A 57671-nucleotide genomic window follows, 5' to 3' on the forward strand; every position below is an offset into this window, starting at 1 on the left:
AGCTCAAACAATGGTCAACGGTGTCAAACAAGCCCTTGCCGAAACCGACTCTAAAGCCTGCGATGGCAAAATCAAAATCGAATACGAGATTCTCGATGACGCGACTGCTGCGGCTGGCAAATGGGATCCCAGCCAAGTCACATCGAATGCTAACAAAGTAGCAGCGGATGGTTCGGTAGTTGGTGCGATCGGTCACTACAACTCAGGTGCGGCAAAACTTTCCATTCCCGTCCTCAACCAAGCTAATGTAGCGATGGTGAGTCCCGCCACGACCTATCCGGGCTTGACAAAACCAGGAAAAGGCGAAGCCAAAGAACCCAATGTTTATTACCCTACAGGCACTCGCAATTTCGCCCGTGTTGTCCCCGCAGACGACCTTCAAGGTGCTGTAGCGTCCAATTGGGCGAAATCTTTAGGAGTTAAAAAAGTCTACATCCTAGACGACCAAGAACTCTACGGCAAGGGTATTGCTGACATCTTTGAAACAACTGCTAAAGCTGCGGGAATTGAAGTTCTCGGCCGCGAAGGAATTGATATCAAAGCCAGTGATTACAAAGCTTTAATGAATAAGATCAAAGCTTTAAATCCAGAAATGATTTACTTTGGTGGCACTACTCAAAGTAATGCTGGACAAATCATTAAAGACATGAGAAATGTTGGGATGACACCGGAAGCAGTCAAATTCATGGGCCCGGATGGCATTAAAGAACAAGCTTTAATTGATGCCGGAGGCAAAGATGCTGAAGGAGTTTATGCTACTTTTGGTGGTTTGCCTCCTATCTGCTAAGGTGATTATCGGCGCAATTAATAAGGTTTGCAAAAATGACCGCGCGGCTATCCGCGATGCTGTTTTGGCAACTAAAGATTTTAACGGCGTACTTGGCAATTGGAGTTTTGATGCTAATGGTGATACTAGCTTGACTACAATGTCAGGAAATGTTGTTAAAGCTGGTAAGTGGGAATTTGTGAGTGCACTTAAGACTGAATAATTAGTCAGTTGACTGTTGTCAGTTGACTGGTTAACTGGTTCCCCGGCTCTGCCTGGGAACCGATGTCTAGAGGCTCTGCCTCGCTCTTATACCAGGAAAATTGCCTCGCTTTTCTAGTAGGAAGATTGTCTCGCTTTTCTAGTATAAAAATTGGAGGCAGAGCCTCCGGATCTGCGTTACCAGGCAGAGCCTGGGAACGAGTAGAACTTCCCCATGCCCAATTCCCAATTCCCAATTCCCAATTCCCAATTCCCAATTCCCAATTCCAATAATTATGAAAAACTGGAAAAGTATTCTCTTATATATAGGTGTAGCGTATATAGTTTTGTTGTTAGGCCCGATCGCAGGATTTGACTTACCGAAAATTATTGGCGAAATAGTCCGCAGCCCAGAAGTGTTGATTCAACAGTTGTTAGTGGGTTTGGTCAACGGGGCGCTGATTGCAATTATTGCTTTGGGTTACACGATGGTTTACGGCATTATTGAGCTGATCAATTTTGCTCACGGCGATTTGTATATGTTGGGTGCTTTTGCTTCGCTGACTGTTTTCGGGGCTTTTGGGATTCAAGACGGCGCACCTTTAAGTGTTGCGATACCGGTGATGTTAGTCGCTTTGGTTGTATGTTCGGTGTTTTGTGCTGGACTAAATATTGTGGTCGAAAAGTATGCTTATCGTCCTTTGCGAAATGCTCCTCGTTTGGCTCCGTTAATTTCGGCGATCGGGGTTTCTTTTATTTTCCAAAATCTGGGATTATTTTGGGGAGGATTGAAAGCTTTTATTCCGGTGATGGGTTCTAATTCGGCGGCTCCGAAAAGCTTCCCCGATTTGTTGCCGCGAGTTGATATTCTCAAAGCTATGGGAATTCAAACAAGTATTGTATTTACTACAAAAGATTTAATTGTGTTGGTGGTGGCTCTGGTATTAATGGTTTTGCTTCATGTGTTTGTGCAGTACACTCGTCTGGGAAAGGCGATGCGGGCAACTGCTCAAAGCCGCGATGCTGCTAAAATTATGGGAATTAATGTCGATCAGATTATTGCTCTGACTTTTTTGATTGGTGGGGCTTTGGCTGGTTCGGCTGGGATTTTGGTCGGTTTGTACAATAATACGATCGTGTTTACGATGGGTTTTACGGCGGGGTTGAGGGCTTTTACGGCGGCTGTTTTGGGGGGGATTGGCAATATTGTCGGGGCGATGTTAGGAGGGGTTTTGATTGGGGTGTTGTCGTCTTTGAGCGATCAGTATTTGTCGAGTCGCTGGACTAATGCTTGGGTGTTTGGAGTTTTGGTGGTGATTTTGGCTTTCCGGCCGGGCGGTTTGTTGGGTGAGAATGTTCAGGAGAAGGTTTAAAGGTGCAGGGTTGAAAAAATGGCAAAAGACATTTATCATTATCAAATAAGGACTGCTTTAGAAAAGGATGGGTGGATAATTACAGACGATCCTCTGACTCTGCAATTTGGTTCGCGCAGTGTGTTTGTGGATTTGGGAGCTAAAAAGTTACTAGCAGCCGAACGCGAGGGACAAAAAATTGCAGTTGAAATCAAAAGTTTTGTCGGCAAGTCTCTAGTCAAAGATTGGGAAAATGCGATCGGACAATACAGTTTGTACTTAAAAATACTCTCTAAAAGAGAGCCATATCGCGCCCTATACCTAGCCATTACTGAAGAGATTTATACCAGCTTCTTTCAGGAGGATATCGTGCAAGTCGTACTTGAGGATAGAGCAATGAAAATTATCGTTATCGATCCTATTCAGGAGGTTGTTACCAGATGGATAAACTAGATGAATACCGTGAGTTGATTTATAAAATCCTGTCGTACTATGCCAGCCTACCCTACAATTACGCCGAGATTAATAACAAAGTCATTGTCAGCGAAGACCGAAATGATTTTTTATTGATGACTGAAGGCTGGGAGGGGCACAAGCGACTCCACTATTGCCTCATTCACGTTGAAATTCGCAACGGTAAACTCTGGATTCATTATGATGGTATGGAAGACGGCATTACTGATGAATTACTGGAGGGTGGTGTTCCTGAAAACTGCATTGTTTTGGCGTTTCATTCGCCTGAAGTACGCAAGCATACCGGATTTGCGATCGCCTGAAATATACGCTTGCAAATCCAGAAGCGATCGCAGCAGTCAACAGTCAACAATCATTCCGGTGCAACCGGAATTGATATCAATCAATTCAAACAAAATTAACAAAAGGAGCTGGAAGTCTTCTCGCTTCCAGCTCCTTTTGTTAATGCTAACAGTCCCAAATGTTAGACAGTTAGCGGTTGCGCCAATTCCTTGACTGGTGCTTCACTGTCACTTGACTGCTGCACCCGAATTAGCCACCCTTCGGCTTTAGAGTAGTTATCTTTTTGCACCTGTTTGATAGCTTGTTTGAAGTTCAACTGCACGCCCCAAACATCGCTCGTGAAACGCTTTTCTTGCTTCATATTGTCGAAGAACACGGCGGCTTCGATGTGAGATAAACCGCCTTCGGTTTTGGCAATAGAGAGCATCACTTCAAACACATCATCCGCCATCTTCGCATCCCCACAAACGTAGTAGTGACACTTAGGATGACTCAGCAGCTTCCAGACATCCTGGGAGTTTTGCTGCATGAGGTTCTGCACGTACAGCTTTTGGTCGCCAAGACGGGAGAATGCTACTTCCAGGCCCGAAAGTACACCTTGATTCTGCCACGTCTGCATCTGCTCCTGATAGAGGAAGTCACTGTGATTGCGACAGCCAAAGTATAAGGTAGCATCGCCCAAGGGTTGTCCTTGCTGCAACAAGGCATCTCGGTACTGAAGGAAAGCAATCAGCGGAGAGACTCCCGTACCAGGTCCCACCATCAGCATCGGTGCATCGAGTTCGCTAGGCGGACGGAAGCTAGAAGTACGGACACCAATGCGAACCTTCGCTCCGGGTTCCAGTCCAGCTAGGTAGTTGGAACAGAGTCCTTGACGGACTTTGCCTGCGTCGGTTTTGATTTGCAGCACGCCAACGGTGATTTGTATGTGCTGGGGATGGAGCAAGGGAGAGGAGGAAATCGAGTATAGGCGTGGCTTTTGCTTCGGCAGCAACTCTAGTAGGGTGGCGAGGGTAATCTCTGCTGAGGGAAACTCATCAAATAGATCGAGAACACTCATGAAGTTGTCTGCGATCGTTTTCTTGAGCAAAACGCTGTCGGCATTGTCGTCTACCTGCCGGAGAATCTCCAGCCAGGTTTCTAGGCGATGTTTCTCCTGGGGATTTTGGGCTACGGAGTACAGGTAGGTAAGCAGTTCGTTGAAGGGTTCCCGCAAAGCTAGATCGAGTTCTTCGGAGAAAACCTGACCTACGGTTGTTGGGACGGCAATGGGGGGTTGGTCTTCTATTTGAGTGCCATCTGGTGTTACGTAACTAGCTGTGAAATAGGTATTAGGGGTGACTGAAAGGCGATCGCACAACCGCTGTACTAATTCTGGTGGATTGCAAGGATAAATAGCAACGTGATCGCCGGTTTCGTATTGCAAATTGCTATCGGAAATATCGAACATGATATAACGAGTAGAACGACTACCAGGAATCACCTCTTGGAGCAGTTCTTGATTTGCGACGACAGGAACTTCGATGGCTTTATCTCCACTCACGGCTAGAGGGGCAACGGTTGCCGCTTCTGCCTCATTTAAGAAGGTAACGTTGAGTTTTGGGGCGGATGCGGTTGTGGCATCTGCGGAGGTGACATCCTCACCTAAAACGCGGGAGATGAGTCCCAGCCACTGTTTGAAGGTGTCTGCCTGTCCCTTAATTTCATCCCCTTTATGCAACGGCACAATGCAGTTAGCCCCTGCCTTTGCGAGTGTTTTATCTACCGAAATTGCCGCAGCACAGAAGTGTTCGTAAACGGTACTGCCAATGCCGAGGATGGAATAGCTCAACCCACTGAGGGAACCCGCAGGCTGTTTCTTCAACCACTGAAGGAATTTTTGGCCGTTTCCGGGGATTTCGCCATTACCGAAGGTGGAGGTGACGATTAGGAGGAGCTTTTCAGAGGCAAGGGTATCGGTATTGTATTCATCGAGGGCCATCACTTTCGCTTTGTAGCGCTGGAGTTGACGGGAGGCTTTCCGCGCAAAGCCTTCGGCTGTACCTGTTTCAGAGGCGTAGAGAATCAGGATGCGGTCTTGCTTGTTGTCGTCCTCGTCGGTAGTAGTGATGAATTTTTCCAGGTCAATGCCGTCTTCCACTGTCCATCGATCGGCTCCATAGTGATAGGCAGGGTCTAGGTAAAAGTCGCGCATCTGGTGATGCCAGACTGGGCAGGTACTCCCTCCAGAGGGTGGTACGACCCAACCCCAATCTGCCGGACACTCGCGCCCTGCTTTCTTTTCGCGCAAGTCGTGGGCGATGAATTGTTTGGAGGCAGTCTGGTGATCCACCATCGAAACTTTAGCTTTTTGGAATGAGTATAGGATAGCGATGTTGAGTTCTAATGCTACGCGATCGCGCCACAACGTTTGCTCAGAACTGGTATCCAGCTTGAGAACTTTGGCGATGTCCTCCGTTTTGTCGTAGCGCCAATCTTCCAAGAAATCCCGCATAATCTCGGTACCCATGTACCAGCCATTGAAAGGAAGGCAGGCGTAGGTAATGCCGCCGATGTCCATGCGGAAGTTGCTGATGGCTGGGATGGCATACCACCGAAAGCCGAGGGACTTGAACTCTGGAATTGTGGGATGCTCAATTTCCACTTCCAGTACATCGTCTTGATGAAACTCATAGAATTTCGGTTCCATTCCTGGGACTTCAATCACTAGGGGGAGGATGTCGTAGGGTGTGCGTGGTTCCGGTGGTTGCCAGCCGAGTTTTAAGATTGCTGCGGTGAGCTCAAAGTTGGCGCCATCGCCCATAATACTCCCGTTCGGTTGCTCGTAAGCGGCATAGCGAATCAATTGGGAATTCCAGACGCGTGGGCCCCAGCGTTCCTTCGGCTGTTTGGGACGGAAGACGGTCATCGTAATTTGAATATTGCCCCCATTCGTGGCGTATCGCAGGTGTTCTTCTAACTCGCGAAACATCTCGTCGGGGTTGGTGACATAGCGGCGATCGCGCACCACCATATTATTCCACTGAATTCGAGCAATACACTTGGAAGCATTGCGCCACGACAACTGTGCCCCATAGGCTAATTCTTCGTAGGTGTGGGTGTAAGTGCCTGTGGCTTTCACTTCCTCTTGGATTTCTACCCAACGCCGCGCTTGATCCTCCGGTTCCCATTCTTGCTCGGTAGCAATCTGCTTCAAATACTGCTTGGCTTTTTTGAGAAATCGCTCCTCATTCAGCTTGGGCAACTTCATCACGTTAATAACGCGATCGAACAACGTCTGCCATGCGTGCCCTAACTCAGGGGTGAAGTCTGGCACATACTTCTCAAGTATGAGCACCAATACCTGTACCATACCAGCATAGGCGCAGGAGGGTATATCATCAATACTCACCTGGGTTCCTAACTGCTGGACTATCAACTCTTCAAATTCATCAAAGTCAATCTCGCCACTACCATCGACATCTACGCGAGCAAACAGATCGTTCAACTCGCTGATGGGGATGGATAGCCCGGACTTGCGCGAGTAATCGATGAGTTCCTCAATAGAGATTGTTCCAGTCCCGTCTGTGTCAATCTCATTAAAGATATACACGCGGAGATCTTGAATTAGTTCGTCTCTACTGCCGCCGTGGAAGCAGTTAACCAAAAATTCCAATACCTCAAACAGGTTCAAGGACAGATAATCCATGTTTGTCCGTCCAAAAATAGGCAGCATGAACGGGTATTTTTCAAATAGAGTTTGAAAAAATGCCTCTCCAATCTGCTGCGTATTCTGTCTGAGGATGGTTAAAGAATCCGCCATGCGTTGCTTGACATCTGGAAGCATTGCCTCTTCGTAGCGACGCATCGCCTCTACCATTGGGACAATCACATCGGTGTTGAAAAATCGGTAAACAGCGGAGTGGGTTCCTTTTGCTAGATTTTCGCGATCGTACTCTTCTAGGTACGGAATCGACGGCAACATCCACATCCACACCTGCCGGGCTTTCAACCAGTGATGAGGACGCATCCCCATATCGGCAAACAGCGCTCCGTAATCCTGAACATTATCGAAGCTATCACCTTTTTCTGCCGGCACCCCCATCAGAGGTTCCGAAATCACGTTCTGGGTATAAGGCTGAAGCTGATGTACGCAACAGTCAAGCAACTCAAAAAAGTAGTCGCTTACGGTGTCGAGGGCATCCCCAAAGATGTACTCTAGTTCTGGAGCCTCCAGCAAGAGGCGCTTCAAGAACTTTTCCATTTGCAATTCTTTCCACGCCCGCAGCTTGTTCCAAACGTCTTTGACAATTACTTCCTCTTGCGGTGTGAGGGGAACCGCTTCGGGCATCTCGAATTCATTTTGGCCGTTGCTCTGACTTGCTGGCGCGTGGAGGCGACGATTTCCCGAATGTCCCAACAGCGTCAGCGTGCTGCTACTTACGTCACTGGTACTTTGGGTAAGGCGAGTTTTCAACTTCAACTGAGGTGCTAGATTCCAGTTGGCGATCGGAAATTCTAACTCGGCGCTGGTTTCACCATTGAGGTAATCCTGCGTCGCCAATGTGACCGTTGCGGCATCCTGCCAGGGCAGAGTAATATCTCCTTCCCGGTAGCATAGGGTAATGGCGATCGTGCAGTCTCCGTTGTTTTTCAGATCCAATAACCAGCTTGGTTGCTTGCGGCTAAAGGAATCCTTTTGCAACAAAGGTTGTCCCTCATCGGAGAGCATCTGCACGCGGCACTTGTACCTGTAGTTGTCGGAAGTGGGGAAATCGGTCGCCGAAACCTCGGTTAAGTGGATAATTCGTGGATTATTGTGCATACTAGGCAGGAAAATTATGTAAGAAGAGCAAGCAGGCTAGGTGTCGTGCACCTGTGTAGCAAAAGCTTAAAGTATATTATCTTATATTCAAGATAAAAAATAGTCCGCGATCGTGCTAAGTTATATTACTGAAAAAATACTTAATGTTGTGTCGATAGATACAATTAAAATTTATGTTTATTTGTACAGTAGCACTTCTCAATTGATTGCAATACAGTAGCCCCATTAAATATTCCCTGGTTTCAAACCGAGGGATAGCCGCTCCCAATTTGATATCACTCCCTCTTCCCTCTTCCTTCTTCCCTCTTCCTTCTTCCTTCTTCTATGTCAAACAAAATAATCCAAGCAATTAAATCTAGTGGTATTCTAGGAGCGATCGCCTCTTTGACAGTCATCCTATTCGGCGGTTGGAGCGGCACCGTCATCGGCTGGCTGATGGGCACAGCCGCAGGCTTTATGGCTGGTCAGGAACAGAAAGTTTACAACCCGAAAATGGGTGCGACAATTGGCAGTTTAGCCGGATTGGGATTGGGAGTTTGGCTGTTAGTTGCTAGCGTCCTCGAAGGAGTTGTGATTCGACCTTTTTCTGGTCAATCTGCGGTGGATTTGCCGACTACTTTACTGCACGGAATTTGCAGTTTGACGATCGCAATTTTGACAGCTACGTTAATGGGCGCTTTGCAGGGTTTGCAGGGAGAACGCCAGCGACAGGCTACTCTGGTAACATTAGCTTTTATCTTAATTCTGTTTCCGTTTATCGATCTTGAGGCTAAGACCGGCTGGATTGCTACGGTAGTACAGATTCAAATCTTTATTATGTTGGCGCTGGGTTTGAATATTACTGTGGGTTTTGCGGGCTTGTTGGATTTGGGATATGCGGCGTTTTTTGCGATCGGCGCTTACACCACGGCTTTGCTATCTTCGGGACAGGTAAATATTGCTTGGAATTTTTGGGTGGTTTTGCCGATCGCCGCTGGTGTAGCTGGCCTATCGGGCGTTATCCTCGGTATTCCGACACTGCGACTCAAGGGCGATTATTTGGCGATCGTCACCCTCGGCTTTGGTGAAATTATTCCGGTGGTATTTAGAAATTTAACCGCGATTCGCATCGACGAACCAATCTCGAAGATAGTCGCTGCTGTTTTGGGTAAGCCGGAATTGGTGCTTTGTCTCGTTGGGTGCGATCGACCTTTTAACCTCACCGGCGGCGAAGCAGGCATAAACCCGATCGGGCGTCCATCTCTCCCGATCGTCGGCACATTCAGCACCGGTAACTACTTTCCCTGGTACTACCTAATTTTGCTGCTAGTTGTCTTCGCATATTTCATGATTTCGCGGCTGCAAGATTCCCGTTTGGGAAGGGCATGGAATGCCATGCGCGAAGATGAATTAGCAGCGAGTGCCATGGGCATTAACCTCGTCAAAACCAAACTTTCGGCTTTTGCAATGGGAGCGACATTTTCGGGGTTTGCAGGCGCATTTTACGCAGCTTATATCAGCGCCATTTTTCCCAGCGTCTTCGATTTCTCAGTCTCCGTCATCATCCTGTGCATGGTGATTTTAGGCGGTTTGGGCAACATGACAGGCGTGATTTTGGGCGGTATCATTATCATGTCTGCCGATCGGCTTTATCTACCCCAACTCGCCCAAGTCCTCAAAGGTTTTATGAATACTTTTGTGTTGCCGAGAATAGCAATTCCGCAGTTAGCAGACTTTCTCGCCACCAGTTTAGACCCGATTCAAATGCGTTTATTTCTCTTCGGTTTAACTTTAGTTGTGATGATGATCGTGCGGCCGGAAGGGCTGATTCCCGATAAAATTCATCAAGCAGAATTGCATGATGATGCTGAGGCGAACAATCAGACTTTAGCAGATGCGAGAAATCAATAGATCCATCCAATAATTCTTGTGGAACAGGCATCTTGCCTGTTCAAGAAAGGACTTTCTGGAAATATCTAATAGTTAAGGGGGAAAATGAGCAATGAGTAAGAATGTAACAGCAACTGCTTTTGTTGTCGCAGAATTTAGAGCAGAAGAAAATGCAGAAACTGCTCCTCTTTACACCGACAATGTAGTCAAAATTTGGCTGAATGAGGAAACAAAAAGAATTGCGGGCGAAATAGCTCAAAACTCTCCGGCGGCTAAAGAAATGATTAAGTTGCGTACTAAATATTTTGACGATGTGTTGTCAAATCAAATTTTAGCAGGCTGCAAGCAAGTCGTGATTTTAGGATCGGGTTTGGATACTCGCGCTGCGAGAATGAATGGAGAATCAGTGGCTTATTGGGAAATAGACGATCGCGCGACACTTGAATTAAAAGCCTCAACTCTCAAAGCTAACAAAGTTACAGCCAATGTCCGCTACATTCCCGGCGATTACGTGCAAGATGATTTAATCGCTTTGCTGAAACAGAACGATTTTGATTTTGAGCAAGCTACATACTTTTTATGGGAAGGTAACACTACCTTACTTGCCAAGAAAGATGTCATATTTGTATTAGAAAAAATTCGCGACAATGTTAAATCTTTCAAGTTGTCCTTTGATTATATGTCGGAAAAGGTGATTGCAAGAACCACGGGCTACCAAGATATCAATGATTACATCGATAAATACGAAAGTATGTATGCGCCGTGGATTACTGGATTTGAAAATATTGAAACTTTGACTGAAGAACTCCAACTCAAAATTATTGACAACTTCTCAACTGCGGAGTTGCACCAACAATACCGCCCTCACCGTTCCCTAGAATCTAATCTATTAAAATTCTACTTTGTTTGTACGTTAGAAAATGCAGTCTAAAATATCGAACATAACATAATTAAGTCAAGCGAATTCGTAAAGAATCAATCAGACGGTTTTTAGCCAACCAATCTTTTACCTCTGGCGTTAAAAGACTCAGGGTAGCACCCTCATTAGCAGCAACTCTCAGAAAACGAAGCACTGCTTCAGGAACCTCATCAGCATTTAAGCCATCCCAGCACTGCTTTAATTGCTCAATTAGCCGATCGACTTTCTCAAAATCCTCAATGCTTTGGGGAATTGAGTTAGACTCCCGAATTTGCAAATCTAAACTTCTAATCCGTTGAACAGTTGGCTTAAATGCCGAAACTTTATCCAATAAATTCAGGATTTCATGATTAGTGCTGGGCTTATTTTGATTTCGATAGCACTGCCAAGCTTGACTCAATTGGTCTTCTAGAGCTTTTTGCAATTGCTCTATCCTAGTAGTGAAATTCTTTTTGTTAAAATTTTTATTGTCTATGATCCACTCAGGATCTGCTTTAAATTCTGCCTCAACATCCGTAATAAATATCAGTAGGGTATCTGCTTTTTGAGCTAAAGCAAAATTAGCAAGTCCTCTTTGATGAAAAGCTCTCAAACATTGAACGAGAGGTAGAGTTCCAGCGACAGCTTGCTCGATTTGTTGTTGTCGAGATTGAAAGCCTTGAAGATTAGTTGCATACCTCTGAAGATTAATTCTTTTTTGAGATAACTCAATCAGTTGAGTGGATTTTTCGACAAGCATATTATCTATCCTTTAATTTCAGTAATTAGATTTCGCAGTCTAGCCAATCCATCTTGAATAGCTCTATGGCAAGATTCTACTGTCGCGCCACCTGACCTTTCTAGTAGTTCAATCTGGTTATTGACATCGCTTATAGAAGCATCAAGAAAATTGTTAGTGTTTCCGAGAAATTCCGAAGCTTCTGTCATTGCTTTTTGATGATTTTCGCTGAGATATTTAAGCAGCTTGCTCGGTTTGCTATCTGAATTATCTTTCTCAGCTTGCACGCGCTTCATTGTTTCTAAATAGCTAGAAAGCCCAACTCGTTTAAACTGTTCCAATACTAATTTTAGGTCATCGCCACTCTTTCTCCCTCGAAATACACCAGCTTCTTTTGAACTATCGATCGCCTTTTTGACTAAATCGATAACATTTTTTTTCTTGATGTCTTCTCCTAATTCAGATATGAGAGAATTGTAAACAGCAAGTTGCCGATCGCACTCTTCTTGAATCGCTGTTTCTAGCATTTCATCCGCAGCTTGACGCGCTTTATTGATTTCGGGAAACTTTTCTCGAACATCGACCGGAATTTCACATTGAAGTTGCCAAGATTTGCTAACCTGTTGCAATGGATCGAGGATTTGTACAACATCAATAATCTGAAATTGTTTAGAACTTCCTTTTGTGCAAGCCGTGCGGCTGGTAACAATTTCTAGTAAAGCCTCGCGCTGGTTTTTCAAGCTATTAAATAGCTTTTTCCAGTTAGCTGAACGATTTTCTAAATCTTTTGCTTCTAAGTCGAGAAACAAACTATTAATCAAATCTTCCATCGAATTTGCAGGATTTCCGGCCATTGTTGCTGCGATCGCCAGTAGCTCAACTGCCGCAGGTACAGGACTCCAGGGTTCCCCAGACTCGCGGGGATACAGGCGAATCTGGCCAACAACATACTGACTCCATCTTTCCAGTTGTTTGGCGTAGGTGCGGAAGTAGCGATCGCCCTCGGGGAACTTCCAATGCTTGTAATGATTGTACTGCAAAATGGCTTGAAAGGCGATCGCGCTTTCTCGAAACTCATCTGCATCATCAGGATTAAGGGGAAGAGATAATTTAACTCCAGAAATCGTCTCCCTTGTCACTTTTGGACTGAAAAAAGTAATATTTCTGCTTTTAAAGTATGTTGTCCCACTACTAGCAAAACTCCCCTTAAGCAGCATTTCTGTGTCCCATTCTATCCGCTCGCCGATCGCTGAGTAAATCAACGGTCGCAGTTCTCCACCGATATCTTGCGGGAGAATATCTTGGTTGTTCCAGCGATCGAGATTTTGGAGTTGTTTTGTCAGTTTTTCGGGAAATTTTTCAGTTTGAGATTGCGGCTCAACTTGATAATTATTAACCGAAGTTCTAGACTCTTTAGCCCGCGAAACAGATGGTGAAACTTTAGTCGAATGTACCTTCAGGCCCAGTGCAGGAAGATCGAATGCAGAGTGAATTTCCGGGTGCAAATCGCAAAGCTCGTTACTATCAGTCCACAAATCGAGGAGAATTTGGCGGCGATCGTAATTTTGTTGGTCTTTGGCTTTAATATCTGCCTGAACCATTGCACTCAGCCGCATCTTACCAAAATGTTCTCGCAGAGAAATAGCAGGAAAGTCTCCATGCTTAAGATCGGAAATAGAATTTTCTAGAGTCCACTTGAGAACATCTCTAATCAAAAATCGAGGTTTAAAAGTTTCGGGGTTTACCCTGGCAAGCATCTGCTCTAATGCTTCAGGCGTGAAGGGATACAAACCAAAACCGTCCGCTTCTCCAAAACCTGCATGACAAGCTAGTTTGTGTTCGCATTCACTGCAAGCACTACTTAAAGTTGCTTTATCTGAATCTTCATCATTGCGAGACTTAGCCCAATCTTGAATTATTTTATCCTCCAAACGCACCGCGTTGAGATATCGCGCCACAAATTGTTTGATATCTGAATAATTCACTAAAGATTGTTGTTTTCCAACTGTACCGACATCGAGATTAACGCTAAAAGTAATCCGTTGTTTTACAGTATCTAACCTCAAACCGTCAAAATAGCCCGTAGTACAAGCTAGCGCCGTTCGGATCGCGCACAAAGATTTGCTTCCCGCTTGTTGCGGCCTCGCTAAAACTGCTTCTAAAACTTCGCGATCGATTCCTTGAAATTTCGCAAAATCTTCAATTAGCAAAACTAATTCTACTCCTTCTTCGGCTAAAGTTTCGCGAACTTCTCGCATTAATCTTTGCAAGTCTTCCCGCCCGAGGCTCAAAACCTGAGCGATCGCTTCATCTAAATGTCGGTTCAACCAATCTACAGTTTCCTTTTGGATATCATCATCGCCGATTAACAAGCTATAAAATTCCCGCGATCGCTCCCCAGCTTTTTGCAAGTCTAAAACATTTAGAGGCAAGTCCTCAAGCGAAAATTGCCGCCGTTCTTCCACAATTTCTACCGTATCTCGATGTCCGAGAATGTGGATAACTAATTGATGAATAATACCTTCATCCTTTAGCCAGTGTTCTCGGAAAAATGGATCGTATAAAAAAGAGTCAATTACATCAACTAGGTAATCTTGTGCATCAGAAAGATTAGTGCGATCGCCCCGACCATTTGGGCCAACCGCAGCAGCAAGCTGATTCAGAGTTTGTTCCCGCGCTTGTGCTTCAGTCAAGGTGCTAGTCGCTCGATTTAAACGCTGCCGGTATTCATCGAAGGTGGCTCCTGCCATCCCTTCTAATATTAAACTGATAATATCTTTGAGATTCGTTCCTATTTTGGGAATCAGCAAAACTCGACGCTTTTGTGTCGATTCAATATTGGCGGCTAGCCACCGAATCAGGTGAGATTTTCCTGTGCCAGAACTTCCTAAAACTGGTACGAAAGCGAAATCTTGTTCTGCCAGAAAATCCTTCAGAAATTGTTCCTCACTGTAGCGAACTTGCGACGGTATTTCGATAAGTTCCTGGCGGTACATGGCGATCGGATGGTGAGTTGCCAGAAATATACTATCTGCCGTTTGGGTAGCTTCCACACCCATCACGCGGCGAACGCGATCGACATCCCAGCAAACAAATTTTGTAAAAGTCATAGTTCTATTCCCGTCCAAATAATATGAGAAAATCCTGCTTCTTTGTCACCAATTGGAAGGATGAATAAATCGGCATCCGACTCTTTTATAAGCTGGATGCAGCCATCATCCTGAAGGCGGAATAAAGCAAAAGCCGTGCTAGTTGATAAATGATTTGGCAAGCGAGAACCGATTTTATCCTCAACTTGTTCTCGAAATTTGCCAGTTTCAAACAGAGGACATTTTTCGGCTAAACGATCGACAAACTCTGCGATCGAAAGTTTAGCTTGCACTTCTCCTTGAAATAACTCTTTTAAATTGCGTTTGAGGTAAGCAGTTGGCTCGGCAACTATTCTTTTGTTTCCTCCTAAAGCATGACTCCAAGCAAACCCTAAATAACACATCCAATCCTCGACTTGACCGGACAAAGTATTACTGGATATTTTCAAATCTAAAGACTCAGCAACTCCCTGCTCTGCGACAAGCTGTTCTACTTTTTCCCATGTATCGGGAGCATCATAAATATCTTGGGCTAAATACCATGCTATTAACCTGCCTAAATCTGCTTCATCTTCATTATCAGAAGCGAAAAATAGCTGTACCAGCGTATCCGGCAACAACTTATCGCCAGTTTGAGGATGTCGAGCTTCTTCAGTAAGATTAAAATTTATAGCAATATCCTCGTTTTCTTCGATTAATAAACCGCACTTGATACTTTCTCGCAGTGCAGCATCAAACATCGGATGTTCCGCACCTTTGTTTCTCCCTTCTGATAATTTATCGGGAGAAAGCAACCCAGTGAGTTTTTCCCTGTTTTCTCGCTGTTTGGGTGCTTGAAGTAAATATCTAAATATGCCTCGCATTCGGCTAGGAGCAGCCAAAGCAGTTTTTAATACGCTCATAAATTCACCTCCGTACAAAAGTGGTTAAACATAAAATATTTACCTGGAAAAATATCAATTAGCTTGCGGTCATTGCGACTGGGATCTGCTGTATCTACCGGAAGCACGATAATCAGCGGCGCGTCAGAAGTTCTGTTTGGTGACAGATATTTCTCAGGAATAGCCTTTCCTGGTGGATGAAAGATCAGGGTAGGAATGCGCGGCATCAGAATGGGTTGGTATTTTTCAAACAAAAATATAAAAGCATCTGAAATTAGATTTGGTTCTTTAATTAATGTACTATAAAATTCGCGAGTAACAACTAAATTCTTAATTCCTTGCTCCGTCAACCATTGAAAAACTTGAGGGCTTTTGCGTTTCCAACTTTTCTCCTCCATAGATTCATAGAAAATCAGCATTAAGTTATCTCCTGCTAGCAATCGTTCTAGTTCTTTACCTACAAAAAGTTTAGGGTTTTGCCATACAGATATCGGCGCGGGCATAATTCCCGAAAATATTGATTCCCGGTTTTTTCGGCAAACAGGACATCCGCCGCAAGCACGAGAAACTATCACCTGCTTTCTCGGTTCTGGTATTGTACGATCGCCTATTGTGTAAGCTTCAGCTAAGATTTCCGAAATACAGCGTTCGGGTCGCAAAGCCTCGCGCATCAATTCCAAGTTTTTATAGCTCCTGTTTTGGCTTTGCTGGCGAATTGGTTCTACTTTCTGTTCCCAGGTTTGTTTTTTCAGATGCGATTCATCTAGAATCCGAATAAAGCGGGATTCTCGGTGCAGTTCCCAAGCTTTTTGATAAGCGTTTTTCGATTCAAAATTTTTGATAAGCGGCGGTCGATCGGCATCCATTTCGATTAAACTTGCCCGACTCATCAGCGTTAAAGTGCGGATGTTCCAAGCCTGATTCTGTTCGCTGTTCATGTCAATATCTGCTAGTTGTAAAGATGGAGGAATATTGACAAGAACGCGAAACCGACCATCGATCGAGGGTTCTTTTTTGAGAAACATACTTTCCCACCGCTGCAAACCCCGTTCGATCGTAATTGCAGATTTTTCGTTAAGATACTTGGCAATTTTTAGGTCTTCATCGGTATGCAGTGCGAGGGAAATTGCAGCCTTGCCGTCTCGACCTCCGCGACCGACTTCTTGATAGAATCGATCGATAGTTTCGGGGATGCAGGCATGAATTACGGCTCGAACATCTGACTGATCGACGCCCAATCCGAAAGCCGAAGTAGCAACTACTATATCAACTCGTCTCTCGCGCAAGTCTTGAATCAGTTGAGAGCGTTCTGTTGTGCTAGATTCTCCGGTCATCATCGCACACCGCTTGAATCCAGCACGCAACAAATCCTGTTGCCACCGCCTGACATCTTCGCGTTTGGTGGCGTAAACAATCAGAGGGCGAGGGAGATCACCAAGCAAACCAGTAAGAAGGTTCTGGGCGCAATTGCACGGCAGATATCACTTGAAACGGGCCGGGTTTTCCGAATAAAGTTTCCAGGGTATCTAAACAGGATTCGGTTAGGGTTGCAGTCAGCAATAAAGTTGTAAAAGATGTTAAACGCAATAAGTCTCTTCGCAAGCCTGGAAGTTCTTGGAATGCCGGGCGAAAATCATCGCCCCACTGCTCGACGATATGAGCTTCATCTATTACGAAATACCTCAATTTATTTAAGCTTGCTGCTTCGTAAAGAGCCGGTGCGAGGGAATTCATCAAGCTTTCGGGTGAGGTGAAAACGATGCGCTGAGTGCCGTTGCGAAGGCGATCGCGAATTTCCTGCCGTTTCTGTTGTCCTTCCTCAGACTCATCGCCATAATAGGCAGTTGGATGGTTGACAAAGGGTTTTAAAGCTCGTTCTTGGTCGATCGCGAGTGCTGTAGTCGGCACAACGATCGCACTGACACCATCAATGTGCGATCGCAAAAGCGCTGGCAACTGAGCGCAGAGACTTTTGCCCGAGCCCGTAGGCAGATTAATCGCAAGTGTAGCTCTCTCAGGAGCAGTCAAAACAGCACGAATTGCTTCGCGTTGCCCGACACTCCGATACTTCTTCCTATCCACCAATTCCAGGAACGGATCTCCCACTACTTCCTCGTAATTACGGCGATTTTTCTCTTTAAATACGGGTTTATCTGGAGCATATTGTTTGGAAAAATCCAGCCAATTTGGTTGCCAAGGACGAGCGCTAATTAAATAGTAATCCGAGCCTTCAACCAAAACATCGATGCCGCTTTGCTGCCAAATTTCTCGATGGGGGAAAGGATAAGTCGGAGGTACTTTGAGAGTTTGCGGCATTCCACCCTGTCGCTCATCTTCCCGCCGCAATACGTGACGCACTAAAGCAGCAATATCCCCTTTTTCCGGTGCGTCAGGAGTTCCCGCAGCAGCCAAAGCATCCAGCAAGCGCCTGTAACAAGCTTCGGAAAACTGACTTGTATTAGCAGGAATCTTACCTGTTTGGAGAATGTCTCTTAACTCTTGAAATGAATCAGCCATCACTCATCCTCCTCTTTCTGAATTTGAACTGGAACTCGCCCAGAAACGATAGTGAATCCTACAGAATCGAGCTTGATTTTGGGATGGCGAATTCCTTGTAAAATAACTTGACTTAAAGCAGTTTCTATGCTGAGTTCCTGCGCTAATAACGAGTGCGAAGTTGGTTGGCTTTGGGCTAAGCGATTGAGGCGCAGGCGCAGTTGAGCAAGTCTTTTTCCTAGTTTGCGATCGGCAATTTTGGCCTGTTGTTCGCAGAGTTCGATGAAAGAAGTGCGATCGCCCAACAGTGTTTCAGAAGTCCGACGCGCCCGGTGGCAAAATTCTGACCAATTACTAGGATCGACAAACTCATTCAGAATTGGCGATCGGCTTTTTGCCAAGTTGTAATCTCGACATGAATGACTGGTTTTACTCTTATACGGACGTTGCAGGATCTTCAAAAGTGCTTCATCTTCAACAATGCTCATCGGTTCGCACCTAGCATCAATAAAAATTGTCTCGATCGTTGGGGGAAACAGTGCATCAGCGCGTCGTTTGAGAGCCTTGTATTTGCGATCGTCTATCCCCAAATCTGTTAAAACTTTTTGGGATATTTCCAAATCAATCTCGACTAGATAATTAAAGCGAAAACCAAACCATTCCATCCCTTCTCCAGCATCCCAAGATTCATCGCACCGCCACATCGCAAAGGCTTGACCCCGGTCATCCCAATTGATATAAGATGCTAGTGCTTCCACAAATCCTTCGCCAATTCGGTACAGATTGACACCGGGATGCTGAGTTGATATTCTCCGGTTATAAGTACCGGGTTTTTCGGTACGATTAGCAAAGCGAGTTTGCAGGTCGCGGATGGGAATTAAAGTACGTTTACTAGGTTGATAGCGCGCTACTTTTTCTAAGTTTGGGTCGTCAATTTGTTTAAAGTGAAGTGCTTCACAGATCCAGCCTTCTGTTACTCGTTGAATTTGCTGATGGCGAGCGTCAAAATCATCTAAATTTTGAAAATATTCGGTAGCGTTTTCATCCTGGGCATCTATTTCATCTAAAGCGTTTTGTTCGCTGATTTTCAGTTGTTCGCGCTCTATTTCTTGTTGAATGGCAGTGATTTTGTCCAATAGTCCGCTAGCACCAGATTGAAACAAAGCAGCTTCTAGTTCTGGCAGTTTTTCATCTACATAAAACTGAAGACTGGCGATGGATTGACGGAAGATGCCGAAACCGTCTTTTAATAATTGATACCAAGCATCGTGAGGGCTATCCTCTAAGTCTGAGCCTGCGAATACTGTAAATTGAACATTTAAAGGGCGGCCGATGCGATCGATCCTGCCAATCCTTTGTTCTAAACGATTTGGCGATCGGGGAATATCGAAATTAATCATCCAATTGACAAATTGAAAGTTGCGGCCTTCTTCGCCGGAGGAATCGCAAACAAGCATGAAACAATTTCGGTCGTTTTTGAAGCGATCGAGGTTTTTTTCAACATCAGAACGAGACAGGCATAATTGATGGCTAGCTACAGATTCCCGACCAAAAGTATCTGATAAGCACCGGAAAATTTCAGCGCCTGTTTGGGCAAAACTGGTAAAAATAACAATTTTAGGTAGGGTGTCTCCCGATATCGGTCGGCGAATTCGCTGTTGCACCTGTTCGAGCAATTTATGCTGGTTGCTGCGATAAGATTGAAGCTTAAGAGTGTCTGAAAGATGAGACAGTATTACTATTTTTAGTAATTCGATGCGATCGCCCTCTTCTGAAGGTTGCTGAATAATCCTTAGTAAAGATTGCAAAATCTGTTCTTCCCCAGAAAATTTAGGGGTTTCTCTGAGAATGCGGAGATTATCGCCACCGAATTCGGGCATCAAATCAGAATGATAAATGCTGCTTAAACGGGTTTCCAGCACTTGCACTAAAATCCCCAACCAAGTGCCGCTGGCACTCAATAAAAGTAGAAATATTTGCTGATATTGTGGTTGGTTAGGAGCGACTGTGCGCCATTCATCAATTAGTTCGTGAATTTGGGCCGATCGCTCATCTAAGTCATATTCTAATTTTGGTGTCACATTGCGGTCAAAAATTACATCTTCTACCGCAGCGCGGCGGTTGCGGAGCATTCGGCGGTGCAGCCGATAGGTTTCGCTGATGTGGGTGCGGATCGATCGCACTATTGGATCGCGATCGCCCGTTCGTATTTCTGGAGAAAGCAAGCAATTTTGCAACTCCTCTACCATATCTAGCAAATATTTATCTTCAGCAAACAAATTTCGCAGTTGGTTGAGGTTAGTTTTAAGCACAAACGGATTTGCACCCTCTTTAAATGAAAGTAAAACTCGACCAATTTGTTGGCGGTTTTTCACCCTCGCCCGAAAACCTTCCACATCATCAATTTGGTAGGTGATCGGATCTAGGAGGTGCAGCATTACCAGGAAATCTTGCTCGCGATCGATCGCTGGAGTTGCGGATAATAAGAGTAGGCGATCGCTTTTGTGAGCGAGGTGTTTGCAAGTTTGGAAACGCCTGCGCTCTCTCGAATCTGAAGAAGTCGCCATTGCTGCAATATGATGTGCTTCATCTAAAATCAGGAAGCCCAAAGCGGCATTCGGGCTGACTCGATCGACATCCTCTACAGCAAGTACCTGGACGCGATCGGCAAATTCAGAGAGAAAGTCTTTCTAATTCTTGAAGCCACTGTTCCCGCAGGTATTGCGGTACAATTACCACTGCACGTCCCTGGGGTTCATCGAGGAGATACTGGCGCAGAATAGCACCTGCTTCGATTGTCTTTCCCAGTCCAACTTCATCAGCTAAAAGATAGCGTTGAATCGGGTCTTCGAGCACGCGGCGGACAACTTCAACTTGATGGGGATAAAGGTCAATATTGGCAGAAATCAGCCCTGTCATCCCGCGACTGACGGCGCCCTGTTGGATCAGACACCGGACAAAAGCTAAACGCCGATCGTGAAAGTAAGGCGTTTCCTGACCTTTCATCGCTAGAGTTTCGATGGGATCATCGATGGGTAGGTTGCAGCGAACGTAAATTTCCTGTTCGGCAACTAATGCTATCTTTTTATCGGGTAGATCGATGCGATACAGACTTTTATCTTCGTCCCAGTCAAAAATTCGACCAATTATCCATGTATCCTGGTTTTCTGGCTGGATGTAACATCGTGTCTGAGGCGGGAGTCGAACTCTAGAAAGCGAAGTTAAGGGTAAGATTTTTTCTAGGCGTTGCCCGATCGAGCAGAAGTATTCAACCGTTGCTGTAGAGTAGGATAGCTCGGTAACTTTTCCGATTCCTAAGTCGTTGTTTGGAGATTTTTCTGCGGAGAGGTTTTGCGATCGCACCAGCAAACCAAGCTTCATCATAATTCCGACCTCAACAATACCCCCTACTATAGTAGCCGATCGCCCGCGACCAAATATCAGTGTAATTTAATTTTCCACCCTTTTTGTCGTCGTTAAGCTGAAACCCAGTTATAAAGCTTAGCCTAAGACTTTATGTAACGCATTCCGAGGCCCTAATTTTTCCTTGTCGTAACGAGCATCCCACCACAGCCAAGCTGACGCACTTTAACAGATCAGATTTGGTATTATATAGAATCCGAACTCTCTTACCAATTTAATGTGAAGTTGCACATATCCCGATCCCCCTCGCATCCCCCGAATAGTCGGGGGACTTTGAGTAACTCTTGGCCCCCCCGACTATTCGGGGGGTTAGGGGGGATCAGATTCTATGCACCCTCATAAAAAATTGGTATCACAGCTTAACTAATATTAGGAAACACAACCAAAATGTCACTATTAGAAGCACAGCAACTGACAATGCGATTCGGCGGCTTGACTGCGGTAAATCAAGTCAGCTTAACCTTAGAAAAAGGATCGATCGCCAGTTTGATTGGCCCCAACGGTGCGGGTAAAACCACATTCTTTAATATGCTGACCGGCATCTACAAACCGAGTGCGGGCCAGTTGGTACTGGAAAATAAAAATATCACAGGTTTACCGCCCGATCGCCTGACAACTTTCGGGATTGCTAGAACTTTTCAAAATATCCGATTGTTCAACAACATGACTGTGTTGGATAATATTTTAGTAGGCAGACATTGCCGTTTAAAAGCTGGTTTGTTGGGTGCAATCCTCCGCCCTCCGACTGTGAATTCGGAGGAACGGGAAGCTAAAATAAAAGCGCTGACTATGCTAGATTTTGTCGGTTTAGGCGTGAAGAAAGCGCCGGAGTTGGCAAAAAACCTTTCCTACGGCGACCAGCGCAGATTGGAAATTGCGAGGGCTTTGGCATCTGACCCAAAAGTTTTGCTGTTGGACGAACCGACTGCGGGGATGAACCCGAATGAAACGGCCGATCTAACTCGGTTTATTTACCGGATTCGGGATGAGTTGGATTTGAGTATTTTGCTGATCGAACACGATATGAAAGTGGTGATGGGAATTAGCGATCGCGTGAGTGTAATGGAGTACGGTACTAAAATTGCTGAGGGAACTCCCGATGAAGTTCGCGCAGATCCTCGCGTGATTGAGGCTTATTTGGGAAAAGAAGAAGATGCCAACGGGTAATGGTAAATATGTCCGTGTTTTGATTAAAATCTATATAAAGATAGCCGACAAAGAGTAATTATGCTAGAAATTCAAGATATTCATACCTATTACGGAAATATTCACGCCCTCAAAGGAGTCTCATTAACGGTTAAGGAGGGAGAAGTTGTGACTTTAATTGGTAGCAACGGGGCGGGGAAAACTACCACTCTCCGCACGATTCAAGGATTGCTGCGCCCGCGCAGCGGCACTGTATTATTTGAGGGTAAGCCTTTGGAATCGCTGTCTACAGAGGCGATCGTCCGTTTGGGCATTTCTCAAAGCCCGGAAGGAAGGTTGATTTTTCCGCGGATGACGGTGCAAGAAAACCTGGAAATGGGTGCTTATCTACGCAACGATACTCTGGGTATCAAGTCGGATATGGAAAAAGCTTTAAATTTATTTCCCCGTTTGCGAGAAAGAATTAGTCAAAAAGGGGGCACTCTCAGCGGCGGGGAACAGCAAATGCTGGCGATCGCCCGCGCTTTGATGTCCCGCCCCCGTTTGCTATTGTTGGACGAACCGAGTATGGGTTTGGCGCCGATGTTAGTCAGTCAAATTTTTGCGATCGTCCGCGATATTAATGCTGAAGGTACAACTATTTTACTCGTGGAACAAAACGCTCGCATGGCTTTAAGTGTAGCCCACCGCGGCTATGTGATCCAAACTGGTGAGGTTGTAGTGGCTGGTAGTGCTAGCGATTTGCAGTCAAATGAAACTGTTCGCAAAGCCTATTTAGGTGAAAGTTAAATATGGGAATTGGGCATTGGGAATTGGGAATTGGGCATTGGTGATTGGTTATTGGTTAGGTGCATCTCAATTTTGTAAGGGCGAAGCATTCCGGCAGACAATTTATTAGCGATCGCCAGAGATTTACTGCCGGAATGCTTCGCCCCTACGAATATATTTGCAAAAAAGAGATGCACCCTATTGGTTATTGAAACTGGGAGCATCTCAGTTTTGCAAGAAGCATTTTTTATGGTAGTGCGAGCGTCCCCGCTCGCGTGCTTGTACAAGCACGCGAGCGGGGACGCTCGCACTGTAAATGCAAAACTGAGATGCTCCCTTGAAACTGACAACTAACAACTAACAACCAACAAATAACAACTAACAAATAACAACCAACAAATAACAAATTACCCCATTTGCGATCGCAAATTCCCCGTTTTCAATTCCGTCTCAAAAGCCGATCGCACCTTTTCCCACTCAGCTTCGGCTTCCAATAGGCGATCGCGCGCCGCCCTCGCATCAAAAACCTGTTCCCCTCCAGACTCAACCGCCACGCGGCCCATCAACTCCAACTCCTTGCATACTTCCGAAAAAGACACCGCTCCTAAATTGGCGCTGCTCGACTTCAGCGTGTGAGAAGCTAGCTTCAAACTGTCAGCGTCACCTAGAAAAATAGCTTCCTTAATTGTTTCTAAATGCTGCTGTGCGTCTAACAAATATATCTTAATCAACTCCCCCAAAAAATCCGGATCGTCCTCATCGTCTAGCTCGCGGAGATTGTGCAAAACCTCAAAATTAATCGGCGAATTTGCTGGCGGTTGAACGCTCGAATGTCTAGTAACATGACTGCCATTTTGATCGGAAATATCTGGATTTTTTGGTTCAGTAACGGCATTCAATTCATCCCGACGCAGAGGTTGGCACTTGCTGAGGGCGAGGGCCAACTCTTCCCGGCGCACGGGCTTAGTAATATAATCGTCCATACCCGCTTCCAGACACTTTTCGCGATCGCCCTGCATGGCATTAGCCGTCATCGCAATAATTCTCGGCTTCTTGTTAGCTGGCCATTCCGCACATATGCGGCGCGTCGTTTCCAAACCGTCCATCTCCGGCATCTGCACGTCCATCAGCACAACATCGTAAGATTGCCGCTTGCACGCCTCCAAAACCTCCAAGCCATTAGCCGCAATATCCGCCCGATATCCTATCCTGTCGAGCAAATGCGTAGCGACTTTTTGATTCACCACATTGTCCTCTGCCAGCAAAATCCGAATCTGATTAGCATTACTTGGATCGTGTGGGGCTGAATTGCTCGGAACCTGCCTCAAAACCGCAGGCGTCCGCTGCGCGCGGTGCTGTTCTTGAGAATTTTCAAAATACTTCAATCCCGAAGTCAAAGTCGCCACATTTGAAAGTTCTCCCTTGCTGCTTCTACCAGCAACATACCCAAAAACTTGCAGCAATACATTATAAAACTGGGACTGTTTTAGAGGCTTAGTTAAAAACGCCGAAAAATGTACTTCTGTAGTTTCAAGTTTTTTCCAAACTTCCGCCTTGCTCAAATAAGTAAACAGCACCAAAGGTAGCGTAACTTTGCGAGGGCTTTTAACTTTGATGACATTCGGATTTAGCGCGTCGCCATTAGATAAATTGCTCAGCTCAAATTTCCGAATCTCCACAGCCAAAGCCACACCGTCCATATCTGGTAGATTCATCGCCAAAATAGCCAAATCGATCGCCGAGTTTCCTTTGATGATTTCCAAAGCCTCAGCGCCTGAAGTTACAGCCACGGGTATCATGCCCCAAGCCTCAGCTTGCCGGATCAAAACTTGGCGGTTAATGGCATGATTCTCGGCAATTAACAAACGCTTCCCAACAGTAAATTCCGGTTTTTTTTCTTCAGCCGCGTTTTGATTAGCTTCAGCAATCACCGTGAAATAAAAAATCGAACCGGAACCCGATATCGACGGTGCAGAAAATCCCGCAGGTGGGATTCCTGCCGTACTTTGTCCGATCGCAGAAACAGCAGGTTGAGACTTGGAACTGCCCGGAGCTACCTGACTGACAACCCACATTTTACCGCCCATCATATCGCTCAAACGTTGGCTGATAGCCAATCCCAGCCCAGTCCCGCCGTAATGTCGCGTTGTCGAAGCGTCTACCTGCGAAAAAGCTTTAAACAGGCGATCGATCCGGTCTGGCGGAATGCCAATGCCCGTATCTTGGACACCAAATTGAATCTCGTACAGTCTCCTACCTGCCAACTTTCCCTGGTTAATTGCTAGCGGTTGCGGCTCTAGAATATTGCTAATTTCCGGCGAACTCTTAGCAGGTAATTGTTCAACTTTCCGAGCCGTACAGCAGACAACAATTTCTCCAGACTCGGTAAATTTAACTGCATTGCCCAGCAGATTTACTAAGATTTGGCGCAGCCTTGTGACATCTCCTAAAATGTTTTTCGGAACAGAATCATCAATAAAATAAGCCAACTCTAAACCTTTTTCCGACGCTCTAGGAGCTAGCAATTCCAGAGATTCTTCTATACAGTTTTGCAGATCGAAGGGGCTGCGTTCCAAATCCATTTTACCCGATTCAATCTTGGAAAAGTCGAGGATATCGTTAATAATAGTTAGCAAAGCATCGCCACTGGTGCGAATTGTCTCAACAAAATCCCGCTGTTCTGGAGTTAGTTGCATATCCAGCAGCAAACCCGTCATCCCGATTACCGCATTCATCGGAGTGCGGATTTCGTGACTCATAGTTGCTAAAAATTCGCTCTTAGCTCTGTTAGCTACTTCGGCCGCTTCTCGCGCTTGCTCCAAAGCTTCATTTTGCTCTGCTAACTGTCGCTGGCGCTGAACTTCCGTTTCTAAGAGTAGTGCTTGAGCTAAGGTAATTCCGACTTGAGCGGCAACATCTTCTAAGAGTTCAATTTCGTCGGGAGTCCACTGGCGAGTTGCATCGCACTGGTGCAAAGTAATAATGCCATTCGGTTCTCCTTGATAGGAAGTGCGAACCGCCAACATAGATTTTAATCCGATGCGGCGGCACATTGGTACGGAAGATTCGAGCAAAGGATCGGCAAACACGTCGGGAGATGCCAGGGCGATATCTTCTGCGAGTAGTTTTTCGGTGTAGGGGTTGTAAGTGACAGAAAGTTCTAAATCTAAAGCCGATTCGTGACCTGGTTCTAGGTATTCTGCGACGCAAGGAAGGTGCGGATAAGGTTGGGAAAGATAGGTGTGAATTGTGCAGCGATTGACGCCGAATACGCGGCCGATTTGGGTGGCGGTAGTCTGAAAAATTTCTTGAGTGTCTAAGGTCGATCGCACTTTTTGAGTAATTTGTTTGAGCAGCAAGACGCGCTGGTACTGTCGCTGCAAAGTTCGCTCTCGCTCTTCCCTGGCAATTTCCGCCCCGATGTAATTGCCCATCAGCTTTAAAATTTCAAAATTCAGCGGTTTTAAAGGAGATTTAGGGGTGCGGGAAGTAAAGCTCAAGGTGCCAAAAACTCGCCCTTGAACTATTACCCTGGTGCCGACAAAAGCCTCCAACCTCCGCACGGCGTAAGCGGGATGCTGCTTCCACTGAGTAGTGCCGGCTGATTCGATCGAAATAGGTTCGATCGATCGCAAAACCTCTCGCTCGAAGGTTCTGCTTAAAGAAAAACCGTCTCCTTTAGCAAATCCGAAGGGAAAATCTTGCGGTACATAAGCCGCGAGCACTTCGTAGCGATCGCCCAAAACCCTGCCCAACAGCCCGATATCCATCCCAAACTGACTGCAACCCATTGCCAGCAACCGGGTCGTTCGCTCGTCAAAAGAGCCGGACGAGCCTACCATTACCTCGTAGAGCGATCGAATTGCCCGCTCGCTTTCCCGCAGTTCCTCAACTCCTTCAACGCGGTTGCAGACATCGTGCAAAGTCCCTAAAATTCCCAGTATTTCACCTTGGGAATTCAGCCGGACTTGGGCAAATATTTCAACTGAAACAAAGCCTGAATCAATCTGAATTCCCAATTCGTTTTTGCCAGATTCCAACTTGTATTTAAATCGCAGTTCTCGCCGATAAAATGGTGAATTACCAGACAGCAAAGACTCCAATAAATTTTCACAATGCGAGCGCTCATCTGGATGCACCCAATCTAAAAAATTAGTTGTCAAACTTTCAGCCACCGAAAAACCCGTTATTTCAGTCCAAGCACGGTTGAGAAATGTCCAAATCCCCGCCGCATCCATCTGGAAAATTACTGTTGCTTTCAAAGCATCAAATACTTGGAATTCCTCGACGCCATCGGAGTTTTTGAGTTCTAACTGCTGGTTTGGAGTAATATCTGTATGAGTTCCGACTACCCGCAGCGGTTTGCCCGTAGCGCTACGCAAAACTTGACCTCGGTTCAGCACCCAGACAGTGCTGCCGTCTTTGCAGTACATTCGATATTCGGCTGCAAAATCCGCTGTTTTTTGTGCGAAGTGATCTTCTAAAGCTGCCTTTACTCCGTCAATGTCGTCTCGGTGGATGCGACTCCACCATTCCGATCGCCGATTCGAGATTTCCCCTTCTTTGTAGCCGAGCATTTCTTGCCATCGCGCCGAATAAAAAAACTCATCTGTTTCGAGATTCCAATCCCAAATCCCCTGATTGTTGACGGTAGCGGGGAGATTTGGGGGCTGCGCGACGCTACTGTTTTGAGCAATTTCTGCATCTGGGTAGGGATTGGCTGCCGGAATTTGTATTTGGGCCAAGAGTTTTTTGTACTGCGCGTTGCTAGATTCTAGCTGGCGCTGCAAAGCGAGCAAGCCTGAATGCAGAGATTTTGAGTCCAGTGCTTGTAACAGGATAGTTTGAGGATTGACAATCCCGATCGGGTGATTGCTGTCGTTGATGACTAATAGAGGTAACTGGCAGTAGTGTTTTCGCAGCAGGGCGATGGCTGCTTCGAGGGTAGAGTGCGATCGTACCAGGGCTGGCGAACTGCTGCAAATCGCTCCTGCTTTAATTCTGCTAGAGTCTCTCCCCGTGGCTTGCAACTGCACGATGTCCCGCGAACTTACCACCCCAACCAGTTTGTGGAGGTTGGGATTTGTAAATTTGGCATTTTGAGCTGCACCATTCGAGTTTGGTTCCGGGGTTTCAGTGATTAATACATAGCTAACATTGTGTCGGAACATCAGTTGCGCCAAATAGCGAACTGAAGCAGTAGCCGGAGCGTGAATAATTCGCGACGCTGCGATTTGAGGGATTTGATCGAGTTTAATTAAATTTGCGGGGATCTCTAATTTCGGATGTAAAATTGGCAGTGGCGGAGGAAATGGCAAGGGCGAAGCAGGTGGCGAAGGGCTGCTAATGGGTTGTGGCGATTCCCCAATTTCCTGCAACAGTTGTACCAAGCTTTGAGAGCTAATTAAACCGACAAGTTCTTCAGCGTCGTTGACGACTGGTAAATGCCCGATCAGATGTTTGTCCAGCAGATTGGCTAAGGCAAAAAAGTCGGGAATTTCCGATTCTCGGGCTACAGTTACGGTTCTGATCATGATTTGCTCGATCGCAAATCCCCTCAAAGCAGCGCCGATCGAATTTAGCTGTACGACATCTCGCGCTGTAAAAATCCCCAGCACCATCTGGCCACCGGTATCGTCGGCTTTTGAGCCGTTGAGGCCGTTGAGACTGAGCCTGTTAGCACCTGCGTGTAGCGCACGCGGTAGGCCTTTGTAGAAACCTAACTGTTCCCGCGACTGCGGGGAAGTCCCGTTGGTGGGATTTCCCAGTTGAAAATTTCCGCGCGGTTCTACCACAAGGACGTAACTGGCTCCTGTGCTGCTCATCAGCTCGATCGCCTCTTCTACGGGCGTCCCAGGGGTGACGGTGAGGGGATGGCGGTTAATGACCTGACTGAGAGAGGGAATAAACATCAGCGGGCATAAGAGTGATATTTGTTGGAAAAACCCGATCGTCGCAAGCAGCAGGTTGATTGAGAGGCTTTGCGCGCGAGGTTACCTGTGCGCGATCAAAGTTTCTGTAAGATTAAAATCACCCCTACTATCAGCATCTTGGCATTAAAAATTAATTCCGTGCCAAATCCTGACAATTGACGGGCGCTGAAAGTCAGAACCAATGCTATCTAGCAGAGGGCGGACATGAAGACTGGCCGGCAATTCCTCGCCTAACCTAACTACTGCGGGTTTACGAGCAAGAATTTCTGCGATGTCTAGACTTCGGCTACCTTCTCGCGCTCAAGGGAATTCTCGATCGGATTCTGTTGGAGGCAAGATACTTACACGCTACCAATTTACCAGCGACAGGAGGGGAATCACAACACGATTTAGATATTTCAACTGTCTAATTAAGGGTTCGAGGGTTCGAGGGCACAAAATAAATAATTGCGATCGTAACTAATTCTATCTTATCCCAATTCTGAACTCCGAGAATTTGACATTCAATTCGGGCGATCCTCTTCGAGGGCTGCGCTAACGAACTTGATGAGAATAGCACTGTTCCCCGGCACCAAAAAAGTCGCCTTACCACCCTTCAGGGTCAAGCTGCTAACAACCTCATCCATTGACTTCAAACTAAACTCCCGCACCGTCCCATTACCAGCTTCGATTAAAGCTGAAATATCGGCACGAACAGTATAAGATTTTGCTCGATCGTTGACAGCCAGCAAGTAAACATTCTTACTAGAATCGAGAGTTGCAACTGCCATTAAATCGGAACTATTAGCGATCGGAAAAAAGCTAGCCCTACCCCCTTGCAAAGCCCGAATTCCCATCCGCAAAGCATAGTAGCTCGCGCGCCGTTTTCCCCCGTCCCCCAGCAAACCTTCCGCCAGTGCCGGCTTTCCCCAGTCGTACAAACAGAATATGTGACTCCCGTAAATATAATTATCCCCCGGTTGGGAACCTCGGATCAAATTTTTAATCAAACTTAAAGCTAAAGGGAAATCGTTATAGCTAATTTGATAACTTCCCCATTCTCCCACCCAAACCTCCGAGTTAGCACGGACTGTCCCCTTCATCCAGCCGCGCACTTTGCGGGTGTAGTTAGAAATATCTGCATCGTAATTGTGGAAGTTGACAGTATCGAAATAATTAGGAATTTCTCGCAAAGCCTCAGCAGGCCAAATGCTGCCACCTACGCTTGTCGGGCTGTGGATGCGGTAAGCGCGCCCAGGCAAATAACTTTTGTAAACAAAGTCGATCGCATCTTTGGTCACTTTCACCAACTCAAAATAGTCAGCCATAGTTCCACCCCAACCCTGTATGCGGTAGTCCGGTTCGTTGTGAATTTCCCAATCATCAACGCGGTAATCGTTGCGTACATTCAACCAATAAACCGTAGCAAACACGTGTTCCCACCACTCGTTCCAATCTTCTTTAGTTCGGGGCGGATTTAATTGCAGCGCCCAAGACGGATTCCAGCTACTGTCCACATTACGAATACTCACAACCGGGCGAATCTTAGCCTGTTTGAGAGCATTAAAAATAGTCCTAGCATTGCCTTCCCAAACTTTACCACGTTCTCCCGACCACGAATAATCGCTACCCCGGGGCGGATCGGTCATAATTTTATCCCAATGCGCCCAATTAATAATATTTGGATTTGCCTTAATTTGGGAGATTTCCGGCCAGCCGTATTTACCGTCATCGTCTTCCGGTTCCCATCGAGACATCCCGCCGTAAATGCGGTATGTATTAATTCCCAAATCTTGCAAATCTTTGAGATCAAAGTTAATGTTGCCCTCGACTGCACCGATGTAGCGAGTGCTGACACCCGCAGCAGTACCGGAGAATTTAATTGTTGCGATGTTTTGAGCAAAAGTTGTCGTTGGGCCAAACAACTCTAGGCCGATGGCAATTAAAAAGGCGAGGGTGAAATTCCGAATTAGAGTTTTTGATAACACTGGGTTAATAACTAATGGCTAACCGCCTAAGACCTACTGACTAATTAACTTTAACCTACGCTGAAGTTCCCCCGCCGCCGTGGCGATTACGATCGCCAAAATCGGGTGCAGTGGCTCGCTGTGGCGAACTTCTGCATAAGTGAGCGCATGGATCAAAGTAAAATAGCCGCAGACTGCCAGCAGTGGCAAAAACTCCCGCCAGCGATGCCGCAAAACTATCATGCCCAAAGCCGCAAATACAGGCAAAATTCGCGACGCTAAAATGCCGACAATCCGTTGCGGCGAAAAGAATTTCCGCATTGCCTGCACATTAAACATAGCGTGATGAGGCCAGTCACTTATAGGGTTTCCCAACCACAAATAAACTGCCTTTTGCAAACAATACCAGAGATAGACAGCCGGCTCGCAGAGTATTGAAGCGATCGCCCGTTTGGTAAAATAGCGATCGCCCTCAATGGTAAAAACATCGTGTCCGCCATTCCGAGCCGGATTGAGTTCTTCCTGCCAAATTTTAGTGATATGGCGTTTTGGCAGTTGTTCGTAGGCAAAATGATAAAACTCTGGACTTCCTTGCCACAGCAGCCCCGTAGAAACACTGTAAATCAAAAAAGTCTTGTGAGTTCGATAATTGTGGTAAGTCCAAGGTGTGGTAATGATGATAATTGCGCCCAAATAAGCAAGAAACAAAGCAATCTTGCGCTTAAAAGACCATTGGCGCGGCATCAATAGTGGGACAATTACCGGAAACAACATCGCTGTCGGCCGACAAAGATTCGTAATTGCCAACAACCCACCTGCTAATGAAAAATTTTGCCACTCCGGCTGTTCCAATGCTCGCAGCAAGCCCAGTATTGTTAAAATCATTAAAGGCGCGTATAAAATCTCTGTTTGCAGCAGCCTGACATGAAGAATCAGGGAGGGATGTAGCGCAATTAATCCAGCGGCGACTAAGGAACTTTGAGGGCCAGTAAAACGCCGTGCCAGGATAAAAGTTAGGGGTATGATTGTCGCCCCCAAAAAAGCTTGTACGTAGACTACAGATGCGGGAGAACGACCGAAAATTACATAACATCCAGCTACAAAAAAGGGATACACTGGTGTCCTGCCCGGCCAATCAAAAAATTTACCCTCTAGCAAAGAGTGTCCCAAATACTCGTAACCTGGTTCATCGCCTGTGAGACGGGCGGGGGTATCGGGGAGAGTTTGGTTGGTGCGCCACGCCAAATAGAGCCGGAATGCTAGTCCCAGCAGCGTCAGAAAAATCAGCGCCAAGACAATTATGCGGTCATTTCTTTGCTGCTGCGTTGCCAAGATATCTCGTGTCATCAAAGCTGACTGCGAAAATTTGATTGGTTTCCTCTCAATTTTTTAGGTTGGGAATGTCAAAAATTATATCGTTTTAGATACATTTTTTTCGAGAATTGATATTTTTCACGCCATGTCCGATTATTCCAGCGGACGATCGCATTTTGAGAATCTTGGGTGCAAGTAGATCTTTGGGCCAATCCATGCTGCAAGCTTTCCGTGTCGCAAAAGCTAACGCGCTCCGGGCGATTGTTCCCCACTCCTATCAGACGCCACAGAGTTGAGTAGAGAGTTGACAGCGGCTCTTGAGAGTCAATCGATTTTAGATTTTAGATTTTAGATTTTAGAGGCGACCCCACGGATAAATTCGGGGGAAGAGAGGATTTTCGATTTTCGATTTGGGATTGATGCTTGTCAAGAGTTGACACAAAGTTATTGATAATATTTCCCTATAATTGATATTCAAATGCGATCGCCCGCAACACCAATTAAATGAACTTACTCGCCAAAAAATCTCTGATGTACCGATTGACTAACTGCGGCTGTTCCTGATGCACCCAGTGGCTGCAATTGGGAACGTAATGAATCTGAAAATCCCGCACGTAATCTGCGGTTCCGTAGGTTAACTCTTTGCCGAGGGCCCGATCATTTTCGCCCCAAATCATCAACGTCGGAACTTCGAGGATCTCTCTATGCGGGCGATCGACAAATCCGCGAGCAATATTGCGGTAATAATTGATAGTAGCAGTCAGAGCCCCCGGTTTAGCTGCCGCATCTTTGTAAGCTTGGATATCGGAGGGGGTAAAGCTGCTTTTGTCAACTGCCATGCCTTGCAAAGCGCGATCGATCGCCCGATAGTCGCCCAACTTAATTAAAAATTCCGGCAAAAATGGCAACTGAAACAAAAAGATGTACCAACTTTTCAGCAATTGTTGGCGAGTTCGCAACCCTTCAGCAAACTTTGCCGGATGCGGTATATTCATCACAATTAATTTATCCACCATCTCAGGATAAGCATAAGCAAAACTCCAGGCGATCGCGCCTCCCCAGTCGTGGGCAACTAAGACGCAGCTTTTGTATCCAAAGCCTTGAATAATTCCCTTGATATCTTGTACAAATTCTGCCATCATATAAGCAGATTTATCCTTAGGTTTGTCGCTGTCATTGTAACCCCTGAGATCCACAGCAACAACTTTACGATCTGATGCAAATTCCGGGATTTGATGGCGCCAAGAATACCAAAACTCAGGAAATCCGTGCAGCATCAGCATCAGCGGCCCAGAACCTTGAGTGACACAGTGCAGTTTGATGCCGTTTGTAGCGATAAATTCGTGTTTCCAAGCAGCTTCTAGCACAGACATAAATTTTCACTCTAGATGTAAACTTATACTAGCAGTTGCTATCTTCAATAGAGGTAAACTGAAGACAGAGCTCAGCCAAAACTAGGAAGTTAAGGAGTCATTACCATGTCTGGCGATCGCCTGCAAACAATTGTCAACCGCTTGACAGAACGTCTCAAGCGCGACGTATTAATTGAAAAATCCCTATACGACATTCGAGAAGTGGTGCAGAGCGATCGCGCGGTACTGTATTATTTTTACAGGCAGTGGCAAGGTCGAGTGACTTGTGAGATGCTAAGTGCGATCGAACTGTCAATCTTGGGTTCTACTGGCCCAGACGAGTGTTTTAACGACGAATACGCTGCTTTGTACGAAGCGGGCCGAGTCAGAGCAATTACAGATATTGAAACAGAGCCAATCCACCAATGTCACCGACTGTTTCTGCGTAGCCTGAAGGTTCGCGCCAATTTAGTCGTGCCAATTTTAACCAAAAAAGGACTGTGGGGGCTGTTAATTGCTCATCAGTGCAGCGGGCCGCGCACTTGGTTGCGATCGGACATTGAATTCATGCAAAAACAAGCAGAAAATATGACAATGTCTCCCACGATTCAAGATAGTTAACTAATTAAAATTGACATGAGATGCTGTAGATGCTAGCGTAGAATTATAAATTTATCGGTTATATTTACCATGTCACTTTTGAACGTTCAAGCTTTAAACAAAGCATTGCCTACCGTTATCTTAGGCTTATTCCTTAGCAGTTATACCACCAACATTGACCGCGGCCAAGTGCCTAACATTGACTCGAAATTAAGCAACAATCAATTAACTACACCTATACTCATAACCTCAACAGAGATTCTAGCTGATAACACCAGCGATCAAGCAGCAATCAAATTATTAATCGATCGGCAGTTCAAAGCTTTGAATGAAAGAAATCCTGAATCCTATATGGCGACAGTAGATCCAAACTCTCCTGGTTTTCAACCAACAATAATTACAATTGCAGAAGTCTTCAAAAGAAATTTAAAGTACGAACCAACAAAAATTGAAATTGTGGGAATTTCAGGAAACGAAGCCAAAGTAAGAATCGAACAAACAACCACAAAGATTGACGGGTCATCTTCAACTTTCAGAGATAATAAGATGATAATATTACATACGTTACGCAAATCAAATGGAGAATGGAAATTTTTTAGTTCGGTACCGGAAAATATTCAGTATTTGAATTAGGCTAACTTATACCATGAGAGCAAAAGTCGCCCTAGGGCGCCGGTACAGTAGAATATTTTGACAAAAATAACGAAATATGTATTATGTAGGGCGAAGGATGAGGGTGACAGTAGATCGCGATCGCCAACCATTTTTTTGTCCTCATGCGAGAGCCCTGCCAAGGTCTACGAGAGCCCTGCCAAGGTCTACATCAACATACATACTATGTCGCTTGTGTCAACCTTTAATACTGAACCGACGCCCTAGACAATAGACCTTTTGCAAAAGCCCTTTTAATCAAATTGTGGGACGCTGCTGGGAGAAACGTCCCACAATAAAAAAGATTTTTGTGGGACGTTGCTCCCAGCAACTTCCTAACTATTTTTGCAAGAAGTCTATTCCCCCTCTGACAATTAATCCACCCTGGGTTAACTGGGTTTAAAGGGGGTTGCTCTCAGTTTATTGTGCTGTTGTCGGAATGGTTTTTTGTAGGATGAGTTGAAAGGTTTTTTCAATGCTTTGTACTGTCATAACTCAGAAACGAAACGAGATAACTGTTTGCTTAATCTGCTGCAAACTACCTCGTAATGTATCAGAATTTCTCGCCAGTACGGTACACCACAATTGTTAGACTACAACAGCATATTAGATAGAGCTTGGATCGACTCCCATGAATCCGACTTTTATGCCAGCAGATTTCATTGCTTTCATTGCTTTATCGTGTACCAGTAGACTCAGAATTGGCACAAGTGAACCAACAATAAGCCAAATTATCCATGCAGAAAGCTTGAGGGATCTTACCAGCTTGTATAGCGCAAATATCCGAAATCCTGTTGCTGCAAAATGTGCGAGTAAACGTATAGGTTGTAGATTTATAGCTTGATTTTGTAAAGAAACATGAAATAGGTTAATAACTATCAAGGCGAGGATAGACCATAAAAACAATCTGTGATCCTCGGCAATTTTCTGAAGTTCTAGACGCGAAAAAGTTGTAGTCATTTACGACTCCTTAAAGATGATTTAATGGTGGATATTTCAATTTATTGATTGATGAACTATATCGAAAATTGCGATTGCCAGATCAAATATAGGTTCTTCCTTTGTGATTTGAGCGATCGCTCTCTGCTTTATAGTATTCCTTTTAATATTATTTTATTGTAAGGCTCTAAAATATAAAGATTTATGACCTACATTCCGCACTTCTTAACATAGCCAGAAGTGTATCCGCTCAATAATCCGGGGTAAATCGCTCAACGATGCACCTCAAATGACGCAAAATCGTTCCTGAGTGGGTAGCAGTAGGGTGCGTCAGCCACTTCTGCCTCTCCACCTGAAAATTAGGCTAATCGCTGACGCACCCTACAATATCTATCCTGACCGAGTATTAGCTAACAGCTACAGCACTCCCTAAAGGATGCTGCTCTAAAACAGCTTTCAAATATTTCCCAGTATAAGAACGAGGATTTGCCGCCACATCCTCCGGCGTCCCCGCCACAATAATTTCCCCTCCCTTATCTCCCCCTTCTGGCCCCAAATCGATCGCCCAATCGCAGCACCGAATCACGTCCAAATTGTGTTCGATGACCAAAATTGAATTACCCTTATCCACCAATCTTTGCAGCACATTGAGTAAGTGGTGAACGTCATAAAACGACAAGCCAGTCGTGGGTTCATCAATCAAATAAAGCGTCTTCCCAGTAGCGCGACGCGACAGTTCCGTAGCCAACTTCACCCGCTGCGCTTCCCCGCCAGAAAGCGTCGGCGCAGGCTGTCCCAACTGAATGTAACCCAAGCCAACATCCACTAACGTTTCCAGTCTGGCGCCCGCCCTCGGAATATTTTTAAACATTTCCGAAGCTTCCTCCACAGTCATGTTCAAAACATCAGAAATTGACTTGCCTTTATACTTCACTTGCAGCGTTTCCCGGTTGTACCGCGCACCTTTACAAACCTCGCACTGTACGTAAACATCCGGCAGAAAATTCATCGAAATCACGTTCACGCCTTGGCCGCCACAAGCTTCGCACCTTCCCCCTTTCACGTTAAAAGAAAACTGCCCGGCTTTGTAACCTCTTGCCTTCGCTTCAATGCTTTCGGAAAACAAATCCCGAATCACATCAAAGACTCCCGTGTAGGTAGCGGGATTGGAACGCGGAGTGCGGCCGATGGGAGATTGATCGATGACAATGACCTTATCAACCACATCATCTAGAGAGCGTTCGCCCTTGGTTTTTAGGGCGTCCATATCGGGTGGTAAAGGAACTTTTTTGGTCAGATAGTGTTGCAGTGACGGATAGAGCAATTCATTGATTAAAGTTGATTTTCCAGAACCGGAAACACCTGTCACGCAGACAAGTTTTCCCAGGGGAATTTCCACATCGACGTTTTTTAAATTGTTGCGACTCGCATTTTTGAGCGAGAGAGCTTTGCCGTTGCCTTTTCTCCTTTCATTGGGAGTTTCAATTACTCGTTTTCCCGACAGATAAGCACCAGTCAAAGATTCTTCGGCCGCTAGCAAGTTTTCTAAACTTCCTTGCGAGATGATTTTGCCGCCGTGAACGCCTGCGCCGGGGCCGATATCGACAATGTGATCGGCGGCGCGCATGGTTTCTTCATCGTGTTCTACGACAATCAAAGTATTGCCTAAATCGCGCAATTTTGTTAAGGTTTGCAGCAGGCGAAAGTTGTCTCTTTGGTGCAGTCCGATGCTGGGTTCATCTAAAACGTAGAGGACGCCGGTCAAACCGGAACCGATTTGAGTTGCGAGGCGAATTCGCTGGGCTTCTCCGCCGGAAAGTGTCATGGCTGCACGGTCTAATGTCAGGTAATCTAATCCGACATCGAGCAAAAATTGCAATCTTGCTTTGATTTCTCTGAGGGCTAAATCGGATATTTGAAATTGCCGATCGCTCAATCCCAAATTATTGACTCGTTCCCGACATTCGCGAATCGAAATCCCCGTCAAATCCACAATTCCATAGTTTCCTAACCGTACAGACAGCGCCTCTGGTTTCAAGCGTTTGCCGTGACAACAATCGCAAGAGCGATCGACTCGATACTGTTCCAGCTTCTGTTTGATCAAATCAGAACCTGTATCGTCGTACTGGCGCTGCAACATGGAAATTACGCCCTTAAAATCTCTCCTCAAATCGCTGGCGTTGCTGTCTCGCTTCTTGCTTTCTGCGGTTTGTTTTGACTCATTACCGTACAAAATCACTCGCTGGTGTTCGGGCCTCAAGCGGAACCAAGGAGTGTCGATATCAAACCCGCAACTATCGGCAACGCTGCACAGCAAAGAGAGATAATAGGAGTTGTCTTTGTCTGACCAAGGGGCGATCGCACAATAAAGAGGTGCTTTCTCATCAGGAATGACTAACTCCGGTGCAAAAGTCCGCAAACTCCCCAAACCGTGACAGTTGGGACAAGCGCCGTAGGGCGAATTAAACGAAAACAACCGGGGCGAAAGTTCTTCCATCACCGCGCCGTGTTCGGGACAAGCAAAGTTCTCCGAAAATACGATCGGCCCATTGGCTGGTTCAGAATTTTCGTCAGGCGGTAACTCTTCTACGATCGCAATTCCCTCAGAATGTCGCAAACAAGTTGCCAGAGAATCCACTAAACGCTCTTCTAAACCCGGTTTTTTAACTAACCGATCGACAACTATCTCGATATTGTGGATATGATTTTTATCTAATTCGATATTTTCCGAAAGTTCTAAAATTTCTCCGTTAACTTTGACGCGAATAAATCCTTCGGAAGCTAAACTCGACAATAATTTGCGGTGAGTGCCTTTTTTTCCGCGCACAACTGGGGCCAGAAGGTGAAAGCGAGTACCGTCTGGAAGTGCCATAACTCGATCGCACATTTCATCAATTGTCTGCGGCGCAATGCAGCGATCGCAAATCGGACAGTGCGGTTCGCCAGCTCTGCCGTAGAGCAATCTAAGATAATCGTAAATTTCTGTAACAGTGCCGACAGTCGATCGCGGGTTGTGCGAAGTTGACTTTTGGTCGATCGAAATAGCAGGGCTCAACCCCTCTATCGCATCGACATCCGGCTTATCCAACTGTCCCAAAAACTGGCGGGCGTAGGCGCTGAGAGACTCCACGTAGCGGCGCTGTCCCTCGGCAAAAATTGTATCGAAAGCCAGGGAAGACTTACCGGAACCGGAGACACCGGTAAAAACTATCAGTCGATCGCGCGGCAGTTCCAGATCGATATTCTTAAGGTTGTGCTGTCTCGCACCGCGAATCCGAATCGTATTTTGGCTGTTGGAGTTAGAAGTCATCACATGATGCCCGTTGTCGGATGCACTTGGCTGGCTGTGTGAGGTTTTGGCGCGTTGGGACATGAGAGTAGTGCAAAACAGTGCTTAACCATCTTAGCGCTGCCTTTGGACTAGCTGGCATCCAAACTCAAGAATATCGAATAATTTTAAACAGTTGACAGTTGAGAGTTGAGGGTTGAGGGTTCAGTTTTATTTTCCGCTGCTGTTTGCACAGTAGACTGGATAATGTTTACTTCCCCTGCTTTGAAATTCATATTAAAGAATCTTAAAAAATTGACAGTTAACAGTTGACACTTGAGGGTTCAGTTTTAATGCCCGCTGCTGTTTGTAGAGCAGACTACATATCGTAGACCAAGTGCATTTCTGAAGTAAAATCGAGTCTAATCCTTTAATTGCTGAGGTCTGGTGTGATGCCAATTCCCAAACTTAGTGAAACGATTATCAAGAATAACAGTTCTGAGCGATCGCTCAACCGAGCCGAAGATTACTATCTCGGTGGCAATGTTGCTAGCGCAGTTCTCCGCGGCCATATGGTGCAAGCAAAAGTATACGGTTCTCAAGTTGAACCTTACGATGTTACCTTGCCCTTTACTCATGCCGGATTAACATCTGGAGTATTCTGCACTTGTCCTTACGATGGCGATGGATGGTGCAAACACATTATCGCTACGCTGTTTTTGTGCCTGCGAGAACCAGAAAAAATTGAACGGGGCGAAACGCTGGAAGAGTTGCTCTCTCGCCTCAATGACGCCCAAATCTATGAGTTATTAGAGCATTTAGTGGACAACGAACCGTCGCTGATAAGTGCGATCGAACTATACGTCAACTCAAACGCTGTGTCTGGGCCGACAAACCAACTGGCGACAACACATCGGCGAAGTGCGATCGATCCTGCTCCTTTTCGGCGACAAGTGCGAGAAATTTTCCGACAAGCTCAGAATCATTGGGAGGATGAATATGCTTATGATGAAGAAGACCCGATTACAGAAGAAATTTTAGAACTGATTCAGCAAGCCCAGGAATTCAGCGAACATGGAGACGGCAAAAATGCTTTAGTAATTTTAGAAGCCATTACCTCAGGTTGTGTTGATGATTGGGATGACGTAGCAGAATATGGTTGTGAAAGTTATGAAATCACTAATGCTTTGGATGAAGCTTGGACAGAAGCCATTTTGACGGCTGAGCTAACTGCTGAAGAAGAAATAGATTTCGAGGTGATGTTAGAAGGTTGGAAAGATGAATGGGATTGTGATTTCAGTATGAGCTTGGAAGCTTTACGGCAAGGTTGGGACTACCCGCCACTCCAGCAGATACTAGAAGGAAACCTTACTGGACAAGGAATTTGGGATGTTGACGCACCAGATTATGCTCATGACTTAACCTTGACTAGATTGCAAATTCTCGATCGGCAGAATCGCGACAAAGAATACTTATACTTAGCCAAAGCAGAAGGCTGCATTCAACAATATCTGACAATGTTAGCTCGTTTGGGGAGAATAGAAGAAGCTGTGAAAGCTGCCGCAACCGACATGACATCAGTGGAAGAAGCTTTTGCTCTAGTTCAAACCTTACAAGAAGACGGCAACTCAGAAGAAGCTCTAAAAGTTTGTCAACTTGGGTTAAATTTACCCGGAAATTCTACCTACGAACTGGCAGTTTGTATGAGTGAATTAGCCGATGAATTGGGAGAAAAAGAAGCTGCGTTTAAGGCTAAAATGAAAGTTTTTGAAATTCAACCTTCCTTGAATGATTATCTTTCATTGCAGGAGTTATCAGGAGATAATTTGTCAACTTTGAAAGCAGATTTATTGGCAATTTTAAGAGCCACTCAAAGCTACAATTCTACCGAAGCGAAGGTGGATATTTTTCTGCATGAGAAACTGATTGAAGAGGCGATCGCCCTTGTTGACACATCCTACGGTTCACAACTGGTTCATCGAGTGATGGTGGCGGCAATTTCCCATCGCCCCGATTGGGTAATCGTCAATGCTAGTCGCCGCGCTGAATCGATTCTAAATCAAATGAAATCAGCCGAGTACGATAGTGCGATCGAGTGGCTAGAAAAAGCCCGTGCTGCCTATATACAAACTGGGCGAAATGTTGAATGGTCTGCTTATCGCGCTCAACTCATGGAAGTACACAGTAGGAAGCGGAAATTCATGGGCTTGTTCAAAAACTCATATTTAAACTGAGTCTTAACTTTACCTTCATTCAGTTCACAGTTGACAGTATTTGTAGGGTGCGTCGCCACCAACAATCTTTGCATCAAGACCGACAATTTGATAGCGATGCACCTGACACAATTCCCATGTATGAGGTGCATCGCTTGCTAGATAATTGATTGAATTATGGGATTAAAGAAGGGAGAGGCACCCTACGAACAATCTGCGTTTATCTGTGTTTATCTGCCTCGCATCTGCCGTTGACTTATCAATATTATTTGACAACAGCAGTCGGTGCAACCATATTCCAATTTACCCGTGAAGCACCGTACAAAATAAAATTATTCAAAAGCCCGTAAGCATCCCCGCAATTGTAACCTTTAGCCTCAACACACTTCTTATCAGCCCTCTGATTCACAGCCACAAAAATATCAACTCCATCCGGCAACAAACCCGCATACATCTGCAAATTAGCAAAATCATCAAGGATGCGACCTTTATCGTCCACAGGCGGCAATTTCCACTCTTTCGGATTGTTACTTCCCCCTAACTGAATTGCCCAAGCCTCAGTACCATCGAGCGCTCCGTTATGAGCAGTATATCGATTCCAAACATTATTTCGCCTTTCCCCAATGCGCGGATTGTTTTCATAACCGCCCACCCAATATTGTGACATGAATTTGAGAAAAACTCCAGCTTCCGCAGCAAGCGAACCAGTTCCTGGACTCAAATCTGTACTTCTTCGGGAAAAAGGAACCTGGCTTAAATTCCAAGACCAGTTAATCTTCCCTGGCTGCGGATTTATCCAGCTAGAAAAGTCGCAAAAATTACCATTCCAAATACAGTGCGGTCGCTTCAAATCCCATCCCTTACCGTAGTAATTTTTGCCGTTCCAGTGGCGTTTTTCCGGCTCGCGATCGCCAAAATTTTCTACTCCTTGGCTCATGAAAATTCCCTTGGTAGCCGTAGTAGGAATTCCCAACTCGGTTTTGAAGAAAACCTCCAAAGCAGAGCCTTGATGAGTTTCTAGTTTACCCGTTTTAGCAGCAAATCTGCCGGAAGCTACCAACTGCTGCAAAATAATCGTAGGAAATGCCGGACTGGTATTGGAATAATGATATTGACCGAGAGGATACTGAAGGCATCGCCCAGCCAAAACCATCATAGTTTCTTCTAAATTAGGACTAGGCAAAAAATAGCCTGCATTAGCAGAGATGCCGAGTTGATTTTTAGCAGAACTGACAGATTTGTTCCCCCATTCATTGACAAGTAGCTGTTCTTGGGATTTAAAATCTGCTGGGGTTTTCAGATTTCGCAGCACTGGCAAATTTGCCGTCATATCTTCACCGTATCTGGGCGCGCTCCGCTGAAGTCCCGAGCGATGGGATAATAAATTTCCGAGGGTGACGTTTTGCCACTGTTTGTCTGCAAATCCTGAGTTAAGATTGCCACAATTACTGTCTTTAATAGCAACTGGAAATTTGACTTTTCCCGAAAATGCCGCGTGCAATTTTTCCGGGATAATCGCTATTGGATATTGCTTGTTCAAACCGGGAATTAGCGGCGGATAATGTTGGGGGTCGAACAATTTCATCCCTTCAATTTGGTCGTCAGTCAGTTCTAAATTTGCCCGATCGCGCGCCGTCTGTTTTAGCGCCCAGCGCACCATGGCAAAGGTAACAGGCTTGCTGATACTGCCGATCCGCATGGGGGTATCTGCGGGTACGATCGCACTTAGAGGGGTCTGCATATCGTCACCGCAAGCCGGATTTGAGTTATTGGTCGATCGGTCTTTCATGCGCCCCAAACCCCAAACACCCACGGGCTTACCTTTAACAGAAACACCGAGTACGGCGGCACCGACGCAGCGGTGGCGCATAAATTCTGTCAGCGATTGTACAATTGGCTGGAGTTGTGCGTCGCCGCTACCGCTAACGGGGATGCTTTCTTGGGCCAAAGCTATGTTGTTGTTGGACTCGAAAACCTTTCCCAATCCTCCTAAAAGGATAGCTGAAATTAATATCAAAGTTGTGTAGAAAAGTCGGTGGTATTTCGGTCGATCGTCCGCAATTTTCATCATAAAAACTCCTATTTTAAAATAGTGAGAAATCCTCAATTTTCGCCCTGAGGTAGCGAAGCTTAAGCGTGCATTTCAGAGTGGCAAATGTGTCTGGTAGGGGCGAAGCATGACCGCAGTAAATATCAGATCATAACTAATAACTTATATGCGGTCATGCTTCTTCAGGCTTCAAAAACCAGATGCACCCAAGCTTAAGACTATTGAGGGATTGGAGGCGCGGACAAGAATACTTGATTCGGGTTAACATTAGTTAAGTTTGTCTCTAAAACAACACCAATCAAATTGTCCTTGTAGAAGATACCAGTATCTTGAACCTTGTTATTGCTCCAATCGCCAGCTTTCAGCGAATAGCCGTCTGCTAGATTGCCTTTAATTTGGATTTTATCAGTACCTAACGTAAAATCCGTAATCGTAGCGTAGCCAGTGCCGAGATAGTAAACATTATTAACATTACCGAGTACAAATGTGTCCGCACCCGCGCCGCCGGCGAGAGAATCGGATTCACTACCTGCGCCGATACCGTTACCAGCACCCGAAAAATTAGCACCGTCAAGGTAATCGTTACCGTCGCCGCCGATTAGATAATCTTTGCCGCTTCCTCCGAATAGATAATCGTTGTGAAGGCCGCCAGACAGTGTATCTTTGCCACTACCTCCATACAGGAAATCCTCGCCAGCTTCGCCGTATAATTTATCATTACCCGCGCCGCCATCTAGCTTATCCCCCCCGAAGCCACCGTAGAGGATGTCATCTCCCCCGCGACCTGACAAGATATCATCGCCTTTATAGCCGTAGATTATATCATTTGAAATCTGAATTTGACCTTGACCGTCGATTGTCCAATCATCTCCCACTAACGATTTATGGAGTTGACCGTCGCCGTTGACAGTGTTGTTGTCGTCGTAGTCAGTACCTTTGATAAGTGAGGACATTTTTGTTGCTCCTTGTGGTTTTCCAATTAGTGCAAGAATGAGAAAGACTCAACTAACTGGCTTGATGTATTTAGTTTCTCCTCTCGTCAAAGAACCGACAATGGGAATAAAATCAGGTGTTTAAATAAACACAAATATGGCCGGCACCACTGATTTACAGTAAAAACCAAAGTTAATCAGTTAAAATAGGGAAAAGTCAGGGTGATTTCCCGATAGAGGAACAACTCCTCTCTTGCCATAGTCTGCATACTTACGTGTATATTTAATTACCCGTGTCCAGCCCATGAAATCAGAATTAGAATTCTCTTGGAACAAAACCAAAGAATCTGCCGATCGCATTTTTGCCCAAAACACCGGCAAATATCTCAGCGACATCGAAATGAAAGTCCTGCAAGGTTCTTGGGAAGGCAAAAGTTACGATGAAATCGCCACAACTTACGGCTACAGTGCTGAATACCTCAACAAAGATGTCGGCAACAAATTGTGGCATAAGCTTTCCGAAGCTTTGGGAGAAAAAATTACCAAGAAAAATTTCAAAGAAGCTCTAAGAAGAGCTTCTGAATCAGAATGTAGTCAATCTGTTCAGACAAATCCACCTTTACAAACATTACCAACTGCGGTAAATTTGCATTTTCCCGAAGGTTCAGTAGCCTTAGATTCGCCTTTTTATATCAAATGTTCCAGCATCGAATCACTCTGCGACGAAACAGTTCTCAAACCCGGTTCGCTGATTCGGATTAAAGCACCGGAAATGATGGGCAAAACTTCACTGATGAACCGCATCTTAGCTCATGCAAAACTGGAAAAATATCACGCAGTTTATTTAGATTTTAGCGCAGCAGACCGAGGAATATTAACAAATCTTGATAAGTTTCTGCGCTGGTTGTGTTTGATGGTCAGCCGACAGTTAAAATTAGAAAACAAATTAAACGAAGGATTGGATGAAGTCGATCGCCTATTTGGCTACACTGAAGTAGTGGAAGACTTTCTGGGGATGCTGCGAAGTTGGCACGAAAAAGCCAAGATTTCGGATATCTGGCAAAAACTGCGGTTGGTAATGGCGCATTCTACCGAAGTTTATATTCCTTTGGACATGAATCAATCTCCGTTTAATGCGGGGGTTCCCGTGGAGTTGCAGGAGTTTGACAGCCAGAAAATTCACGATTTAGCGCGGTTGCACGGCTTGGATTGGGATGAAGGGCAGTTGGGAGAGTTGATTTGTGCGATCGGCGGACATCCTTATTTAGTCAGATTGGCAATGTATGAGATTAGCTGTGGCAACATTACCTTAACCCAGCTATTAAAAAATGCTGCTTCAGAATCAGGAATCTACAGCAATCATTTACGCAAGCATTTGGAAATCCTGCAACACAATCCCGAATTAGCTTTAGCTTTGAAAAAAGTTGTGAATTCGGCAGAACCAGTTGAATTAGATTCCATGCAAATTTACAAATTGCACAGTATGGGAATTGTGCGGCGGCAAAACAATTATGTCCTGCCGCGTTGCAATTTGTACCGCGAGTATTTCTGCCGTGTTTTAGGTTAAAGAAAACACGCTCACCTTTCGGTGAGACGTAGGGCTTCTCGCGAGTTAAGCTAAATCTTTTTCAAAGTGAGCTTAGTCAATGTATTACCAACCTTTTCGCAAGAAAGCTTGGTATTGTTTTGAAGTTTGCATTTGAAAAACCAACTAGGTTTTTTGTTTTCTTGCTTGAATTCCAAAGTTGCATTATTAGGACTCAAAGAAGCAACTACTGCACCACTTTCAAAAGGAGTATTATTTTCTCCTATAAATTTCCATGTTCCTTGCTGGTTTGCTCCCTGTTTGATAAGCATTTCAACAGAAGTTACTACATCATCACCTTGAGAATAAAGACTCCCTTTCCAGTTACCGACAATCGAAGATGGGGAAGTAATTACTTCATTGATTTGAAGGTGATTAACCTGTTGTGATTTTAAGGGGTTAGCCAAAACTTGAGAAGTCTTACCTAAAATTGCCATTGTGGAACAAAAAGATACTGCCATCAAGGTGGCAAGGACGATGGATGTTACAGGCCGTACAACTGAGAGGCTTTGGTTTTGAATGTTGTTATCCATGATGATTCTCCAAGTAATGTTGTTGGGTAATAAAATTAGGTATTAGAGCGTATTAGATGCGGAGATAAACACCTGATTTAGGTTAAGTTTGGTAATATTTTGGTCTTGCATAACACCAATCAAATCACCCTTGTAGAAGATTGCCGTGTCTTGGGAATTGCCACCTTATTTTCCCGATCGCTCTTCGAGGCAGAGACTCTGGATATCGGTTCCCAGACAGAACCTGCGAACCAGTTACCCTAGAGATAGAATTAGACGAAGGAGAGGGTTAAATCCGCAGCCATGTTATCTGAAACCACGGCAATCATGTCACCTTGATAAAATATTCTTGTATCATCGATTGACTGATTTCCATAACCGTATTGGCCAGACACAAATTCGTAATCTTGCTTTTTACCCAGCATCAAAATTGCATCTCCATCTGCTTTCTTAAAGTCCCAAATAATCGCATAAGCAGTCTCGCCCAGACCATCTAAGTAAGGAAGTTTAGGGTCTGGCCCCCCGTTCATAACTAGCGAGAATTGATCGGCTCCCGAACCACCAATTAAGGTATCGACTTCATAAGAATCATATTTTCCTTGATCGTTGGTGTGACCAACGAGAATGTCATTCCCACTATTGCCTTCCAACCAATCGGAACCGCGACCGCCATAAAGCTGATCTTTACCACTACCGCCAAACAGGAAGTCGTCACCATCAAGACCTTTGAGTGTATCTGCACCGCGACCACCAAAGATGGCATCACTAACCTGATTGTCATCATTTCCTACTAGGTAATCATTTCCTGGTGTTCCATTTATGTTGTCATTGGGTAAGCCACCTATTTTATCGATGCTACCAAACAAGCTGTTAGTAAAGTGACGGTCAGAGGCGATTACTTCACGTGTTTCTAGCATTAAATTATCATCGGGGTCTGTCCGAGGAACATCGGTCAAGTCTTCAATAAAACGGGGTTTGTTAGGCTTAGGTTCGCCATCGGGGTCTGTCCAGGGAACATCGGTCAAGTCTTCAATTAAACCGAATGTAGCGGTAGAAATGTTAGCATCGGCGATCGTTCTAAGTGCTGTCATGGGAGTAGTTCCTATTTTTGACTATTGTTTAAGTTTGCGGAAGCAATCGGCGTTTGTATTTTGTTTGCTGCACCTTTTGCTTCCTGTTATCAGTTTGTTGCTAAAAATCATGAACCGCAATGGTGATATAATCAGGTGTTATAGGAACTGACAAATAGCTTTCGGTTGTGAATTTATAGGAAAAAATCAGGTACAGCCCGATCGCAAATCAGTAAAAGTCAGGTTTTTTGCTAAATCTCTACATAGTCAAGTTTGCGATCGTACAATCAAATTTAGATTTGGGTACAAGCAATGACCAGAGAATTTCCAGTTAGTTATGAATATCAGATTGGCGGGAGTCTCCCAGCAGATGCGTCGTGTTACGTCACGCGCCAAGCAGACTTGGACTTTTACGAATGCTTGAAAGTTGGTGAGTTTTGTTATGTTTTGAACTCGCGCCAAATGGGTAAATCTAGTTTGCGGGTACGGGCGATGCGAAGGCTGCAAGCGGTCGGTACTGTTTGTGCTTTTATCGATTTAACTGGGATTGGTAAGGAAGATGTAACTCCCGAAAAATGGTATGCGGGAATGATCAATTCTTTGGTCAGTAGCTGTCAGTTAGGTGATAAAATTAATTGGCGAAATTGGTGGCGAGAACGCCGGGATTTGTTATCGCCACTCCAGCGGTTTAGTTTGTTTATTGAAGAAGTGGTTTTAGTTGAGATAGAACAAAATATAGTTATTTTCATTGACGAGATCGATCGAGTATTGAGCATGAATTTTTCGGCAGATGAGTTTTTTGCTCTGATCCGCTGGTTTTACAATCAAAGGGTTGACAATCCTCTATACAGCAGGTTGACTTTTGCGCTGTTGGGTGTGGCAACTCCTTCGGATTTGATTGCGGATAAAACTCAAACTCCTTTTAATATTGGTAAGGCGATAAATTTGGGCGGTTTTAAAATTGATGAAGTGCAGCCTTTGATTGATGGTTGGCGGGGGCGGGTTGTAAATTCTGAAAGCGTTATTGCTGAGATATTAAATTGGACGGGCGGACAACCTTTTCTGACGCAAAAGCTGTGTAAGTTGGTGTTGGAGGAATCAGCATTGGGTAATTCGCGATCGGTTGAACAGGTGGTGCAGTTGCGGATTGTGGATAATTGGGAATCCCAGGATGAACCCGAACATTTGAAGACAATTCGCGATCGCATTCTGAGAAATCAGCAAAAAGCCGGACAGTTATTGGGGCTTTACCAGCAAGTTTTGGAATCGGCTAACCCCCCCCAACCCCCCCTTGCTAAGGGGGGGCTAAATACCGCTATATCTCCCCTAGGAATGGGTGAGCTAAATTCTGTTCTTGCTCCCCCCCTTACCAAGGGGGGGCTGGGGGGGGTTATTACCGATGGCAGTCCCGAACAAACCGAATTGCGACTGTCAGGTTTAGTGGTGCAACAGCAGGGAAGATTAAAAGTTTACAACCGAATTTATGCCGAAGTTTTCAATCTGGAATGGGTGGAAAAACAGTTAGGCAAGCTGCGGCCTTATGCGGAAAGTTTTAATGCTTGGGCTGCTGCTAATTTTGAGGATAATTCGCGGCTGCTGCGGGGAAATGCGCTGCAAGAGGCTCTGGAATGGTCGATCGATAAAAATTTGAGTTATCTCGATTACCGCTTTTTAGCAACATCTCAAGATTTGGAAAAACGAGAATTTAAATTAGCTTTAGCCATTCAAGAAGAAGAAGGTCAGATATTAGCAAAGGCGAATGATACTTTAGTTTCAGCTCAACAACAAGCAAAAGTAAAATTAACTCAAGCCCAGCGGAGGGCTACCCGGATTATGGCTATCGGTTCTATAGTTCTGGCAGTTTCTATCATCACAGCAATCTCGATCCAATTACAAGTAAAAAAAGCCCAACAGGAACTAGCAGAACAACAAGTAGTGCTACAAACTTCATTCTCTAAAGTAGCTTTAGTTTCCGATCCTTTTGCAGCACTGCTGACAGCATTACAAGCAGCACAAAAGATGAAAGAATTAGAACCATCAGCTACCAAAGATACACAGATGCAGGTAATGAGAACCCTGCAACAAGCAATATATCATGTCAGAGAACGCGATCGCGCGATCGGTCATCGTGGCGCTATCAGAAGCGTAACTTTCAGTCCCGATAGCAAAATTTTTGCTTCTGCTAGCGAGGATGGTACGGTAAAACTGTGGAATGCCAAACCAGCGACATTGATATCAACCCTGACAGGACATACTGGTAGAGTTACGAGTGTGAGTTTTCATCCTAATGGCAAGATTTTGGCTTCTGGCAGTGAAGATGGTACGGTCAAGTTGTGGGATGTAACGCGCAGCACTTTAATTAAAACTATTAAGGCTCATCATAGCTGGGTAAGAACTGTTAGTTTTAGTCCTGATGGTCAAATTCTCGCTTCCTGTAGTTCCGCTGGTTTTATTAATTTGTGGAAAACAGCCGACGCTACATTATTAAAAACTCTGAAAGGACATACCAATATCGTTACTCATATTAGTTTTAGTCCCGATGGTAAAACTCTCGCTTCTGCAAGTTTCGATACAACCGTGAGGCTGTGGAATATTGGCGATGGAACTATCATAAATACTCTGAAAGATCATAAAAGTAATACCAGAAGTGTCAGTTTTAGTCCCGATGGTAAAACCTTAGCTTCTACCGATCAAGAAGGCCTAGTCAAACTGTGGAATGTATCCGATGGAACTTTGCTACAAAACCTCCCAACTCATCGCAGGGCTGTCTGGAGTGCGATTTTTAGTCCTGATGGCAAAACTCTAGCTACTATTAGTTCCGATAGTACCGTAAAGTTGTGGAATTTAGACGATATAAACGACAATAGAATTGAACCGCAACTTCTCAAAGGACATCGCGGGAGAATTGAGAGTATCGGTTTTAGTCCAGATGGCAAAACTCTGGTTTCTGGAAGTTTTGATAGTGCAATCAAGCTGTGGAATTTAGAGGTTAGGGAACCGCAAACTATTAAAGGAAATAGCACTAATGTTCAATCTGTAAGTTTTAGTCCCGATGGTAATACGTTGGCTTCCGGTAGCGACGATTTTAAAATAAAGCTGTGGAATAGCAAAAATGGTACTTTACTCAAAACTCTTAACGGTCATCAAGGTCGGGTGTTAAGTGTTAGTTTTAGTCCCAATGGTAATATGTTAGCTTCCGGCGGTGATGACAAAACAGTAAAGTTGTGGAATGTGCAAGATGGTAGATTGCTAAAAACTCTCAACGGTCATCGTGCTTGGGTCAGGAGAGTTCGCTTTAGTCCAGATGGGAAGACCTTTGTTTCTGGCAGTTCTGATAGTACGGTAAAGCTTTGGAATGTAGCAGATGGTAGGTTGCTAAAAACCTTTAAAGAACCTCGTAGTATTGTCACCGATTTAAGTTTTAGTCCCGATGGAAAAGCTTTAGCTGTGGCTTGTTCTGACGGTGATATAATGCTATTAAATTTAAAAACAGCTACTTTGATGCAGGCTTTTCCAGCCCATAGTGGTTGGGCAAATACCATTAGTTTTAGTCCCAATGGTAAAATTTTAGCTTCTGCTGGTTCGGACAGTATCGTCAAACTATGGAATGCCGAAAATGGCAGCTTATTGTTCACTCTCAAAGGACATTTATCGGGTGTAACTAATATCAGTTTCAGTCCTGATGGCAAGATTTTAGCTTCATCTAGTGAGGAGGGTACTGTGAGGCTGTGGAATATAGAAAATGGTATGGAAATTTCCACGTTAGAAGGGCATCTCGGTAGCGTTAATAGCGTTATGTTTAGTCTCGATGGTAAAACACTGGCTTCTGCTGGGCTTGACAATACTATCAAGTTGTGGAACTTAGAACTTGATTTAGATCGTTCTATTAGTCAAGGTTGCTTGTGGTTGGAAGATTACTTTGCTTCCTATCCTGAAGAGGCGATAAAATTTAGCCAAATCTGTAAATAAATAATTTATGGCTGAGCGATTATATTGCCAATTATCCTGAAGAAAGGGCGATCGCAGATTTGTGCTGTTCAAAAAATGCCATAAATTATCACATAATTCAGGGCTTGTAGATACTGTCTTGACCTTGTATCTTAAAAGAGTGAGGGCGATCGCACCGACAATCAGTCGATCGGCACTTCGATCGCAAATTCCGTACCTGCGCCCAACACAGATTCGCAAGTCAGCTTACCACCGTGGGTTTCCTCCACAATTTGGCGGCTGATAGACAGCCCCAAACCCGTACCCTTCCCGACTCCCTTCGTAGTAAACAAATGGTCAAATATTTTCGCCCTCACATCCGGCGACATCCCTCCCCCGTTATCTTTGATGCGAATCACCACGCTGTTGTTATCCGGCGAGACATGGGTGATAATGGCGATCGTATTAGGTACAGCCTCAACAGAAGCATAACTGCGACCCCGATTGAATTCGTCAAAACAGTCGATCGCATTTGCCAACAAATTCATAAACACCTGATTCAACTGTCCCAAATAACACTTAACTTTCGGAATATTTCCATACTCCTTAACCACTTGAATCAGCGGGCGGCCTGGATTAGCTTTCAAGCGATGCTGTAAAATCATTAAAGTGCTGTCAATTCCTTCATGGATATCCGCCGACACTTTTTGGCGGGTGTCCCCACGGGAGAACGTGCGGAGAGATGTGCTAATATTGCGAATGCGATCGCACCCAACTTTCATCGACCCCAACATTTTCGGCAAATCTTCTATAAGATACTCCAAATCAATATCCTCAGCATCCTGTGCAATTTTTGAGCTAGGATCGAGAACTTCTTCCTGATACAGTCGCAAGTGGCTAATTAAATCGCCCACAGCCGCAGTAGCTTCGGTAATATTCCCCGAAATAAAACCGACTGGATTGTTAATTTCGTGAGCGACACCAGCAACTAAATTGCCCAAAGAAGACATTTTTTCACCTTGAATTAATTGCAATTGCGCTTGTTGCAGTTCCGCAAAAGACTTTTCTAACTGTTGGGATTTTTCTTGCTCGCGCGCGTACAAACGAGCATTCTCGATCGCAATAGCGACTTGACTAACTAAAACCTTTAAAACTTCCACCCTGTCTGCGGTAAAAGCTGCTGCCGCTAACTTATTTTCCAGATAAATAATCCCTTGCAACTGGGATTGATAAATAACGGGCAAACACAGGATTGATTTAATTTCAAATTCTCGAATGTACGCATCCGCATTAAAAGGTGCAGTAACAGTCGCATCATCCAATACCAGAGGCTTTTGAGTGCGAAAAACATAGTTTATAGCAGAAACAGGCAAATCTTGACTATTTTCAAATGGTATAGATCGTAAAACTGTAGCCTGGGTATCAGTAGAATTTCCTACAGCTTCGATGTAGAGTTTATTATCTTTTAGCAGCAGCAGCGCAACTTTTTGAGCCGCCGCATTTTCTAAAATGATTGTGATTAATTTTGTCAGCAAGTTGTCCAGGACAATTTCACTGTTAATGGCTTGCGAAGACTTAATAAAAGTAGCCACGTCTAAAAAATCGCCTAAACTGTTGCTGGTAGTGCTTCCAGTATTAGTGCGCGTGACATCGATGGGTCGAGTTTCTGTTGCGCGCGTTTGTGCTACTAAGAAAGGATGTCTTGATTCCAAGTGTTTAACTTTCGCTAGAGCTCCCCAGCGGATATAGCCGTAATAAGCCTTAGTCAGATATGCTTGAGAAATTATCTGTTTTCCCAGAAATTGATAGAATTCTCCGGCTAATTCATAGGCTAATGCTTCCTCTTGAATATAACCATTTTTGGCAGCTCCAGCAATTGCGCGATCGTACAAATCCATTGCTTGCGTATCATACCCCAATACCCGCGCTTTCTCCGCTGCTACCAAGTCATATTTGTGTTGATAATTCATTGGAGCATCAACAGCCCATTTTTTCATTTTATTTTGGTTTTGTACCAATTTATTTAAATATTGCTTTTGCCCCTCTTTGTCAGATTGGGAATACAAAGCTAGGAGACTGAGAGAGTAGTAAAAATTATTCAAGGAAACTAGATAAAATCCAGAAACTGATTCTTCATATTTCTCAAATAACCTTGAATTTTCTGAAGCTTGTGCATAATTGCCGAAGAAGAAATTAATCATAGATTTGGCATTACAAATAAAACAAACTAAAAAAAAGTTTTTAGTTTCAATTGCAGCCGTAACAATTTGGTCTTCATTAAACTTCTTATCTACCAAGTTACATGATTCTACAGATTGACCACGCAAAATTATGGCTGTATATCTCAATATACTAATACATTGTGAAGAGCCTTCTTGTTTAAGTTTCTGCATTAATTTTAGATACTTACTTATTTCCTCTTCAACCAGTTCGAGAGGCTCTCCCATCCACAGTTTATAAGTACAATATCCATTGACAGAATAACCAACATACGGTAAATCTCCAGTTTCGATTGCAGCCTTAAACCCTTCCATCATATAACTCAAGGCTAACTTGATATCTACTTTACGGTGTTGAATTGAACAAGTAAGTATTAGATAAACTCTACTTTTGATAGAATCAGATGGAAATCTATCTAAAAGCCTAATTGCCAATTGACCAAATTGGTATCCTAAACTAATGTCTCCTATTCCACACAAAATTGCACCATAAAAAACGTAAGCGACACTAGCATAAGGCGAATTTCCATATTTAATGGACAGCTTAACCATCATAAATACTAACAATGGTAATAGTCTGGGCTTGACCGCCATCGCGGTACCCAGAATCCCTGATAAAATTCGCATGGTTGCTTGTTTTTTAGAATCTGTCATTTCTGGCAAATTAGCTAAATCCTCAATTCCTTTCAACCCCAATCTCAGTTTTGTATTAATCAATTCCACCAAGATATTCAATAATTTGGGATTTTGAGGAAAATAAATTCCTAACAATTTTAGGACTTCCAGCCCTGTATTTACTGCTTCACTAACTCTATTTTGAACAGTATAAGACTGAATTTGCAGCTCATAAACATTGAGTTTGTCCAGTAAAGTTTTAGCCCGACTTAGAATAACATCAACTAATTCTTTTGAGATTGAATAGTTCGTATTTAAGTATTCAGCTCCCGCTGTTGATTCATAAATTGCTAACGTTAATTGATACTGACTGTCCCAACTATCCTCTGGCAATAATCCCATCGCCACCCGCAAATACCTCACAGCAGCTTCATAAGCATTCGCTGATTTTGCTTTGCGTCCCGCAGTTAAATTTAATTCGGCTAACTGCGTCTTTTCTGCTGGCTGGCTAATTGTGTCAATTCCCACATTCAACTGATTGACAATATCAAAGATGTTTTCTTCTAGCTTTTCGGGTGGAGTATTCTGTAACAGTAATTCGCCAATTTTTAAATGGGTGGATTGCTTTTGATTTTCGGGAATGAGAGAATAGGCGGCTTGCTGGACGCGATCGTGCAAAAATTTGTAACTAACCCGCGAAGTATCTAATTTGAGGTCGATCGATTCAGCGCGATCGAAAACCAAAGGAATGCGATAAGCATCGCTCAACGGCAGAATCAACCCTGCTTGCAAAGCTGAATAAAGTTCAGTAGCTGTAACATTCACTGACTCTTCGCTGACAAGTGACAGTACATCTAGAGCAAATTTATCGCCCACGCAAGCTGCTAATTTTAACACTTCTTGCGTGGCTGCGGGCAACTTTTCAATGCGAGAAGCTACGAGTTCTACGACACTTTTATCGGTGATTCCAATCGCTTGAATTTCATCAATACTCCAATCCCAGCCTCCTTTACCTGCTAGATAATCGAACTCGAATTTTAAAAAGTTTTCTTGATAAAGTGCTTGTAACAGTTGCGTTAAAAAAAAAGGATTTCCTCCCGTTTTATTGCAGATTAATTCGGCTAAATCGTTGGTTTTTTCTGTGAAATTGCTAAGGGTTTCAAAGACTAATTCCGTTACATTTTCTAACTCTAGCGGTTGCAATACAATATTGTTGACAACCGTACCCGTTTTTTCAATCTCTTCTACTGTCTGAATTAACGGGTGAGTCGGACTAACTTCATTGTCTCGATAAGCACCGATTAGCAACAAATATTGCTGGTCGGGGTCAGTTATCAGTGTTTGCATTAACTTTAATGTAGCTGAATCTGACCACTGCAAATCGTCTAAAAAGATAACTAGCGGGTGTTCTTTTTGGGCGAAGACGCGAATAAATTCTTTGAATACGCGATTGAAGCGATTCTGCGATTCTACAGGGGAGAGTTCTGCTACTTCTGGCTGTTTACCGATAATCAATTCAACTTCCGGAATTACATCGGAAATTACTTTGCCGTTAGTTTCCAAAGCTGTTAAAATTTTAGTGCGCCATGTTTCTATAGCAGCAGTGCTTTCTGTGAGCAATTGGCGCAGCAGCGAGTTGAATGCTTGAATTAATGATGCGTAGGGAATGTTACGTTTGAATTGGTCGAATTTGCCGCTGATGAAGTAACCTTTTGAGCGAGTTATTGGTTTGCTAACTTCGTTGACGACTGCTGATTTGCCGATGCCAGAATAACCGGATACTAGCATTAGTTCGCTTTGGGAACGGGCGGGTTTTTCTGTATTTTGGTTGGGTGGTAAAGATTGGGGCGAAAGGGTTTCGGCGTTGGGGGGGGCGGGTTTTTCTGTATTTTGGTTGGGTGGCAAAGATTCGGGCGAACCCGCCCCTACACGTTCAAAGGCTGCTAATAGTTCGTTGACTTGGTTTTCTCTACCGTATAATTTTTGGGGTATCAACAATTGGCTGAGAATATCTAAGCGTCCGGGGATAAAATCGATTATTTCTCCTGTTGCTTCTAACTGATGCAAACAATTTTCTAAGTCTGCCAATAATCCGGCTGCACTTTGATATCTATCTTCGGCATTTTTTGACATCAATTTCATCACTATTCCTGAGATTGATGTGGGAATTTCCGAATTGATTTGAGCGGCCGAAATTGCTTGAGTTGCGATGTGGCTGTAAACTATTTCTAAAGGGTCTTTACTCGGAAATGGCAGTTCACCTGTCAGCATTTCATACAAGGTAATTCCGAGTGAATAAAAGTCGGTGCGGTAGTCGAGGGTGCGGTTCATTCTCCCGGTTTGTTCGGGAGACATATAAGCTAATGTGCCTTCGACGGAGTTGGGATTGTTAAATTGTGGGTTTTCTTTGTTTAGTTTTGTCGCAATCCCGAAGTCGGTGAGTTTAACTTGTTTTGTTTGGGAGTTGATAATGATGTTGCTGGGTTTGATGTCTTTGTGAATAATCTGATTTTGGTGCAGGTATTCTAAGGCTTTGACGATTTGGATGGCGATGTTTAAAGTTGCTAGCAAACTCAGCCTTGCTTTTTCGAGTAGTTGTCCGAGAGACTCGCCGCCAAAGTCCTCTAAAACTATGCCTAATCGGTGGTTAAAGGTTTTGAGACTGATGGCTTTGACGATTTGTTTGCTATCTAAATTTTGGCGGATTTGATATTCGTGTTTGAGGCGGGTAATGGCTTCGAGTGTGGGATATTCGGCTTTGAGAACTTTAAGAATTGTTGCGGACTCGTCGCTCGCTCTCTGTCCGCGATAAATAATTGTTTCGGCACCTTCGTGCAGAGTAGAATGTATTTGGTATTCTGAAAAAATTTGCATAGGTTTATTTTAAAAATTTATGGCATCTAATTTAGCCTAGACTAGCGCTAATTTAGGGAAAATTTATGTGATGCCGATCGCACTTTTTGACGCTACAAATCACAAGCAACGTACAAAAGCTTGATGAAAACCTTGCTGGGTCAGGCTTGCACTCATCAATAGACATTTTGTAGGGTGCGCCGCAGCGCACCTTACTCGTAGTAATTGCTGTTTAAATTAGCGATTTTCAATCTTGTACGACCGTAACTTCACTGATATGAACAATTGATTCGGGTTCCGGTAAAATACGGACGCGGGCAAATTTTAAACCGCTGACTCCTTGCAGTGATTCTACCATCCCTGTCTGCACTTTTGCTTCTACCCAACCTTCGCGAGACAAGTAGCGCAGGTATTGTTGGTACTCTTCCCATTCGTCTTCGGTTGAATAAACTACGGTTAGCATTCCTGATTGGGTAATTCGCTCTTGTGCGTCTTTGTCAACGG

34 protein-coding genes and 1 pseudogene (1 of these 35 running past the window's edge) are annotated in these 57671 nt (G+C 44.7%); 14 read left to right on the forward strand and 21 right to left on the reverse strand.

Annotation, left to right across the window (positions count from 1 at the left end):
- Positions 1–787 (forward strand): branched-chain amino acid ABC transporter substrate-binding protein (locus tag JGK20_RS13545; RefSeq protein ID WP_293230798.1); only part of this gene is annotated, 787 nt, incomplete at its 5' end.
- Positions 753–989 (forward strand): hypothetical protein, encoded by a 237-nt coding sequence (locus JGK20_RS13550; protein WP_293230801.1) that lies wholly within the window; start codon positions 753–755, stop codon positions 987–989. The genes JGK20_RS13545 and JGK20_RS13550, both read left to right, overlap by 35 nt.
- A gap of 4 nt (positions 990–993) precedes the next feature.
- Here the strand turns inward: JGK20_RS13550 and JGK20_RS13555 are convergent, their stop codons facing one another.
- Positions 994–1245, reverse strand: a complete 252-nt coding sequence (locus JGK20_RS13555; RefSeq protein ID WP_293181689.1) for a hypothetical protein — start codon at positions 1243–1245, stop codon at positions 994–996.
- Positions 1246–1263: 18 nt separating this feature from the next.
- Here JGK20_RS13555 and JGK20_RS13560 point away from each other — a divergent pair, with 18 nt between their 5' ends.
- Genes JGK20_RS13560 through JGK20_RS13570 form a run of 3 tightly spaced genes read left to right on the forward strand, consistent with a single transcriptional unit; the run spans position 1264 to position 3095 of the window.
- Positions 1264–2340, forward strand: coding sequence for a branched-chain amino acid ABC transporter permease (locus JGK20_RS13560; RefSeq protein WP_293181691.1), 1077 nt, complete (start codon positions 1264–1266; stop codon positions 2338–2340).
- 18 nt (positions 2341–2358) lie between these two features.
- Positions 2359–2772 (forward strand): element excision factor XisH family protein, encoded by a 414-nt coding sequence (locus tag JGK20_RS13565; protein ID WP_293181692.1) that lies wholly within the window; start codon positions 2359–2361, stop codon positions 2770–2772.
- On the forward strand, positions 2760–3095 hold the full coding sequence (locus tag JGK20_RS13570; protein WP_293181693.1) for a XisI protein: 336 nt from the start codon (positions 2760–2762) through the stop codon (positions 3093–3095). Before JGK20_RS13565 ends, JGK20_RS13570 begins: the two co-directional genes overlap by 13 nt.
- 161 nt (positions 3096–3256) lie before the next feature.
- Here JGK20_RS13570 and JGK20_RS13575 read toward each other — a convergent pair whose 3' ends face one another.
- The gene (locus JGK20_RS13575) at positions 3257–7879 is read right to left on the reverse strand and encodes a nitric oxide synthase oxygenase (protein ID WP_293230804.1); all 4623 of its coding nucleotides are present in this window, start codon (positions 7877–7879) and stop codon (positions 3257–3259) included.
- Positions 7880–8263: 384 nt separating this feature from the next.
- Between JGK20_RS13575 and JGK20_RS13580 the strand changes: the two genes are divergently transcribed.
- Together JGK20_RS13580 and JGK20_RS13585 are read left to right on the forward strand one after the other, a co-directional pair.
- Positions 8264–9769, forward strand: a complete 1506-nt coding sequence (locus tag JGK20_RS13580) for a branched-chain amino acid ABC transporter permease (RefSeq protein ID WP_293204311.1) — start codon at positions 8264–8266, stop codon at positions 9767–9769.
- 91 nt (positions 9770–9860) lie between these two features.
- Complete coding sequence (locus JGK20_RS13585) at positions 9861–10679, forward strand: class I SAM-dependent methyltransferase (RefSeq protein ID WP_293190843.1); 819 nt, start codon at positions 9861–9863, stop codon at positions 10677–10679.
- A 19-nt stretch (positions 10680–10698) separates the two neighbouring features.
- On the opposite strand, the gene JGK20_RS13590 is transcribed toward JGK20_RS13585, so the two are convergent.
- From JGK20_RS13590 to JGK20_RS13620, 7 genes and pseudogenes are all read right to left on the reverse strand, one after another.
- The gene (locus tag JGK20_RS13590; protein ID WP_293181697.1) at positions 10699–11406 is read right to left on the reverse strand and encodes a hypothetical protein; all 708 of its coding nucleotides are present in this window, start codon (positions 11404–11406) and stop codon (positions 10699–10701) included.
- Positions 11407–11411: 5 nt separating this feature from the next.
- The gene (gene dpdH, locus JGK20_RS13595) at positions 11412–14495 is read right to left on the reverse strand and encodes a protein DpdH (protein WP_293181698.1); all 3084 of its coding nucleotides are present in this window, start codon (positions 14493–14495) and stop codon (positions 11412–11414) included.
- On the reverse strand, positions 14492–15376 hold the full coding sequence (gene dpdG / locus JGK20_RS13600; protein WP_293230806.1) for a protein DpdG: 885 nt from the start codon (positions 15374–15376) through the stop codon (positions 14492–14494). Before dpdG ends, dpdH begins: the two co-directional genes overlap by 4 nt.
- Positions 15373–16797, reverse strand: a complete 1425-nt coding sequence (locus tag JGK20_RS13605) for a helicase-related protein (protein WP_293230809.1) — start codon at positions 16795–16797, stop codon at positions 15373–15375. The genes dpdG and JGK20_RS13605 overlap by 4 nt, the downstream gene beginning before the upstream one ends.
- Positions 16787–17872, reverse strand: a complete 1086-nt coding sequence (locus JGK20_RS13610; protein WP_293230812.1) for a DEAD/DEAH box helicase — start codon at positions 17870–17872, stop codon at positions 16787–16789. Before JGK20_RS13610 ends, JGK20_RS13605 begins: the two co-directional genes overlap by 11 nt.
- A pseudogene (gene dpdE, locus JGK20_RS13615) lies at positions 17872–20475 on the reverse strand (protein DpdE); the annotation flags it as partial. The pseudogene dpdE and the gene JGK20_RS13610, both read right to left, overlap by 1 nt.
- A gap of 49 nt (positions 20476–20524) precedes the next feature.
- Positions 20525–21235, reverse strand: coding sequence for an SNF2-related protein (locus tag JGK20_RS13620; protein WP_293230815.1), 711 nt, complete (start codon positions 21233–21235; stop codon positions 20525–20527).
- Between the two features lie 426 nt (positions 21236–21661).
- Here JGK20_RS13620 and JGK20_RS13625 point away from each other — a divergent pair, with 426 nt between their 5' ends.
- Both JGK20_RS13625 and JGK20_RS13630 read left to right on the forward strand, forming a co-directional pair.
- Positions 21662–22441: an ABC transporter ATP-binding protein gene (locus JGK20_RS13625; protein WP_293181701.1), complete on the forward strand. Its 780-nt coding sequence runs from the start codon at positions 21662–21664 to the stop codon at positions 22439–22441.
- A gap of 60 nt (positions 22442–22501) precedes the next feature.
- Positions 22502–23209: an ABC transporter ATP-binding protein gene (locus JGK20_RS13630; protein WP_293181702.1), complete on the forward strand. Its 708-nt coding sequence runs from the start codon at positions 22502–22504 to the stop codon at positions 23207–23209.
- A 386-nt stretch (positions 23210–23595) separates the two neighbouring features.
- Here JGK20_RS13630 and JGK20_RS13635 read toward each other — a convergent pair whose 3' ends face one another.
- From JGK20_RS13635 to JGK20_RS13650, 4 genes are all read right to left on the reverse strand, one after another.
- Positions 23596–29100, reverse strand: a complete 5505-nt coding sequence (locus JGK20_RS13635) for a response regulator (protein WP_293230818.1) — start codon at positions 29098–29100, stop codon at positions 23596–23598.
- Positions 29101–29624: 524 nt separating this feature from the next.
- Positions 29625–31088, reverse strand: coding sequence for a hypothetical protein (locus JGK20_RS13640; RefSeq protein ID WP_293230821.1), 1464 nt, complete (start codon positions 31086–31088; stop codon positions 29625–29627).
- 33 nt (positions 31089–31121) lie between these two features.
- The gene (locus JGK20_RS13645) at positions 31122–32414 is read right to left on the reverse strand and encodes a glycosyltransferase family 39 protein (RefSeq protein ID WP_293230824.1); all 1293 of its coding nucleotides are present in this window, start codon (positions 32412–32414) and stop codon (positions 31122–31124) included.
- Positions 32415–32881: 467 nt separating this feature from the next.
- Positions 32882–33754, reverse strand: coding sequence for an alpha/beta hydrolase (locus tag JGK20_RS13650; RefSeq protein WP_293181706.1), 873 nt, complete (start codon positions 33752–33754; stop codon positions 32882–32884).
- Positions 33755–33859: 105 nt separating this feature from the next.
- On the opposite strand from JGK20_RS13650, the gene JGK20_RS13655 reads away from it, so the two are divergent.
- Complete coding sequence (locus JGK20_RS13655; RefSeq protein WP_293181707.1) at positions 33860–34354, forward strand: GAF domain-containing protein; 495 nt, start codon at positions 33860–33862, stop codon at positions 34352–34354.
- A 69-nt stretch (positions 34355–34423) separates the two neighbouring features.
- Positions 34424–34966 (forward strand): hypothetical protein, encoded by a 543-nt coding sequence (locus tag JGK20_RS13660; RefSeq protein ID WP_293230827.1) that lies wholly within the window; start codon positions 34424–34426, stop codon positions 34964–34966.
- Positions 34967–35590: 624 nt separating this feature from the next.
- Here JGK20_RS13660 and JGK20_RS13665 read toward each other — a convergent pair.
- Positions 35591–35944, reverse strand: a complete 354-nt coding sequence (locus tag JGK20_RS13665; RefSeq protein ID WP_293181709.1) for a hypothetical protein — start codon at positions 35942–35944, stop codon at positions 35591–35593.
- Between the two features lie 385 nt (positions 35945–36329).
- On the reverse strand, positions 36330–39296 hold the full coding sequence (gene uvrA, locus JGK20_RS13670; RefSeq protein WP_293181710.1) for an excinuclease ABC subunit UvrA: 2967 nt from the start codon (positions 39294–39296) through the stop codon (positions 36330–36332).
- Positions 39297–39643: 347 nt separating this feature from the next.
- Between uvrA and JGK20_RS13675 the strand changes: the two genes are divergently transcribed.
- The gene (locus JGK20_RS13675; RefSeq protein WP_293230829.1) at positions 39644–41425 is read left to right on the forward strand and encodes an SWIM zinc finger domain-containing protein; all 1782 of its coding nucleotides are present in this window, start codon (positions 39644–39646) and stop codon (positions 41423–41425) included.
- A gap of 244 nt (positions 41426–41669) precedes the next feature.
- Here JGK20_RS13675 and JGK20_RS13680 read toward each other — a convergent pair whose 3' ends face one another.
- Complete coding sequence (locus tag JGK20_RS13680; protein ID WP_293230831.1) at positions 41670–43475, reverse strand: serine hydrolase; 1806 nt, start codon at positions 43473–43475, stop codon at positions 41670–41672.
- Positions 43476–43672: 197 nt separating this feature from the next.
- On the reverse strand, positions 43673–44407 hold the full coding sequence (locus JGK20_RS13685) for a calcium-binding protein (protein ID WP_293181713.1): 735 nt from the start codon (positions 44405–44407) through the stop codon (positions 43673–43675).
- Between the two features lie 283 nt (positions 44408–44690).
- On the opposite strand from JGK20_RS13685, the gene JGK20_RS13690 reads away from it, so the two are divergent.
- Entirely contained in the window at positions 44691–45953 is a 1263-nt protein-coding gene (locus tag JGK20_RS13690; RefSeq protein ID WP_293230834.1) for an AAA-like domain-containing protein, read from the forward strand.
- Positions 45954–46003: 50 nt separating this feature from the next.
- Here JGK20_RS13690 and JGK20_RS13695 read toward each other — a convergent pair whose 3' ends face one another.
- Positions 46004–46504 (reverse strand): hypothetical protein, encoded by a 501-nt coding sequence (locus JGK20_RS13695; RefSeq protein ID WP_293230837.1) that lies wholly within the window; start codon positions 46502–46504, stop codon positions 46004–46006.
- 251 nt (positions 46505–46755) lie between these two features.
- Positions 46756–47574, reverse strand: a complete 819-nt coding sequence (locus JGK20_RS13700; RefSeq protein WP_293230840.1) for a hypothetical protein — start codon at positions 47572–47574, stop codon at positions 46756–46758.
- A 291-nt stretch (positions 47575–47865) separates the two neighbouring features.
- Between JGK20_RS13700 and JGK20_RS13705 the strand changes: the two genes are divergently transcribed.
- Positions 47866–51522, forward strand: a complete 3657-nt coding sequence (locus JGK20_RS13705; RefSeq protein WP_293230843.1) for an AAA-like domain-containing protein — start codon at positions 47866–47868, stop codon at positions 51520–51522.
- A 161-nt stretch (positions 51523–51683) separates the two neighbouring features.
- On the opposite strand, the gene JGK20_RS13710 is transcribed toward JGK20_RS13705, so the two are convergent.
- Both JGK20_RS13710 and JGK20_RS13715 read right to left on the reverse strand, forming a co-directional pair.
- Complete coding sequence (locus JGK20_RS13710; RefSeq protein ID WP_293204329.1) at positions 51684–57188, reverse strand: ATP-binding sensor histidine kinase; 5505 nt, start codon at positions 57186–57188, stop codon at positions 51684–51686.
- Positions 57189–57414: 226 nt separating this feature from the next.
- Positions 57415–57671: the end of a GAF domain-containing protein gene (locus JGK20_RS13715; RefSeq protein WP_293212678.1), read on the reverse strand. Its footprint extends 2137 nt past the window's final position; the window shows 257 of its 2394 coding nt (coding positions 2138–2394); the start codon falls outside the window, past its right edge; the stop codon is at positions 57415–57417.

It is taken from the genome of Microcoleus sp. PH2017_05_CCC_O_A, from assembly GCF_020738785.1.
GTDB lineage: Bacteria > Cyanobacteriota > Cyanobacteriia > Cyanobacteriales > Microcoleaceae > Microcoleus.

What these genes read in the sequence shown, in the direction of transcription:
- JGK20_RS13635 (WP_293230818.1), bottom strand. Translation starts at nt 29,100, where the DNA reads ATGTTTATTCCCTCTCTCAGTCAGGTCATTAACCGCCATCCCCTCACC.
- JGK20_RS13675 (WP_293230829.1), top strand. Translation starts at nt 39,644, where the DNA reads ATGCCAATTCCCAAACTTAGTGAAACGATTATCAAGAATAACAGTTCT.
- JGK20_RS13650 (WP_293181706.1), bottom strand. Translation starts at nt 33,754, where the DNA reads ATGTCTGTGCTAGAAGCTGCTTGGAAACACGAATTTATCGCTACAAAC.
- JGK20_RS13625 (WP_293181701.1), top strand. Translation starts at nt 21,662, where the DNA reads ATGTCACTATTAGAAGCACAGCAACTGACAATGCGATTCGGCGGCTTG.
- dpdG (WP_293230806.1), bottom strand. Translation starts at nt 15,376, where the DNA reads ATGAGCGTATTAAAAACTGCTTTGGCTGCTCCTAGCCGAATGCGAGGC.
- JGK20_RS13655 (WP_293181707.1), top strand. Translation starts at nt 33,860, where the DNA reads ATGTCTGGCGATCGCCTGCAAACAATTGTCAACCGCTTGACAGAACGT.
- JGK20_RS13550 (WP_293230801.1), top strand. Translation starts at nt 753, where the DNA reads ATGCTACTTTTGGTGGTTTGCCTCCTATCTGCTAAGGTGATTATCGGC.
- uvrA (WP_293181710.1), bottom strand. Translation starts at nt 39,296, where the DNA reads ATGTCCCAACGCGCCAAAACCTCACACAGCCAGCCAAGTGCATCCGAC.
- dpdH (WP_293181698.1), bottom strand. Translation starts at nt 14,495, where the DNA reads ATGACTTTTACAAAATTTGTTTGCTGGGATGTCGATCGCGTTCGCCGC.
- JGK20_RS13565 (WP_293181692.1), top strand. Translation starts at nt 2,359, where the DNA reads ATGGCAAAAGACATTTATCATTATCAAATAAGGACTGCTTTAGAAAAG.
- JGK20_RS13695 (WP_293230837.1), bottom strand. Translation starts at nt 46,504, where the DNA reads ATGGATAACAACATTCAAAACCAAAGCCTCTCAGTTGTACGGCCTGTA.
- JGK20_RS13710 (WP_293204329.1), bottom strand. Translation starts at nt 57,188, where the DNA reads ATGCAAATTTTTTCAGAATACCAAATACATTCTACTCTGCACGAAGGT.
- JGK20_RS13630 (WP_293181702.1), top strand. Translation starts at nt 22,502, where the DNA reads ATGCTAGAAATTCAAGATATTCATACCTATTACGGAAATATTCACGCC.
- JGK20_RS13645 (WP_293230824.1), bottom strand. Translation starts at nt 32,414, where the DNA reads ATGACACGAGATATCTTGGCAACGCAGCAGCAAAGAAATGACCGCATA.
- JGK20_RS13660 (WP_293230827.1), top strand. Translation starts at nt 34,424, where the DNA reads ATGTCACTTTTGAACGTTCAAGCTTTAAACAAAGCATTGCCTACCGTT.
- JGK20_RS13585 (WP_293190843.1), top strand. Translation starts at nt 9,861, where the DNA reads ATGAGTAAGAATGTAACAGCAACTGCTTTTGTTGTCGCAGAATTTAGA.
- JGK20_RS13560 (WP_293181691.1), top strand. Translation starts at nt 1,264, where the DNA reads ATGAAAAACTGGAAAAGTATTCTCTTATATATAGGTGTAGCGTATATA.
- JGK20_RS13690 (WP_293230834.1), top strand. Translation starts at nt 44,691, where the DNA reads ATGAAATCAGAATTAGAATTCTCTTGGAACAAAACCAAAGAATCTGCC.
- JGK20_RS13685 (WP_293181713.1), bottom strand. Translation starts at nt 44,407, where the DNA reads ATGTCCTCACTTATCAAAGGTACTGACTACGACGACAACAACACTGTC.
- JGK20_RS13680 (WP_293230831.1), bottom strand. Translation starts at nt 43,475, where the DNA reads ATGATGAAAATTGCGGACGATCGACCGAAATACCACCGACTTTTCTAC.
- JGK20_RS13570 (WP_293181693.1), top strand. Translation starts at nt 2,760, where the DNA reads ATGGATAAACTAGATGAATACCGTGAGTTGATTTATAAAATCCTGTCG.
- JGK20_RS13620 (WP_293230815.1), bottom strand. Translation starts at nt 21,235, where the DNA reads ATGATGAAGCTTGGTTTGCTGGTGCGATCGCAAAACCTCTCCGCAGAA.
- JGK20_RS13575 (WP_293230804.1), bottom strand. Translation starts at nt 7,879, where the DNA reads ATGCACAATAATCCACGAATTATCCACTTAACCGAGGTTTCGGCGACC.
- JGK20_RS13665 (WP_293181709.1), bottom strand. Translation starts at nt 35,944, where the DNA reads ATGACTACAACTTTTTCGCGTCTAGAACTTCAGAAAATTGCCGAGGAT.
- JGK20_RS13610 (WP_293230812.1), bottom strand. Translation starts at nt 17,872, where the DNA reads ATGGCTGATTCATTTCAAGAGTTAAGAGACATTCTCCAAACAGGTAAG.
- JGK20_RS13590 (WP_293181697.1), bottom strand. Translation starts at nt 11,406, where the DNA reads ATGCTTGTCGAAAAATCCACTCAACTGATTGAGTTATCTCAAAAAAGA.
- JGK20_RS13705 (WP_293230843.1), top strand. Translation starts at nt 47,866, where the DNA reads ATGACCAGAGAATTTCCAGTTAGTTATGAATATCAGATTGGCGGGAGT.
- JGK20_RS13700 (WP_293230840.1), bottom strand. Translation starts at nt 47,574, where the DNA reads ATGACAGCACTTAGAACGATCGCCGATGCTAACATTTCTACCGCTACA.